This is a genomic window from Tepidimonas fonticaldi, from assembly GCF_007556755.1.
Lineage (GTDB): Bacteria > Pseudomonadota > Gammaproteobacteria > Burkholderiales > Burkholderiaceae_C > Tepidimonas > Tepidimonas fonticaldi.
Genome location: NZ_VJOO01000002.1, coordinates 165853 through 209059, shown reverse-complemented (window position 1 = coordinate 209059; position 43207 = coordinate 165853). Strand labels below are relative to the sequence as shown.

Genomic DNA, 43207 nt, shown 5'->3' with positions numbered 1-43207 from the left:
CTGCAGCATGATCATGATGGTGGCGCGCTCTTCGGCGCTCAAGTGCTGGTAGCGGGTTCCCATGGGTCGGCGGCAGGGTCGGGTACAAGGCAGATCAGGGGTGTTGCACTTGATTATTGACTCCGCCATGTATTAACTCAAGTCAAGGGCGGTAGCAACTGTTTCGGAACGTGACGCCGAAGCCAACCCGCTCAATGCTTGAGCGGCTAAGGCAGTACTGACGCCAAAGTAGCGCGAGCCCACAGAGGGGCTCGCGAGATGTAGGACTGAAGGCGCTCTGCCTTCATGGAAAGGCCCAAATCAGGCCGGGTTGATTTCCAACGAGCCACGGTTGATCTGGTCGCGTTCCATCGACTCGAACAAGGCACCGAAGTTTCCTTCGCCGAAGCCCTCGCGGTAGTTGCCCTTGCGCTCGATGAACTCGAAGAACACCGGGCCAAGCAGCGGCTCGGAGAATATCTGCAGCAGCAGGCGGGGCTGGCCGCCTTCGGTCGTGCCGTCGAGCAGAATGCCGCGCGCCTGCAACTCGGGTACGGGCTGGCCATGGCCGGGCAGGCGCTTTTCCAAGTTTGCGTAATAGATGTCGTTGGGGGCGGTCAGCAGCGGGATACCGGCCATCTGCACGCGGTCGAGCGCATCGAGTAGGTTGTCGCACAGCAGGGCGATGTGCTGGATGCCCTCGCCGCTGAACTGCATCAAGAATTCCTCAATCTGGCCGCCGCCCTGGCGTGCTTCCTCGTTCAGCGGGATGCGGATCAGGCCGTCCGGCGCGCTCATCGCCTTGGAGGCTAGGCCGGTGTACTCGCCGTTGATGTCGAAGTAGCGGATCTCTTGGAAGTTGAAGAACTTCGTGTAGAAGTCGGCCCAGTACTCCGACTCGCACAAGCGCAATCCCATGGACGTGTTCCGCGCGTCTGTCCAGAACTGGCCAGAGGTTGTGGAGTGCCATGCGCTGACCGGCGACATGGACTATCTGCTGCGGGTGGTCGTCATGGACATGGCTCACTACTCCCGCTTCGTGCTCGACACGCTGCTCAAGCACCCCAGCGTGCAGGACTGCAAGACCAGCTTCGTGCTGGATCGCGTAAAGAGCACCACGGCCTTGCCCCTATGAGCATTCGGCCGGTTGGTGTGGCGGGGATGCAAATAGCGATTGACCTTCCAACGGTGGCAAGGAGCACACTTCAAACACCCCAACCCGAAAGGAGTTTTCCATGCAATTCCATCTCGAAGACATGACCTGCGGCGGCTGCGCCCGCACTGTGACGAAAACGATCCAAATGATCGACCCCAACGCCAAGATCGTCACGGACCCGCCGACCCGCCGTGTCGAGGTCCAGACCTCGGCCTCGCAAGAGCAGATCGCCGCGGCCCTGAGCGAAGCTGGCTTCCCGCCGCGCGCGCAGTAACACCGCATCGTGGCCGGCATGCACACAGGACGGCCGATGCGAGCACGTGCGCTGCGCCGTACCTGGCGCGGCGCTCAGTGCATCCCAAGGTAGGCCGACCTTGGCCACAGGGCCATCGCCACCATCATCAGGTTCTCGGTCAGGGACACGAAGCCCAGCGGCACGTTGCTGTCCCCGCCCACGCAGGCGCACTTGAGTTCCCGGCGATCGACATAGACCGCCTTGAAAACCGACACGGCCCCGACGGTCCCGATGAACAGCGCCAACGGAATCGACACCCACATCCCCACGCCCGCGACCATCTGGACGCCTGCGATGGCCTCCGCGAACGGGTAGAAATAGGCATACCGAACCCAGCGCTTGGCCAGCAGGTCGTCGCGAAGCCGTCCACGTCCTTGAGCTTCTGCAGCGCCAGGAGGCACATGGCAAAGGCCACGAACCACTCTGCCGCCTGAATGCTCTAGACTTGGCCGAAGGCCGCCCAGCTCGCCGCCAGCGCCATTGCGGCCGCCGTGGCGAACAGCGCGATCACAGGGGTCTAGGTCACGGCGTTCTTGTCCTTCACGGACATGCCGAAGAATTTGCGTAGGTCGTCGTAGCCGCCCACGCGCCGCCCGTTTATGAAGACCTGGGGCGTGGTCTCGATGCCATGCTCCTTCTTGAACGCATCCGTCTGCTCGCGGCTTGCCAAGTGTTTGTCCTCGACCTCGTAGCCCTTGCGGTTGAGCAGATCGAGCGACTTCAGCCCGTAGGGGCAGGTATGGCCGGGCATGACCATTCGGTAGAGCGTGGCTAGCTTGGGCGCAGACATGCAGGACTTCTCCTGTGGGACTTTCCATGGGCCGGCCGTCACGGATTTAAGGACGTTGATGACCTTTCCAGCCTAACCGACGACCGTGCAAAGGGAGTGTAGACACCTGGCTCGCGGGTTGGTCTGGCCCACGGGTTGGTTATCTGGCGGCAATGCCGTCAGTCCTCCATCTGCCAGAGCAACCCTGCCGCAGGCCGGTGCGCCTGAGGCAGCACGCAGGCTCCTAGTGGTTCTCCTTGGCATGGTTGATCGTGTACTTGGGGATCTCGACGGTCAGGTCTTCGGTCGCAACGATGGCCTGGCAGCTCAGCCGCGACTGCGCCTCCAGTCCCCAGGCCCGGTCGAGCAGATCGTCCTCGCATTCCTCGACTTCGTTTAGAGAATCGAACCCCTTGCGCACGATGCAGTGACAGGTCGTGCAGGCACAGCTCATGTCGCAGGCATGCTCGATCTCGATGCCGTTGTCCAGCAGGGCCTCGCAGATCGAAGTGCCTGCTGGCACGTTCAGTTCGGCTCCCTCAGGCGCCAGTTCAGGATGGGGCAAGACGGTGATTTTGGGCATATCTCTCCTGGCTGCTCAGTGCGCACACGGCTTTTTTCCTGCTGCGTTGGCTCGCGCGCGGCGCGGCACTGCGCCAGTGCGCGCTTCGGGCTTGTTGTCACTGATATCGGGCTGCTCCAGCGTGTGCAGGATCGGGCAGTCGGGCCGTTCGTCGCCGGCGCAACACCGGATCAGCGCCTTGAGCGTCGCGGCCATCTCCAGCATGCTCTCGATGCGCCGGTCCAACTCGTCGATGTGTTGCTGGGCCAGACGCTTTACATCAGCACTCTGGCGCGACTTGTCATTCCACAGTCCCAGCAAGTCCGTGATCTCGGCCACCGAGAAGCCGAGGTCGCGCGAACGCCGGATGAAATGCAACCGGTGAACGTCGTCCTGGGTATAGGCGCGGTAGCCCGAATCGGTGCGGTCAGCCGGAGGGATCAGACCGATTTGCTCGTAGTAGCGGATCATTTTGGCCGAGACCTTCGAGGCCTTGGATGCTTCACCGATGTTCATGGTGTTCCTCCTTTCTCAATGAGCGGTATCCGCCGCCAGCGGCGGCTGGAAGCGGCGCAGGCGCAGCGCGTTGCCGAGCACGAACACGCTGGACAGCGCCATCGCGCCAGCCGCGAAGATCGGCGACAACAGCACACCGTATGCGGGGTACAGGACGCCAGCGGCCACCGGGATCAGGGCCGTGTTGTAGCCAAACGCCCAGAACAGGTTCTGGCGGATGTTGCCGATGGTCGCCTTGGACAGCGCGATGGCGTTGGGCACGCCCTGCAGGTTGCCCGACATCAGCACTACGTCGGCCGACTCCACCGCCACGTCGGTGCCGGTGCCGATGGCCAGGCCCACGTCGGCCTCGGCCAGCGCCGGGGCGTCGTTGATGCCGTCGCCCACGTAGGCGATCTGGCCGTGGCTGGCTTTCAGCCGGCGCACGGCTTCGACCTTGCCCTCGGGCAGCACTTCGGCCACCACCTCGTCGATGCCCAGTTGCTTGGCGATGGCCTGCGCGGTACGCGCGTTGTCGCCGGTGATCATCGCCACCTTCAGGCCGAGCTGGTGCAACGCGGCAATGGCCGCGGGCGTGCTGGACTTGATCGGATCGGCCACCGCGATGATGGCGGCCAGCCGGCCGTCGATCGCGGCGTACAGCGGTGACTTGCCCTCGTTGCCCAGGCGCTCGGCCGTGCGAGCGAAGCTGCCCACGTCCAACCCCAGCTCACGCATGAAGCGATCGGCACCGACCTCGACACGCGCGCCGTCCACGGTGGCGCGCACGCCCATGCCCGTGACCGAATCGAAGTCTGTCATCGTCGGCAGCGCGATGCCACCTTCCACGGCCGACTCGACGATGGCGCGTGCGATCGGATGCTCCGAGCGCGATTCGACAGCGGCGACCTTCGCCAGCACCTGGTTGCGGTCAAAGCCGTCGGCAATCTCCAGGTCGGTCAGGACCGGGCGGCCCTCGGTCAGCGTGCCGGTCTTGTCCACGGCCACCACCTTGGCGTCCTTGAGCAGTTGCAGGGCTTCACCCTTGCGGAACAGCACGCCCATCTCGGCGCCCCGGCCCGTGCCGACCATGATGGAGGTCGGCGTCGCCAAACCCATGGCGCAAGGGCAGGCAATGATCAGCACCGCCACGGCATTGACCAGCGCGAAGGACAGCGCGGGCGACGGGCCGAACACCAGCCAGACCAGGAAGGTCAGCACCGCGGCCAGCATGACGGCGGGCACGAACCACAGCGTCACCTTGTCCACCACGGCCTGGATCGGCAGCTTGGAACCTTGCGCCTGCTCGACCATGCGGATGATCTGCGCCAGCATGGTCTGACCGCCCACGGCGGTGGCACGCAGCGTCAGCGCACCCTTCTGGTTGACGGTGCCGCCGACCACGGTGCTGCCTTCCGCCTTTTCGACGGGAATCGGCTCGCCGGTGATCATCGACTCGTCCACGAAGCTGCGGCCCTCGGTCACTTCACCATCGACCGGCACGCGCTCGCCGGGGCGCACTTCCACGATGTCGCCCTGCGCCACGTCGTTGATCGGGATGTCCACGATGCGGCCGTCGCGCAGCACGTGCGCCTCCTTGGCCTGCAGGCCGATCAGGCGCTTGATGGCCTCGGAGGTGCGGCCCTTGGCCCGTGCCTCAAGAAAGCGGCCCAGCAGGATCAGCGCCACGATGACGGCTGCCGCCTCGTAGTACACGTTCACCGTGCCGGCCGGCAGCAGACTGGGCGCGAACGTGGCGACCATCGAATAACCGAAGGCCGCGGCCGTGCCGACCGCGACCAGCGAGTTCATGTCGGGACCCAGGCGGAACAGCGCCGGGAAGCCCTTCTCATAGAAGCGCCAGCCCGGAATGGCGAGCACCAGCAGGGTCAGCACGAACTGCAGATACCAGCTCTGCTGGATGCCAATGGTGGAAGCCACCCACTCGTGCATGCCGGGAATCATGTGCGAGCCCATTTCGAGCACGAACACAGGCAGCGCCAGCACGGCGGCCAGGGTCAGGTCGCGCTTGAGTTCGGCGCGCTCGGCGTCCTTTTTCTCGGCAGCTTCCTCGTCGGCCTGCATGCCTGTATCGACCGGGCTGGCCTCGTAGCCGACCTTATCGACAGCAGCAATCAGATCCTGCACGGATGCTACGCCACGCACGGTAGCGCGCTCGGTCGCCAGATTGACCACAGCCTCAGTGACGCCCGGCACCGCCTTGAGCGCCTTCTCGACGCGGCCCACGCACGAAGCGCAGGTCATGCCTCCGATCGCCAGCTCGATGGTGCCCTGAGGCACGTCGTACCCTACCTTCTCGATCGCCTGGATCAGCGCCATGCGATCGACAGGACGGTTCAGGCGAATGTCCGCTCGCTCGGTGGCGAGATTGACAGACACGCTTGCCACGCCCTCGACCTTGGCAAGGGCGGCCTCGACTCGGCCGACACAGCTTGCGCAGGTCATGCCCTCGATGGGCAGGCTGATTGCCGCTGCTTGGGCGCCAGCACTACTCGTTGTTGCCATGCTCATGGTGTGCTTCCCATAGTTGAAATTCGACATGGAGGGAGCTTAGGGTTTACCATCGTGGGAAGGTCAAGCGCTTTTTCGGATGCTGTCAGGTTTCAGAAATGACCCGGTGCACGGGGAACGGAGGCCTTGCCTGCCAGGCTCGCACTGGTTCTTTGCTGCGCGCGCCTAAGCGGCCGCTGCCTTGTTAATTCTGAAGGGCGAAAACAGCCATTCGAGGTTAGGAAATATTTTAAAAATGAATACAAGTAAGCCATTCAGTACCCCACCGAAGGGTCCCAGCGCCGATTTGGAATCGCTGTCACAGAATGACGTGACCATCTTGGCTGAGACATTCCGCCTCCTGGGTGACCCGTCCCGGCTGAGAATCATGCTGTGCTGCATGAAAGGCTCTTCCTCGGTCGGGGACATCGCTGAAACCCTCGAACTCTCGCAGTCGCTGGTGAGCCACCACCTGCGGCTGCTGCGCGGTGCTCGCCTGGTCAAGGGCGTGCGCCAAGCCAAACAGATCTTCTATGAGGTGGCGGACAAGCACGTGAACCAGGTGCTGCTGGATATGGCCACCCACATCGCGGAAGACCACAACGACGAGTAACTGTTGGGCATAGCATGCCGTTGCGGCGTGGCCTACGTTCCATGGCGATATGCGCCCCACCGCCCGCAGCTGCGTTCGGTGAGGTGGTTTGGATGCCGCTTCCGATCAATCAGAAGTTGAGCGCGCGCTTGTCCACGGCCAGCGAGGCCTCTTTGAACGTCTCGGAGAGGGTCGGATGGGCAAAGCAGATGCGGGCGATGTCTTCGCTGCTGGCCTTGAACGCCATGGCGATCACGGCCTCGGCCACCAGTTCACTGGCCTGCGGGCCGACCACATGCACGCCGAGTATCTCATCAGTGGCAGGATCGGCGATCACCTTGACGAGGCCCGGCGTGTCGCCCAGCGCACGCGCGCGGCCATTGGCCATGAACGGGAAGGAACCGATTCGATAGGCGGTGCCCTGCTCTTTGAGCTGCTGCTCGGTGCGGCCTACCCAGGCAATCTCTGGGCTGGTGTAGATGACGTTGGGGATCGTATTGAAATCGACGTGACCGTGCTGGCCGGCAATGCGCTCGGCCACTGCGACACCTTCCTCTTCCGCCTTGTGCGCCAACATCGGGCCACGCACCACGTCACCGATGGCCCAGATGCCGGGCACACTGGTGCGGCATTCATCGTCCACCAGCACGGCGCCGCGCTCATCCAGTTGGAGTCCCACGGCGGCCGGATTCAGGCCTTCGGTGTTGGGCACACGGCCGATAGCCACGATCACTTTGTCTGCCTGCAAGGACTGCGTCTGGCCCTGGCTGTCGGTGTAGTGAATAGTCACGCCAGCCTCGGTTGCATTGACTTCGCGAACCTTCGCACCTAGTTCGATCTTCAGGCCTTGCTTGTCGAACGCCTTCTTCGCCTCCTTGGCGATGGCTTGGTCGACGATTGGCAGGAAGCTGGGCAAGCCTTCGAGGATCGTGACATCCGCCCCCAGGCGGCGCCAAACGGAGCCCAGCTCCAGGCCGATCACGCCGGCACCGATGACGGCCAACCGATCGGGCACGGCCGCGATGTCCAGCGCGCCGTCGTTGGAGAGCACGACCCGCTCATCGAACGGTAGGTTGGGGAGTGGCCGCACGTTGGAGCCTGTGGCAACGATGATCTGCTTGCCCACCAAGGTAACAGCCTCATCGGCGGCGACGCTCACCTCGAAGCCACCATCGACAGTCCTGGTGAAAGACGCCAGGCCGTTGAAAAACTGGACCTTGTTTTTGCGGAACAGATAAAGGATGCCTTCGTTGCTGGACTTCACGACCTGATTCTTACGTTCCAACATCGTGGTCACATCCATGCGCAGATCACCCGTGGAGATGCCGTGCGTGCCAAAGTGGTGCTTGGCTTGTTCAAAGTTCTCTGACGACTGCAGTAGCGCTTTCGAAGGGATACAACCGATGTTGTTGCAGGTGCCGCCAGGTGCTGGCTTTCCGTCCTTGTTCTTCCAGGCATCTACACAAGCGACCTTCATGCCTAATTGGGCAGCGCGAATGGCCGCGATGTATCCGCCTGGGCCGGCACCGATAACAATGACGTCGAAATGCATTTCCATGATTTACATCTCCAAAGTTTTTGAGGAAATAGTGAGCGCCTATGTCGCGCCTTTTGTCAGGTGGTCGCCAGATTACAGCTCGTTCCCTGACGATCACGTTGAACACTACGGCAGAACGAACCGGGCGCTCGCGGTATTGCCCCCACGTTCGACTTGGACGACGGCCTTCGTGCCCTTGGCTGCGGCGAAGGTCCCGCTGCCTTCGAGGCGGCTTCCGTCCGCGGCAGGCGTGAGTTGCACCTCCTGCTTTTGTGAGCCGGTCAACAGTGTGAGCTTGGCTTTGGTGTTGCTTACATTGACCTGCTTGCCGTGGTCGCGCAGGTAGAGTTGCGCTGCTGCGGGCTGAACGACCAACTCGTAGTCCACGTCCCGGACTTCGGTCACGACGCCACCATGCAGCGGCTTGTGGTCATGCGCGTGGTCATGGTCGCCTGCGGCGAAGGCGGTGACGGATGCCAGGGCGAGGGCGGTGCCGGCCGTGAGGGAACGAAATCGAACAGACATGAAAGCTCCTATAGGGTTACGGTGGTTGAAATCGGGTGACAGAAGGCGTTGCATCAGAATGCCTCCGCGTCGCGGTCGTCCAGCAGGCGTTCGGCAGGCTTGCGGCCGAACAGCCAGAACATGGCGGGTGTAAGGAAGGTGTCTAGCAGCGTGGAGCTGACCAGCCCCGAGAAGATCACCACCGCGACGGGGTGCAGGATCTCAGTACCGGGTCGGGACGCCTCGAACAGCAGCGGGGCCAGCGCGAAGGCCGTGACCAGCGCGGTCATCAGAACCGGGGAAAGCCGTTCGAGCGAGCCACGCACGATCATCTTCTGGTCGAAGTCCTCGCCCTCCATGCGCATGAGGTTGAGGTAGTGGCTCACCTTCAGGATGCCGTTGCGCACAGAAATACCCGCGAGCGTGATGAAGCCGACCAGGGCGGCCACGGACAACGGCTGGCCAGACAGCCACAGCCCCAACACGGCGCCGACCAGGGCCAATGGAATGTTCACCATGATGAGCGCTGATAGGACGACCGACTTGTAGCGCGTGTACAACACCACGAACATGAGCGTCAGGGAGACGATGGACAGCAGGCCCACCAGTCGCGAGGCTTCCTCTTGTGCCTGGAACTGGCCGCCCAGCGTGATGAAGTAGCCTTCGGGCAAGCGCACTTCTTGGACGACGCTGCGTATGTCGGCCACTACTTCGGACAGCGGCCGTCCCTGAGCGTTGGCCGACAAAACTATGCGTCGACGGCCATCGTCGCGGCTGACCTGGTTGGGGCCGTCGCTGTCTTCGATGGTGGCAAGGCGCGACAACGGGACCCGACCCATGGGCGTGTCGATGAGGATGCGGCTCAAGCCCTCAATCGACCGCGCCTGCTCGGGCAGGCGAACCACCAGCGCGAAGCGGCGGTTGCCCTCGATGACCTCGGTGATCTTTTCGCCTTCGACCAGGCTTTGCAGCGTGGACAGAATTTGCGGTGCGGCCACGCCGTAGCGTCCCGCCGCCGCATAATCCACGCGGATTTTGATCTGCGGCGCTAGGACCTGCTTTTCGATCTCCAGGTCAGCAAGCCCCGGAATTCCGGCCAGCTTGGCGCGCAGCAGATCCGCCTGCCCGCGCAGGACGTCCAGGTCCTCGCCGAACACCTTGATGGCGATCTGCGAGCGCACCCCCGACAACATGTGGTCGATGCGGTGCGAGATCGGCTGGCCAATGCCGATGGAGCCGGGCAAGTGAGCCAGACGCGAACGGATGTCGGCGGTGATCTCCTCCATGGAGCGCTTTAGCTCCGAGGCGGGCAGCAGGCCCACGTCCAGCTCGCTGACATGCACGCCTTCGGCATGCTCGTCCAGCTCGGCCCGTCCGCTGCGCCGGCCCACGTGCTGCACCTCTGGCACCTGCGCGACCAGCAGCTCGGCTTGCTGGGCAAGCGCCGAAGATTCGGCCAGCGTCACACCGGGATTCAGGCGCAGGCCCACCAGCAACGTTCCTTCATTGAACGGGGGCAGGAACGTGGTCGGGAAGAATGGCACCGCGGCGACAGCCAGTGTGACAGCCACAGCGGCCATGCCAAGGGCGGCACGCGGCCGCTGCAAGACCCGCTGCAGGCCGCCCTGATAGCGCGTCTTCAACCAGGCTAGAAGCCGAGTGTCGCCATGGTCCAGCGTCCTCATCTTGGGCAGCAGGTAGTACGAAAGCACCGGAGTGACCGTCACAGAGACCAGCAGCGAGGCCAGCGTGGAGACGATGAAGGCGATGCCCAGCGGCACGAACAAGCGCCCCTCCATCCCCGGCAGCGCGAACAGGGGCAGGAACACCAGCACAATGATCATCGTGGCGTAGAGAATCGCCGAGCGAACCTCCATCGAGGCCCTGGCAACGATGACCAGGGGCGTCAGCCGGTTCTCAGGGTGGCGGGTGCGGTCCTCCTTGAGCCGCCGCATGATGTTCTCCACATCGACCACAGCATCGTCCACGAGACCGCCGATGGCGATCGCCAGCCCACCGAGCGTCATGGTGTTGATTGATAGGCCGAAATAGTGGAACACCAGCCCGGTCACGAAGATCGAGGCAGGAATCGCGGTCAACGCGATCACCAGGGGGCGCAAAGTGCCCAGGAAGAAGAACAGGATCACCGCCACGAAGACCGATGCGCCGATGAGCTTGCCTTGCAGCGTGCTGATGGACGCCTCGATGAAGTTGGCTTGTCGGAAGGTCACCTGTGGCTCGGCCATGCCAGCCGGCAGTGAGCCCTTCATGTCCGCCAACGCTGACTCGATCGAGCGGGTCAGTGCAATCGTATCGGCCGTGGGCTGCTTTTGGATGCCCAGGATCACGGCTGGCAGGCCCTCGAAGCCCGCATCGCCGCGCTTGATGGCTGGCGCAAACTGAACATCGGCGACCTGGTGGAGCAGGATGGGTTGGCCCGCACGCACCGCGAGAGGCAGGTTACGCAGGTCGTCGAGTCGGGACGTGCGGCCCAGGTTGCGGATCAGGTACTCGCGGCCATTGATCTCCAGGAAGCCGCCGGAAGTGTTCGCGGAGAAGCCCTTGAGAGCCGCATCCAGATCGGACGCAGTCACGCCCAGCTCTGACATTCGCGTGGTGTTGGGCTGGACCTGGAACTGACGGACCTCGCCTCCGATCGGGATGACTTGGGCAACACCAGGTATGGCCATCAGCCGGGGGCGTAGCACCCAGTCCGCGTACTCGCGAGTGTCCATGGCCGACAGCGGCGGGGCTGCGTTCTTCTGCCCTGAGGGCTTGGCACCGATGGGGATTGCAATCTGCATGATCTCGCCCATCACTGAGCTGATTGGCCCCATAGTGGGCGTCACGCCCGGGGCTAGCCCTTCCTCCATGGACGTCAGGCGTTCGGAGACCATCTGGCGCGCCCGGAAGATGTCGGTCTTCCAGTCAAATGTCACGTAGATGAAGGAAAGCCCGGCGCTGGAGACCGAGCGCACGCTTTCGACGCTGGGCAGGCCGTTCATGGCCGTTTCGAGCGGGAACGTGATGAGTTGCTCGACTTCTTCGGCAGCCATGCCGCCAGCCTCCGTCATGAGAGTGACGGTCGGCTTGTTGAGATCGGGAAAGACATCTACCGGCGTGCGCGTCAGGGTGAACGCGCCATACGCCATCAGCACCAGCGCCCCGATGATGACCAGGAGCCGGTTTCGTAAGCTATTTTCGAGAAGCCACTTGAACATGGAATGGTGCCCCTCAACGAACTTGATTGATCAGGGACGCGCCCTCGACAACCACGCGGTCGCCGTCCGCCAGGCCCGAAGTGACAGCGATGGATGCACCATCCAAAGGAGTGATGTTCACGACACGCGGCTCGAAGCGCTCGGCCTGGTCTTTGACCCAGACGATGTTCTGGTTGGCAGGGTTCTTCATCAGCGCACCGGAAGGCACGCGGTAGCCAGGTACCGTCGTCGCCTCTTGCACGAAGACCACCACCGGCATACCGACCGCCAAGCGCGAGAGGCTTTCGCTGGTGCCCTTGAACAGCATGGGCAGGGCCTGCTCGCGCAGGCTGCTGGCGGCACCGACGAAGCTCAGCGGCACCTTCTGACCGCCTACTGCGAGTGCAGCACCGGCCAGGTTCTGTGCCATTGCCGGATCGTAGGCAAGCGCCTCGATGCGCAGTTGGGTCGGATCGACCACCTCAAACACCAGTTCGCGCGCATCCACGACCTGCCCGGCAACTGCGGGGCTGGATGCGATGACGCCGCTGACTGGGGCCTTCAGTACGTCCCTGCCGGCGAGGCCCCCGCTCAAGGCGCGGGCGCGTTCGGTCAGGCTGTTCACTTCGCTTTCGGCTGCTTCGATCTCCTTGCGGGGCACGGTCTCCGACAGCTCGCGCAGCCGGGCCAAGCGCTTCTGCGCGAGCGCTTGGCCCGCACGCAGCTCGGCAACCTGGGCCATCTGGCCTGAGCGCTCCAGCACACCGCTGGCCGGTTCGATGTAAGCCAGCACCTGGCCCTTGCGCACGGATTGGCCGATCTGCGGCAGACCATCCGGCCCGGGCACCAGCCGGCCCATTACCATTGCCTGGACCTTGCCGCCTGTCGTCGGGTCCATGATTACTTTGCCAGCCAGTTCATGGCTGCGGGCCAAGGGCTCCTGCTTGATCAGCTGGGTGCGTACACCGATCTGACGTTGCGACGGTTTCGGAAGAAACACGCTGCCATCAGGCTGGCGCTGGGGGCCATTGGAAGACGCAGCCGGCGCTTCGTCGCCGTGGTCATGGCCGTCGTGAGCGAACGCGGGAGCAGCCAGAGCCAATGCAGCCGCCATGGCCGTCGTCATTAGGAAACGGAAGTTGCGCTTCATGCTGCACCTCGCAGTGCACCGTTGGTGCGTGTACGTCTGCGCAGCGCCCACGCTAGGACACCGACGCCGAGGACTGCGGCACCGCCACCTAGTACGACCACACGGCCGGATGCGACGGCATGCTCGTGTTCGGCGTCTTCGCTATGAACATCGAGAACGCCCGTCAACAGGTCCGATTGGCCCTGCGCAGTAATAGTGGCCATGATTGAGGTCTCGCCATCGGATAGCGGCTCAGTCAGATCGGCCTCGAACTCTCCAACCCCGTGTGAGCTGACCTTTACCTGTTGACCACCCAGCTCGAGGGTCAGCTCGCCATCGGTCACCGGCCGGTTGTCGGCAGCATGGTCGAGGTAGAGTGTGAGACGCTGGCCGTTCAGCACACCCACCAGTTCGAAGTCATCGGAAACTGCGGCAAAGCGCGGAAGCGCGGCCGCTGCGGGGGCAGGAGCGGCTTCGCCATGGTCATGGCCGTCGCCGGCCCACGTTGCGCTACTGCCAAGCAGGAGGCTGGACAAGGCAGCTGCACGCCAGAAAGAGGATTGCGACATTTCTAAGGTTCCAGGATGGTTGAGCGCGCGCCGATCAGCGCGTGCCGGAGATGTCAGTGAAAGTCTCGGTCGGCTGCGGCAGCGTGCCTTGTGCCTGCAACAGGGACGAGATGGCCGCGGCATGCTCCACCTTGGCGAGCAGCGCCGCGCGCTCGGCCTCGGTGGCCTCCTGCTCGATGCGAAGGCGTGTCGGCATGTCCGTCTCGCCCATCGCGAACGACTTTTGGTAGAAGGTGCGCGTTTGTTGGGCTAGTCGCTGGCGCTCCGAAGCGGCCTGCATCTGGGTGCTGGTTGCCAGTTCGCGCGATTGGGCAGTTCGAATTTCCGAGAGTAGCCGGGTGCGCTGGGCCGCGAGTGCCGACTCAGCCTCCAGTGCCTGCGCATTGGCGCTGGACAATTGCTCGGTATGACGGCTACCCGTACCGAAGGGAATGCGCACACCCACCGTGATCGTCTGGTTGTAGCGTTCGCCGTAGCCGCCCCGATCCCGCGTGGTCGCCAGGGTCAGTTCGGGGTTGGCGTACTTCTGATGGGACACCAGTTCCGCAGAGCGGCGGGCCGCCAGCGCCTTGTGCTGCAGTTCCAGCAGCGCAGGGTGGTTACCCAACAACGCGCCGGACGGCTGTGCCGATGCCGGTTGAACTCGGACACCTGACTGCTCCGGCTGCGCGGAATCGGCCTGCGACGGGATACTCTCGATGCCGGTCAGTGCCAACAACGCCTCGCGCTGCGTGATTTCTTCGGCCTGAGCAATGGCCAGGGCACTACGAGCCGACGCCAAGGCGCCATCGGCCTGGTTTCTGTCGGCTTGCGCCAGGTCGCCCGCGCGAACCCGGCGAGCCACATCTTGCGCCAACTCGTCCGCGCTGCGGGTGCGATCCTGCGCCGCCACCAATTCGGCCTGGGCACGCTGCCATGCCCACCATGCCTGGCGAACCTGTCCGGCCGTGCGTAGCTTGGCGGCCAGCATCCGGCTGGATAGCGCGAGGCTTTCCGCGTCCGCCCAGCGTGCCGACGAGGCGCGCTCACCAGGCATCCAAAGGGGAATAGCCACCCCGACTTCATATTCGCGCTGTCCGTTGCGGTTGTTGAACCGATCAGTTTTGGTGGAGGCTTCCAGCGCCATCGGACCTGCCACCCAACTGCCGGCCGTCTCTTGGCGTGCTTGGGCGGCCTGCTGCCAGGCGCCTTCTCCAGCGGCTTCTGGCTGCCGCTGCCAAGCTGACTCCCACAATTGGGCGACCATGTGGCTGTCTGGTCTGGATGGGACGTGAGGGGCGGCTACTGGCTGGGCTAGCACGGTGCCGGCCCAAAGCGTGGATACCGCCCATATCCATCCCTTGCGTATGTCTTTGCGAAGCATTCAATTCTCCATCGGTGTTGCATCAGTACTTACCCCCGGCTGGGTGTTCTCTTTCCGAGCAAGTGCTTGTCGTTGAAAAGCCACTGTTCACTGGCTTAGATATGAACAATTGTATATCTATTCATATGAATGGGAAAGAAAACCTTACATCCTTTGAGCACCAATCGCCTTAGAGAGGGCGTCGGGCGCAAGACATCGAGAGGCGAGGTGGGGCTAATCCACTGCGCAAACAGCTATGCAGACTCCTTGAGCATATCCCCCGGGGGGGGATATGATTGCTGCATGAAAGAGATGCACAAGCACACCAGCCACCCAGATCTCGTGAAACGGCTCAAGCGCGCCGAGGGTCATCTGCGACACGTCATCGGGATGATCGAAGGAGAAGAAACCTGCCTGGACATCGCTCGCCAGCTCGCTGCGGTGGAGAGCGCCGTCACAGCGGCCAAGCGCGTCCTGATCCATGACCACATCGACCACTGCCTATCTCATGATGAGGACTCCGTTCTAGCCGAAATGAAGGCGCTAACCAGACTGCTCTGAGGTCTCTCGATGCTCTCCGTCCTAAAGAACCGCACCTACCGCCACCTGTTCACCGCGCAGGTGATCGCACTCGTCGGCACAGGCCTGATGACGGTAGCGCTCGGCCTACTTGCCTACGAGCTGGCCGGGGCCGATGCAGGTGCGGTGCTCGGGTCGGCGCTGGCTATCAAGATGCTGGCCTATGTGGGAGTCGCTCCAGTCGCACAGGCCTTCGCCGACCAGTTCCCGCGACGGTCATTGCTCGTAGCGCTGGACCTGGTACGAGCGGTTGTCGCGATCTGTTTGCCCTTTGTCACCGAGGTCTGGCAGATCTATCTGCTGATCTTTGTCCTGCAAGCGGCATCCGCCGGCTTCACGCCGACTTTCCAAGCCACTATCCCGGACATCCTTCCCGATGAAGAGGACTACACGAAGGCGCTGTCGCTGTCCCGGCTGGCCTATGACCTGGAAAGCCTGATTTCCCCGATGCTGGCTGCTGCGCTGCTGACCGTCATCAGCTTTCACAACCTGTTCGCGGGAACAGTGCTCGGTTTCCTCGTTTCAGCCGCGCTCGTGGTCAGCGTGCGGTTGCCCACAACTATTCCCGGACCGCGCCGCGGCATTTGGGATCGCACGACCCGCGGCACACGCATCTATCTCGCTACGCCACGCCTGCGGGGCCTGCTGGCGATCAGCTTGGCCGTCTCGGCGGCGGGCGCCATGGTGATCGTGAACACGGTGGTTCTCGTGAAGGCGCGCTTTGGCCTAGGCGAGGTCGAAGTGGCGTCGGCACTGGCGGCATTCGGAGGCGGTTCGATGGTGGCAGCCTTCGTTCTGCCATCCTTACTGGAAAAGGTGGCCGACCGAACCGCGATGCTCACCGGCGCTACCGTACTGGTCGTGGGCACGGGGATCGGCGCACTGCTGCCGAGCTATGCATTGTTGCTGCCGCTGTGGTTGATCATCGGCTTTGGCTACAGCGTGGCGCAAACGCCATCCGGCCGTCTTCTGCGCCGCTCGGCCCATGCCGAGGACCGTCCTGCGATCTTCGCGGCACACTTCGCGCTGTCGCACGCCTGTTGGCTCATCTGCTACCCACTTGCCGGCCGCTTCGGCGCGGTCATGGGCTTGCCATCGACCTTCATTGTCATGTCCCTGGTCGGCTTGGCCGGCGTGGCGCTGACGCTCTGGCTGTGGCCGGCCAGCGACCCTTCTGACGTGGCGCATGACCACCCCAGCTTGCCGCCGGATCACCCTCATTTACGCACACACGCAGACCAAGGCAGGCACCATCACCAGCTGATTCTGGATGACCTGCACCGTATCTGGCCGAAAGGATAGGCACATTTTCTCGTTGCGGCATCACAACGCATGGCTTCGGAGGCTGAGAAGGGTGAGCGAAAATATATCACATGAACACATATTCATGTGTTATATTTCGCCATAGTCAAACACTCAACCAGCAGAGGCGCCCATGTCCCAATCCAATGCACATGACCATGGTCACGACCATGATCACGACCACACCCCCACAGTGACGAGCGCCAACGAGCGCAAGGTTCTGGTTTCCTTCTTCCTGATCTTCGGCTTCATGCTCGTGGAAGCTGTCGGCGGCGTGCTGTCGGGCTCGCTAGCCCTACTTGCCGATGCTGGCCACATGCTGACCGACGCCGTGGCACTTGCCCTGGCTTACGCTGCCTTCCGATTCGGTCGCCGCGCAGCCGACAGCAAACGCACATTCGGTTACCTGCGCTTCGAGGTCATCGCCGGCTTCCTGAACGCCGTGACCCTGTTCGCGATCGTCGCATGGATCGCCTACGAGGCGTGGGAGCGGCTGCAGGCGCCGCCCGTCATCCTCGCCGGCCCGATGATGATCGTCGCCGTGCTCGGCTTACTGATCAACGTCCTCGTGCTGTGGATCATGACCCGCGGCGAAACCGATCACGTCAATGTGAAAGGTGCCATCCTCCACGTGATGGGTGACCTGCTCGGCTCTGTCGGCGCCATCGTTGCAGCGATCGTCATCTACTTCACCGGCTGGACTCCGATCGACCCCATCCTGTCGGTTCTAGTAGCGGCGTTGATTCTGCGCAGCGCCTGGAAGCTCCTGGCCAAGTCGATCCATATCCTGTTGGAGGGTGCGCCAGAGGACGCTTCGCCGGAAAAGGTGGAACAAGGCCTGATGAGCACTGTGCCCGGCCTGGCGGCTGTCAGCCATGTTCACGTGTGGCAACTCACTTCCGGTCGCACGATGGCCACGCTACACGTTCGACCCAACGTGGACGAGGAGGCGCGAGCTGTGGTCAAGCGCGTCGAGGCGGTGCTGCGAGAGCAGTTCAGCATCGAACACGCCACAGTCGGAATCGACTGGAACTCGGAGGCTGACGAGAACATCTGCAGCCTGCAACCCACGACAGGCCGTCAGGACCACAGCGGCCACGACCACAGTGAGCACAATCATGACCATGACCACTCCGCTCCCGGTCACAAGCATTGAGGCCGTGCTAGACGGTTCGCAGTTCACTTGAGGGTTTGAATCCATGACATCCCGCAAAACCACCAGCGCCGCTATTGTGCAATGTTCGACCTCTAACCACGGCACGACCACTGATGTCCTCGCACTATCGCAAAGTGACGTCGCTGTTCTGGCAGATACCTTCCGCCTGCTGGGCGACCAATCGCGATTGAAAATCCTGTTGCAGTGCATGCGCGGATCGGTCGCAGTGGGCGACATTGCTGGCTCGCTAGACCTGTCGCAGTCCTTGGTCAGCCATCACCTGCGCCTGTTGCGCGGCGCGCGCCTCGTGCGCGGCGAGCGCCAAGCCAAGCACATCTTCTACGGCATTGCCGACCAGCACGTCAGCCAGGTACTCCAGGACATGGCGGTTCACATTTCGGAGGACAGACACGACGATTGACTGAACATGTGAGTGCGCGCCGGCCTACGCCTTCAAGGGGTAGGCTTTTTTTGGCTATTAATCTAGAGAGACACCGGCGCGCCTTGCTGAATGCCTAGAAGACCCCAAGCAAAAAGCACTCTAAAAATAAACACTTGAACATATCTTCATGTGTGTTATTATTTGTCTACGGGGTATCCGAAAGGCGTAAGGACCACGCCATTATTTTTAACGTCAAGGAGTATTGACCATGTCCAAGAAAATTCGCTTTGCTGTTCTGCTTTCCGCACTTTTTGCTGCTGGAGTAAACGCTCAACCGTTCGCCGCAGATATGACACGGCAACAGGTCCAGGAGGATCTGGCTGCTTGGAGGCAATCTGGGTTGGAAGCGTTGTCTCGCGGCGAAAGCGGCCCGGATACGTTCAGCCCTCAATACCAGGCTGCCTTTCAGCGCTACTTGCAATTGACCCAAGGTGATATGTATCAGGCGCCCTCAGCAGGAAAGACTCGTGCTGAAGTGATGGCTGATTTGGAACTGTGGAAAATCTCCGGCATGCACGCGTTCACCTCGCGCGGAATCACCACCGCTTCGCACACCCAAGCCTACCAACAAGCCTACGAGAGCTATCTCCAGCTCAAGCTGGGTGCGGCTTACAAGGCTCCGGTGGCATTGACTCGTGCTCAAGTAAAGAGTGATTTGGCAGATTGGCAGGTTGCGGGAATGGCTGGATTCTGGGCTGGTGAGCAGACGCCTGATACCTATAGTGATGCCTACCGCACCGCATTTGAAACCTACCAGATGCTGCGCAACAAAAAATGACTTAATGGCAGCTGCATAAAGCAGCGGTCGGATGGTTCAGCCAGAAAGAGATTCTTTCTTTTTTTTGAATAAACATACAAACAAGTGTTCATTTGTTTGCATAACATTCCGATCGCTGATTTGTGCGTCCTGCCACGGCGATTACTCAGAGAACCAGGAGATTGATATGTCTTTGGAAACATTGGACGGCACAGGAGCGCAGGACGAACAACTGGGCTTTCGGGTCGAAGGTATGGATTGCGCCAGTTGCGTCGGCAAGATTGAAACAGCGCTTGGTCGAATTGATGGCGTATCAAATGTACAGGTTAATTTTACAAATGAGACGCTGACGTTGACGCGCAGCACAAGTAGCCGAAATACTGCACGCGACATTGCCAAGAAAATCCGGTCCCTGGGCTTCGACGTGCAGGCACTGCCCGCGTCCGAAATGTCCGCAGCACCTGCACCGTGCCATGCGGCCCACGCGCATGACCACGCCGGCTGCGGCGGCCACCATGACCATGGGCATGCCCACGACCACGGGCACGATCATTCGCACGGCAAAGCGTGCGGTGATGACCATGGGCATGGCCATGCTCACGGCCATGCCCATGCCCATGACCACGGTCACGATCACGGGGCCTGCAGCGGGCATGACCATGCGCCGGCCTCTGCCTCCCGTGGAGCACCCAGCACGCCCCCCAACGTGTCCATGCGCGTCGAGGGCATGGACTGCGCCAGTTGCGTCGGCAAGATCGAAACGGCGCTCGCTCGCATGGATGGCGTGTCCGATGCCCGCATAAACTTCACCGCAGAAACGCTGGAATTGACGCTCGCGTCTGGCGGCCCCACGCAGCTCGGCCACATCGAGAAGACCATCAAGAGCCTGGGCTTCGGCGTCTCCGACGTGCGCCGCCATGATGGCTCAGCACCCGCGGCCCCAGCAGCAGCATCGACGGCGCGCCATCAGCGCTGGTGGCAGACGAAGAAAGGCAAGCACGTGCTGGGCCTGGGCGGCCTGATGGGCTCGGCCTACGCGATCGCGCAGTTCGTTCCTGGCTACGCTGAATGGATCTTCGCCGCTGCGGTGATCGCGGGCGTGCTGCCGTTCGCTCGCAAAGCCTTCGCGCTGGCTGTGTCAGGCTCGCCGTTCTCTATCGAAACGCTGATGGTCGTCGCCTCGCTGGGCGCGCTCGTGATAGGCGAGGCCGAGGAAGCTGCTGCCGTGGTGTTCCTGTTCGCGATCGGCGAGCTGCTGGAAAGCGTGGCCGCCGGCCGCGCGCGCGCCGGCATCAAGGCGCTGGCCTCCCTGGTGCCTAAGACGGCGGTACTGCTCGATGCCGCGGGCGGGCAGCGCGAAGTGCCCGCCGCTTCCCTGCGCGTGAGCGACCGCGTGCTGGTGCGCCCTGGTGACCGGGTGCCTGCGGACGGCAAGATCCTCCGCGGTGAAAGCAGCCTGGACGAGTCGCCTATCACCGGCGAGTCCGTACCGCGTCAAAAGGCTATCGGTGCCGACGTGTTCGCCGGCTCCATCAACGTCGATGGCGTGCTCGAAGTACAAGTCGAGAAGACGGCATCGGACAACACCATTTCTCGCATCATCCAACTGGTGGAGCAGGCGCAGTCCTCCAAGGCGCCCACGGCTCGCTTCATCGAAAAGTTCAGCCGCTACTACACCCCTGCCGTCATGGCCATCGCGGCGTTGATCGTGGTGGTTCCGCCACTTGCCATGGGTGGCGACTGGGGTACCTGGCTGTACCGCGGCCTCGCACTGCTGTTGATTGCCTGCCCATGTGCGCTGGTGCTCTCCACACCGGCGGCCATCGCCTCGGGCCTTGCGGTGGCCACGCGACGGGGCCTGCTGATCAAGGGTGGCAACGCGTTGGAAACCATCGGCCGCGTGCGCGCCATTGCCTTCGACAAGACTGGCACGCTGACCGAGGGCAAGCCGCGCATCACCGAGGTCCTGCCCTTCGGGCTGTTCAAGCATCAACAGGTCCTTGCGCTTGCCGCCGCTGTCGAGTCCGGCTCAAACCATCCCTTGGCGAAGGCCATTGTCGCCCATGCCAAGAGCCTGGACGTGGCGATTCCCCAGGCCACGGGCGCATCGGCCATTGCCGGCAAGGCGGTGCGCGCCACCGTGAACGGCAGTGCGCTCGCTGTCGGATCGCCCGCCCATGCGGAACAGACGGCCACGCTGACAGCCGCGCACCGCAGGGAAATCGACAAGCTGGAGGATGGCGGCAAGACCGTGGTGGTCCTGTTCGACGAAGCCAGCAAGAACGTTCTGGGCCTGCTGGCCCTGCGCGACGAGCCCCGCCGCGACGCGCGCGAAGGCGTGGCCCAGCTCAACGCCATGGGCGTGCGCTCGGTCATGCTGACCGGCGACAACCGCCGCACCGCGCAGGCGATCGCCGGCAAGCTGGGCATCGAGTGGGAGGCCGAGCTGCTGCCGCAGGACAAGCTGCGCTTGGTCAACGAGATGAAGCGTGATGCCAAGGTGGCGATGGTCGGCGACGGCATCAACGACGCGCCGGCCCTGGCGACCGCCGACGTGGGTATCGCCATGGGCGGCGGCACGGACGTGGCGCTGGAAACCGCCGATGCCGCGCTGCTCAAGAGCCGCGTCACGGACGTGGCCCACCTGGTGGCCCTGTCGCGGGCGACGATGGCCAACATTCACCAAAACGTCGTATTCGCCATTGGCCTCAAGGGCTTGTTCCTGGTCACCACCGTGTTGGGTATCACCGGCTTGTGGGTTGCCGTGCTGGCCGACACCGGCGCCACGGCCCTGGTCACGCTGAACGCACTGCGCCTGCTGCGCTTCAAGGGCGCGCCGGAGGCCAACCACGGCGACGACGCCGGGCGTCCCACCACCTTGTCCGTGCCGTCTGCCCGCTGAGGCAACAAGAGGGCTTGACCTTGCCGTCGTTGTAACGCCTAGCCTCCACACAAATTTCTGCAGAGCGCTTCGGAAGGGCCGGAGTCCTGCATCCAAGAAAGGGGCACTTCCATGCGTAAAAAAATCAGAATCGTTGTGGTGGCAGGCGTCATCGCAGCCGTCGGGGGCATAGCGATTGCCGCCCGCGACGCCAAGGACGAGGGCAAGGCCGCGGCGCCCCCGGCGGGCGCGCCGATGGCGCCGCAGGTGCCCGTGGCCGAGGTCATCACCCGCACGGTCGCGCCATCGGCCGAGTACACCGGCTTCCTGGCCGCGCCCAAGACCGTCGAGCTGCGCTCGCGGGTCGGCGGCGCCGTCGATGCTGTGAGCGTCCCCGAGGGCAGCCTGGTGCGCAAGGGACAACTGCTGTTCCAGATCGACCCCCGACCGTTCCAGGTCACGCTCGACACGGCTGCGGCGCAACTGCAACAGGCCGAGGTGCTGGCCAGTCAGGCCCAGGCCGACTTCGACCGCGCCGAGCGCCTGGTGGCGACCGGCGCTGTCGCGCGCAAGACCTACGACGATGCCGTCTCCGCGCGCAGTGCGCGCCAGGCCCAGGTGCAAGCGGCCAAGGCCGCCGTCGCTGCGGCGCGGCTGGATCTGTCCTACGCCCGCGTCACGGCGCCCATCGCCGGGCGCGTTGACCGCGTGCTCGTGACCGAGGGCAACCTGGTCAGCGGCGGTGTCGCCGGCGCGGCCACGCTGCTGACCACGATCGTGTCCATCGACCCGCTGCACGTGTACTTCGACATCGACGAAGCCACGTACCTCAACGTCGTGAGCCGCTCGCGGCCCGCTGCGGGCGCCGGCGGCAAGGCCTCGCTGCCCGTGCAGGTCGGGCTGACCACGGACAAGGGTTTCCCGCACAGGGGCGCGCTCGACTTCGTGGGCAACACCATTGACCGAAGCACCGGCACGATCCGCGCGCGCGCCGTTGTGCCCAACCCGGATGGGCGCATGGCACCCGGCATGTTCGCCCGGGTCAAGCTGTCCACCGGCGCGGCGCGCGAGGCCGTCCTGATCGACGATCAGGCCGTGGGCACCGACCAAGGGCGCAACTACGTGCTGGTCGTGGGCGAGAACAACCAGGCCCAGTACCGGCCCATCGAACTGGGGCCGGTGGTGGACGGGCTGCGCGTCATCAACGGCAGCCTGCAGGCCGGTGAGAAGATCATCATCAAGGGCCTCGTGCGCCCCGGCATGGCGGTCACGCCGCGCATGGTGCCCATGCAGCCGCCCGCGGCACCGGCCGCCGGCGCGGACCCCGCCAAGGCTGACGGCGCGGCCGGCTCGGCGGAGGCCCGCAAATGAATTTCCCCCGCTTCTTCATCAACCGGCCCATCTTCGCCATCGTCCTGTCGGTGCTGATGCTGATCGCGGGCGCGATCAGCTACTTCCAGCTGCCGCTGAGCGAATACCCGCAGGTCACGCCTCCCACGGTGCAGGTCACCGCTAGCTATCCCGGTGCCAACCCGCAAGTGATCGCCGATACCGTGGCATCACCGCTGGAGCAGGCGATCAACGGCGTAGAAGGCATGATGTACATGCAGTCTCAGATGTCCACCGACGGGAAAATGGTGCTCACCGTCTCCTTCGAGCAGCATATCAACGCCGACATTGCGCAGATCCAGGTGCAAAACCGGGTCTCGCGGGCGTTGCCGCGCCTACCGCCTGAAGTTCAGCGCATCGGTGTTGTCACCGAGAAAACGTCGCCGGACGTTCTCATGGTGGTGCATTTGCTTTCGCCTGGAGGTCGATATGATCCGCTGTACGTCTCCAACTACGCCACACTTCATGTGAAGGATGAGCTGGCTCGTACGCCAGGCGTCGGCGATGTCCTAGTCTGGGGCGCCGGGGAGTATTCGATGCGGGTCTGGCTCGAACCCGCCAAGGTCGCTGCTCGTGGGCTGATCGCGAGCGACGTGGTTGCCGCCATCCGCGAGCAGAACATACAGGTTGCCGCTGGTTCGGTTGGTCAGCAGCCGGATGCCTCGGCGGCGTTCCAGGTCACGGTCAACACTCTGGGCCGACTGTCGAGCGAGGAGCAATTCGGCGAGATCGTCGTGAAGACGGGCGCCGACGGCCAGGTAACTCGCCTGCGGGATGTCGCCCGCATCTCGATGGGGGCCGATTCCTACTCTTTGCGCAGCCTGCTCAATGGCGAGCCGGCGGTGGGGATACAGATCATCCAGAGCCCGGGCGCGAACGCGCTGGATGTGTCTAGCGCGGTGCGCGCGGCAATGGACCGACTTCAAGCTAAGTTCCCCGACGGCATTGAGTATAGGATCGCCTACGACCCCACGGTCTTCGTGCGCGCCTCGCTCCAGTCCGTCGCCGTCACGCTGCTGGAGGCCATCTTCCTGGTGGTGATCGTGGTGGTGCTGTTCCTGCAATCCTGGCGCGCGTCGATCATCCCGCTGATCGCCGTGCCGGTCTCGCTGGTCGGCACGTTCGCGGTGATGCACATGTTCGGTTTCTCGCTGAACACACTGTCGCTGTTCGGACTGGTGCTGTCCATCGGCATCGTGGTGGATGACGCCATCGTGGTGGTGGAGAACGTGGAGCGCCACATAGCGCTGGGCGAATCACCCAAGGACGCGGCGCGCAAGGCGATGGATGAAGTGACTGGCCCGATCCTGGCCATCACCTCGGTGCTGGCAGCGGTCTTCATCCCCTCGGCGTTCCTGTCGGGGCTGCAGGGCGAGTTCTATCGCCAGTTCGCGCTAACCATCGCGTTCTCGACCATCCTGTCGGCGATCAACTCGCTTACGCTGTCGCCAGCGCTGGCCGCCATCCTGCTCAAGCCGCACCACGGCGCGGCCAAGCCCGATCGCGTCACGCGCATCATCGACGGCGTGTTCGGCGGCTTCTTCCGCCGCTTCAACCGCTTCTTCGACCGCGCCTCGAATTCCTACGTCGGGGGCGTGCGCCGCGCGGTGCGCGGCAGCGCCATCGTGCTGCTGCTCTACGTCGGCTTCCTGGGCCTGACCTGGCTGGGCTTCCACAAGGTGCCTGCGGGCTTCGTGCCCGCCCAGGACAAGTACTACCTCGTGGGCATCGCCCAGCTTCCGACCGGCGCCTCGCTGGATCGCACCGAGGCGGTCGTCAAGGAGATGACCAAGATCGCACTGGCTGAGCCGGGCGTCGAGAGCGTGGTGGCCTTCCCGGGCCTGTCGGTCAATGGACCGGTGAACCAGCCGAACACCGCGCTGATGTTCGCCATGCTCAAGCCCTTCGATGAGCGCAAGGACCCGTCGCTGTCGGCCTTCGCCATCCAGGGCAAGCTCATGGGCAAGTTCAGCCAGATCCCGGACGGCTTCGTCGGCATCTTCCCGCCGCCGCCGGTGCCGGGCCTGGGTTCGATGGGCGGCTTCAAGCTGCAGATCGAGGACCGGGCGGGCCTGGGTCCCGAGGCGCTTGCGCAGGCACAGGGCCAGATCATGGGCAAGGCCATGCAGGCGCCCGAGCTGGCGAACATGCTCGCCAGCTTCCAGACCAATGCGCCGCAGTTGCAGGTGGACATCGACCGGGTGAAGGCCAAGTCGCAGGGCGTATCGCTGACCGAGGTGTTCGACACCCTGCAGGTCAACCTTGGCTCGCTCTACGTCAACGACTTCAACCGCTTCGGTCGCACCTACCGGGTCATGGCCCAGGCCGATGCGCAGTTCCGCATGCAGGCTGAGGACATAGGCATGCTCAAGGTGCGCAATGCAGCGGGCGACATGATCCCGCTGAGCGCGATCGCGACCATCGAGCGCAGTTCCGGCCCCGACCGGGTGATGCATTACAACGGCTTTCCCTCGGCCGACATCAGCGGCGGGCCAGCGCCGGGCTACTCGTCCGGCCAGGCCACCGCCGCGATTGAGAAGATCGTGAGCGAATCGCTGCCGGACGGTATGACCTACGAATGGACGGACCTGACTTTCCAGGAAAAACGGGTTGGCAACACGGCGATCTACATCTTCGCGCTGGCGGTGCTGCTCGCCTTCCTGTTCCTGGCGGCCCAGTACAACAGTTGGTCGCTGCCGTTCGCTGTGCTGCTGATTGCACCCATGGCGCTGCTCTCGGCGATCGCCGGCGTCTGGCTCTCTGGGGGCGACAACAACATCTTCACGCAGATCGGTTTCGTGGTGCTGGTCGGCCTGGCTGCCAAGAACGCGATCCTGATCGTGGAGTTCGCCCGCGCGAAGGAAAGCGAAGGGGCCGATCCGCTGGCAGCCGTGCTCGAAGCCGCGCGCTTGCGGCTGCGCCCGATCTTGATGACGTCGTTCGCCTTCATCGCTGGCGTGGTGCCGCTGGTGCTGGCCAGCGGTGCGGGCGCCGAGATGCGCCACGCCATGGGCATCGCGGTGTTCGCCGGCATGCTGGGCGTGACGGTATTCGGCCTGGTGCTGACGCCGGTGTTCTACGTTGTGGTGCGCAAGCTGGCGCTGCGCCGCGAAGCGCGCCATGCCCGTGGCGGCATGACCGACCAGCACGCATGACGGCCAGGAGGACATACGACATGAAAACATCTTTCGCATTCACACGACCCGCCAGGACGCTGGCGCCGCTCGCCCTCGCGGCGGCGCTGGCTGGCTGCTCCATGGCACCGAAGTATGACCGGCCCGCAGCGCCGATCGACACGGCCTATCCCTCGGGCGCGGCCTATGTGGAACTGGCGGCCGCGACGCCCGACGACGCGATCACGGCCGAGATCGGTTGGCGGGACTTCTTCCGCGACCCGCTGCTGCAGCAGTTGATCGGCATTTCGCTGGAGAACAACCGCGACATGCACAAAGCCGCGCTCAACGTGGAGGCGGCTCAGGCGCTGTACCGTATCCAGCGTGCCGAGATGCTGCCGAACCTGGGCGTTTCCGCCCGCGGCGCGTCAGAGCGCGTACCGGCCGACCTCAGTACCACGGGGCAAAGCGACGTGCTCCGGCGCTACGACGTGGCCGGGGTGACGGCCGCCTGGGAGCTGGACCTGTGGGGCCGCATCCGCAGCCTCAACGACCGGGCGCTGGCGTCCTACCTGGCCCTCGACGAGACCCGCATCGCCACGCAGATGAGCCTGGTGTCCGAGGTGGCCAGCGCCTACCTCACGCTGCGCGCCGACCAGGAACTGCTGCGCCTGACGAGCGACACCCTCGCCACACAGAAGCGCTCCTATGACCTGACCACCCAACTGGTGGAAGCGGGAAATTCCACGCAGCTCGACCTGCGCCGCGCGGAGATCGCGCTGCGCACCGCCGAGGCCAACCGCGCCGCCTACACGCGGCAGGCGGCCAAGGACCGCAACGCGCTGGTGCTGCTGCTGGGCCAGCCGCTGACGCCGGAGCTGTCCCGGCAGCTTGACGAGGCCGTGGCGCTGCCGGACGACATCGTGCCGACCGACCTGCCGAGCGGCCTGCCGTCCGAACTGCTCGCGCGTCGGCCGGACATCCGCGCCGCCGAGCAGATGCTGATCGGCGCCAACGCCAACATCGGCGCGGCGCGGGCCGCGTTCTTCCCGACGATTAGCCTCACGGGCTCGGCGGGCACGGCCAGCGCTTCGCTGGACGGCCTGTTCGATTCGGGCTCGCGGGCCTGGAGCTTCCTGCCGCAGATCACGCTGCCCATCTTCCGCGGCGGCGCGTTGCGAGCCAATCTGGACGTGGCACAGGTACAAAAGAGGATCGAAATCGCCAACTACGAGAAGTCTATCCAGGCGGCCTTTGCTGAGGTGGCTGACGGCTTGGCGGGCAAGCGCACGCTTGATGAGCAGATCCGCTCGGAGCAGCTCCTGGTAGCGGCTAGCCAGAAAGCCTACCAACTAGCCGAGCAACGCTTCCAGGAAGGCGTGGACGACAACCTCACCTTGCTCGATGCGCAACGCACACAGTACGGTGCGCAGCAGACCCTGGTGCGCACGCGCCTGACGCGGCTGAACAACCTCATCCACCTCTACAAGGCGCTGGGTGGCGGCTGGACTGAGCACACGGTGCAATCGGGCGCCACCGGGCAACCATCCGCCCGGTCGCCGGGATAAGGGCTATGCGCAACGGCGGCGTTCCCCATCGTTGCGCACGGAGAACCGGATGAGGATCGGTGAACTTGCGCGCTTGACGGGCACCCCCCCGGAGAACATTCGGTTCTACGAGCGGGAGGGCCTGTTGCAAGCCCCGGAGCGGTCACGCAACAACTATCGGCGCTATGGCCCGGCCCATGTCGAACGGCTTCACCTGATTCGCAACTACCGTGCCTCGGGAATCGGCCTGGATGACGTGCGCCGCCTACTGGGTTGGGCACATGAGGGGTTCCTGGAACCTGAGCTGCTAAGGCAGGCTGTCCAAGGCCATCTCGCCTGTGTTGAGGAACGCATGGAGCAACTGATCCAGGTGAAAGAGCACCTGCTCGCATTGGCCCTGCACGGTGCTGCTTCCGCCGGGGCTTCCGAGGATGGACCGGCTCGCGATGGTTCGTGAGCATCGCATGTCCATATAACTGAATATATATTCATGCGTGTAATATTTCCGGCCAGACAAACGAATAAGAAAGACGCCCATGACCGACCAGAGCATCACGCGCCGAAACATCGGCGTTCTCACCGCCGCGCAGGCGCTCGGCGGCGCCAGCGCGCCCATCGTGATGTCGCTGGGTGGGCTGGTCGGCCAGCAGCTTGCCAAGAATTCGGCCTGGATCACCTTGCCCGTGAGTCTGTTCGGCCTGGGTCTTGCCATCGGCACCTTGCCTGCCGCCTTCATCATGCGGCACCATGGCCGCCGCAACGGATACGTGGTGGGGGTCGGCTTCGGCGTGGCCTCGGGCCTGATCGCCGCGTTGGGCATCATGCTGGCCTCGTTCTGGATCTTCTGCGCCGGCACCTTCCTGGCGGGCTTCTACGGCGCGTATGTGCAGAGCTACCGCTTCGCAGCCGCCGACACCGCCGAGGACGCGCTTAAGGCCAAGGCCATTTCCTGGGTCATGGTGGGCGGTCTCGCGGGCGCCATCATCGGGCCGCAGTTGGTGATCTTCACGCGCGATGCGGTAGCGGGCACGCCCTACGTTGGCAGCTTCCTCAGCCAGGCGCTGCTGCCGCTGATCGCCTTGCCGATCCTGCTGATGCTGCGCACGCCGAGCCAGACCCAGGCCGAAGCAGTCGCCGATAGCGGTCGGACGGTGCTGCAGCTCTTGGCGATGCCGCGCTATCTGCTGGCCGTGGCTGCGGGCGTGGTGTCCTATGGGGTGATGGCGTTCGTGATGACGGCCGCGCCGGTGGCGATGGTCAACCACGGGCATTCGGTGGACAACGCCGCCCTAGGAATACAGTGGCACCTGCTGGCGATGTTCGGGCCGAGCTTTTTCACAGGACGACTGATGGTGCGCTACGGCAAGGAGCGCGTGACCGCCGTCGGCATGGTGCTGCTCGCCGCCTCCGGGGTGGTGGCCCTGGGCGGGCTCGGCCTGTCCCACTTCTGGGGCTCGCTGGCGCTGCTGGGCATCGGCTGGAACTTCAGCTTCATCGGCGCGACGGCGATGGTCACCGATTGCCACACCCCGGCCGAGCGCAGCAAGGCGCAGGGCATGAACGATTTCTTCGTCTTCGCCGCCACGGCGGCCGTGTCGTTCCTCGCGGGATCGATCCTGCACAGCTCGGGCTGGCAGGCGGTCAACTGGATGATCTTCCCGGCCCTGGCGCTGATCCTGGTGCCGCTGCTGTGGCAGGCCGCGCGAAAGCCGGCGCTGCCAGCTCCGGTCTGATCGGAGCGGTGCAAGAGGCGCTCCGCGCAGTGGGTCGCCTCGGCCGCTACAGCACCTGCTTCCACTGGCGCAGCCTCGACAGCGCGTCGTCGTAGGCGGTGGAGGTGAAGAACTGGATCTTGCGCCCGAGGGTCTTCATCGGGCTCAACGCGGGATCGAAAAGCGAGGCGTTCGAATGGTGCGCCACGCAGTCGAGCACCCGGTCCTGTCCCTCCGTGAGCATGGCTTCCAGCTCGCGAAGGTCTCTGCCCGCGAAACGGCGCTGGAAGCCGGCAGAAAGACGCTCGGCCCGCTGCGCCATCGCACTCGGCGAGTAAAAGGACGCCGAAGGTCCAGGCGTCCGATCATGCGCGAACTGCAGGATCATCGTGTTCCAGACGATGACGTCCACCAGGACCATCGCAGCGTTGGTATGCAGGCGCGGCTCCTGCCAGATCATGGCCGTGTGCCGGTAGTGGCTGGCGGGAATGGTGGCAGCTTCTACCCCGAGCTTTCGGTGGCTGGCGCGAACCTTGTCAAGGAGTTCCTGCTTCGTGGTTGGTAGTTTCATTCGGGATTTCTATTTCATCGAGACAAGGCTCGATAACCGGCGTGTCAGATATTCATCAAGTCACCAGCGCAATTACCTTGGATTGAGGAAAAGCGCTTGCCTCACCGCTGCGCTGGCGGCGCCGAGGGCTTGTGCATGATGAAGCGGGACATGTCGGTGATTTCCTGTTTGCGGATTTACGTTACTGCTGAAGCTGCTTCTGCATGGTGTTGTGGTTGTAGTAGTCGCTGGCATAGACAATCTTTCCGTTCGAAACACGGAAGAAGCTCGCGCCGAAATAACTGATGGTCGAACTGGAGGGCGACGTCCCGCCATTGCTGTTCTTGGTGGCGGTGAATTCCCACTCGATCGCCACACCATCGCCGGAGGCAACCGGCTGCGAACGGATTTTCATTTTTCGGTCGGGCAGGATTTTCATCAGAAACTGCGAGACTTCGGTAATGGCTTGAGGCCCAGTGCGGGACGCTTCATTGCTGGTATTGAAATAGACGACGTTGGAATCGAGCACTTTTTCCATCGCGTCGGTTCGCCCGCCATTCCAGGCGTCAAGGTATTGCCGGACCACCTTCACGTTCTCTGGCTCATCTGCCGCCTGCGACGTGACGCTATAGGCGAGTGAAGCCAGCCCGAGGAATATCGCTCCCAAAGCCTGCACCGGACGGCAGCGCAAGCCGTCTGAAGAACGAAGGGGCCTGAATGACAGGGCGTGCTGCATGTTGTTCATGGTCGAAATACTCCAAAAGGTGTTGAAAAAAATCCCGCTCGCACGGGCGTGGTGGAAAATCGCATGTCGCGCGCAACGAAGCACAGGCCGTCGGCAATTGCTCTTTTGTCAAATACATAGAATCATCCTATGTATAAGGCCTGAGTTGCTACAATCGAGGTCCGATGGGCTCCCGTCTCTACGTCATTTGAGAACCGCGATGAATAACCGCTTCACACTCCCACAGGCGCCGCGGCGTTCGCTCGTCGATTCGACGATTGAGCTGATCCGCGGCCAGATCGAGGGAGGCGCCTGGAAGGTCGGCGAGCGCATCCCCAGGGAGCAGGAACTGGCCGAGATGCTGGAGGTTGGCCGCAACACGGTGCGGGAAGCCATTCGCGTGCTCTCGCACGGCCAGGTCCTGGAAGTCCGCCAGGGTGATGGCACCTACGTGCGAACCAATATCGATCCGGCCGAGGTCATGCGCCGTGTCGGGCGTTCCGGCTTGCGAGAGCACTTCGCGTTGCGCTGCATGCTGGAAACCGAGGCGGCCAGGTTGGCCGCGGTGCATCGGTCCAAGGCGGACGTTGGGCTGCTGCGCCGACTGTTGAAGGCCCGCGGCGAGCAGGAGCAACACGCATCGAGCGCGGCCTTTGCCGAGGCCGATACGGCTTTCCACTGCGCGATCGCCGGGATGTGCGGCAACGGCGCGCTGGCTGAGCTGTACCGCTACTTCGCGAACTCGGTCCGCATGAACACGCTGACTGCGCTGAAGGACAAGGAACTGCCCGAGCCGGGTCTCGCGACCCATGAGGCGATCGTGGATGCTATCGAGCGCCAGGATGGAGAAGCAGCTGCGGCGGCTGTGCGGAACGTGGTCGCTCCGCTGATTGCGGCACTTGAGAAATCGGGTTGATCCGAGCGCGACTCCCGCGCTGGCAATGCCGCTTTCCATCGAGCAGCCGGTCGCCGGCCCCGTTGATCGGAACGCGGGTTGTTTCCCGGAGAGCACGCGGTAGCCGGTCCTCATGGATAGGCCCTTGGTGCGCTACAGCGACCGGACGGTGCTGTTCATATCGAATCTTCGACGCGACCACCCGCCAGGACATACCGGGCCAGCGCCTCGGCATCGGCGTGGGTGGCCCGGGTGGACTGCGGTGTACCGAAAGCCTGGACGAGCTTTGGCAGCATGGCCTCCAACTGGGCTCGCTTATCCGAATCCGGTTCGACGTGGATGAGCGCGAGCAATGTGCCGCCAAGCGTCTCCTTGTGAGTCTTCAGCCAGACGCCGCGCTGAGCGCGATCGTCGAGAGTCTCTTCTGGCCCTCCCGCGACGTAGATAAGCACGAAGGGCTTTCCGCAGGCGACGAGTTCATCCATTTCCGCGCACCAGGCGCTGCTGTATCCGTTGTAGATGCTTGCGCCGTCGAAGCGGACGATGGGGAAATCGCTGGTGTCGTGAACTTTCGGTTGCTGGGACATGATCCTGGACTCTCGCTATTAACGTCCTAACATCCTACCTTTGTTGAGAATTACTTGCAACTGAAATGGGCATGGGCACACCGCCGTGCAGCGCCAAGTGACGGGCGAAATAAGGGCTTGACCTTCCAACAATGGGAGGCCCTACAGTGAACCCATCAACCTCATTCAAGGAGTTTTTTCATGAAGGTCAACAAGTTCAGCCTCTTGTTCATTGCGGGCGCCGTCGTGGTCGCCGCCGGCCTGATGGCCGTCCAGAAGAAGGTGGTCGTCCCGTCGGGTGAAGCGATGCAGGCCAGTGCGGGCGGAGGTCACCAAGGGCACGCGATGCCCTCCAGCGCCTCGGCCAATGACAGTCCTTCCACGACCGCGTATCGCGCCGTGAACGACCAGATGCACGCCGGGATGGGAGCGCAGTTCACTGGCAACGCCGACGTCGATTTCATGCGTGGCATGATCCCGCACCACCAGGGCGCGATCGACATGGCCAAGGTGGCGCTGCAGTACGGCAAGGACCCGGAGGTTCACAAGCTGGCCCAGGAGGTCATCACCGTGCAGGAAGGCGAGATCGCCATGATGAACAAGTGGCTGGGCGACAACGGCCAGCAGGCGGCGGCCGGCAGCTCGGGCGATGCCTCGACGGCCGCCTACCGTGCCGGCAACGACCGCATGCATGCGGACATGATGATCGACTTCAGCGGCGACGCCGATGTGGACTTCATGCGCGGCATGATCCCGCACCACCAGGGTGCGATCGACATGGCCAAGGTGGCGCTGCAGTACGGCAAGAACCCGGAGGTCCGCAAGTTGGCTCAGGAGGTCATCTCCGCGCAGGAAGGCGAGATCGCCATGATGAAGAGTTGGCTTGTCGCTCGGGGCAAGTGAAGGCACGACCATGAACCAAGCCAACACCCCGCGCATCCTCATCTATAGCACTCCAACTTGCCCGGACTGCCGGGCACTAAAGGAGTGGTTGTCCCAGCAGGGCATCGCGTTTGAAGAGCGCGACCTGACCGACCCGAAGATTTCCGCGGAGGCCAAGTCACGAACCGGCGTGCGCGTGGCCCCGATCACGATCGTCGGCGACGAGGTCTTCTATGGCACCTTCGCGAGCCAGAAGCCGAGGCTGATGAAGGCGCTCGGTCTTCAGTGAGCCGCTGAAGGAAGACCGTGGTCACGGGCGGAGTCGCCGGTGCGGACCCCGGTCGGACCCTGTAAGCGCTGTTGTGGACGCGTCTGCACGCAAAGCTCAAGACCGTGAGGCATTCTTCGCCGACGACGCTCGGCGCTTTCGCCTGCGGTCGTTGACATCACGAGAGGAATTTTTATGCGATCGACATCATCAGCCACCTCCCTGCACGTCGCCATTTCCGAGGGCATCACAGTCGCCAACGACCTGCCGTTCGTGCTGTTCGGCGGCATCAACGTCATCGAGGATCTCGATACGACCCTGGCTGCGGCTGAGCACTTCGCGGAGGTGACGCGCAAGCTGGGGATACCCTTCGTTTTCAAGGCGTCGTTCGACAAGGCCAATCGCTCGTCGATCCATTCTTTCCGAGGTGTCGGCCTGGAGGAAGGGCTGCGGGTCCTCGATGCGGTCAAGTCGCGGTTCGGATGCCCAGTCTTGACCGACGTGCATGAGGTTGAGCAGGCCATGCAGGTCGCTGCCGTTGCCGACGTACTGCAAGTTCCGGCCTTCCTGGCCCGGCAGACCGATCTGGTGGCCGCCATTGCCCGCACCGGTCGGGTAGTGAATGTCAAGAAGCCGCAGTTCCTCAGCCCGGGCCAGATCAGGCATGTCGTCCACAAACTGCACGAGGCTGGCAACCCGCGCGTCCTGCTGTGCGAGCGTGGCACGCAGTTCGGCTACGACAATCTCGTCGTGGACATGTTGGGCTTCCGCGAAATGAGCGTTGCCAGCAGTGGCCTGCCACTGGTGTTCGACGTAACCCATAGCCTGCAGCGGCGAGAAGCGGATGCGTTGGCTTCGGGTGGGCGTCGCCAACAGTTGCCCGAACTCGCGCGGGCCGGCATGGCGGTCGGCATTGGCGGTTTGTTCCTCGAAGCACACGCCGACCCGGCGCATGCACGTTGTGACGGACCCAGCGCTCTGCCACTGGACACGCTCGAACCGCTGCTGCGGCAGGTCAAGGCGGTGGACCAACTCGTCAAGTCGTTCGAGCCTCTTCGGATCGACTGAAGCTTGCCACCCGTTCAAACAGAACGTGTGGCACTTCCCCTCTTAGTCGGCTATTTGAGCGACAGATAAGGATTGTTCGGTGGAACGGCATCGAATATGTGCGATGGGTCTTCGAGCAAATAGCCATGCACCTGGCGCGTTTTGCGCGGTCCCATGACCTCGCACGTCCTGATGTTCAGACCCGATGGCTGTTTCCTGTGGAGTCCGAGTTTTTCAAAGCGCTTCTGCACCCACTGCCAGTCCTGCAGGGCCGCGTCCTTCGCAAGCGGCCCAATGGTTGGATGCTCTTGTGCGTAGCGCTGGAAAACACCAGGGCTGATCAGGTAAACCGTGTCGGACACGGTATGTACCAGGGCCTTGGCGTCATTGATGATGAGCTTGCGGGTCTGGACGGCCTGTTTCAGCCAGGCCATGAAATGCTCGCCCGATGGCCGCCCGGTAAATGAGGCGAAATCGTGCGGCGCAGGCGCGGCGGTCGGCGCCGAAGGACCTGGGGCCGATGCGGGAGGGTCGAGCGGCACCGCTGCATCGTCGGCACCCTCTGGCGGGGCTTCGACGGACTGCTCCGGCTCAGGCGTTGTCTCGAACATCGCCAGCATGCTTTCCAGTGGGTCGGCCGGATTGCGCTGCGTGCTGGGAGGTATGGCGTGACTTCCGCCCGACTGATCTGGACGGCTGCTTGCTGCGGGCTCCTTCTCCGTTGCCACCGCTGCTCCAGGTAGCAATGCAGCGTCGGGTGCGGACGGGCGCGGCCCGTCCTCGGCCTCGCCGGCGTTGTCCACGGTCACGGTTCCCGCAAATGGGCTGGGTCGCTCCGAGGGCTCCCAGATCAGCGCCGGGGCCAGGCGCAGGAGCGTGAAGGCATGGGACCAGCCACTCTCACTGGTAATAGTTGCGCGCCAGATGGCCTTGCCGGAGGCGGTGGGCTGCAACATGGCATGATCCTGTAGCACGTTGAACACGGCCGTGTTGTTCGCGGGGATGCCATCGACCCCCTGGGACAGCAGGTGCGCGCGCAGCTTGTCCGAGACTGTCTTGCTCACCAGCCACAGCGCGTCCTCGGTGAGCCAGCCATCGGAGGCCTCCGGCTGGTTCAGTTTCAGCTCTTCCTTGAGCAGGTAGCGCAGCCCGTTGACCAGCTTGCGTTGGAGCGAGTGCTTGGGCGCGGCCATGGCGCGCGCGGGATCGCCGCCCAGCTCCTGGGCGACGGAGGCGCGGTCGGCCTGCACGACAAGCTCGCCCAGAACCCCGGCGTGCTCGTACTGCCCAGCCAAGACGTAGAGCAGCGGCGCCCACAAGGATGGATAGCCACTGAGCCAGTCCAGCAGATCGCGATTGAGCAATTGCTGGTACAGCAAGCCTGTCGCGGCGCTATGAAGCCGGTACTCGCGGTCGTCGCGGTAGCGGAAGCGGTACGGTTGGCGCAGCGGGCCGTGCCATGGGTGCCAGGTGCTGCCGTCGGCCAGCTCGACGTGCAGATCGACGGCCACCTTGCCGATGTCATGGAGCAGTGCGGCATAGGCGACGGCCGCAGTCCAGGCTTCGGCCTGCGCCGCCTGGTCTTCGGGGCTGGCCCCGATGGGCAGCAGATGGGACTGCCGCAGCTTTAGGCTGTAGGCGACGATTTCGAGGCCATGGTCGAGCATGCCGCCCGGGTAGGCATGGTGATGCGCTTCGGAAGCCGGGAAGGCCTGGACCAGCTCGGCGTAGCGCTCCAGCGGCGCGCGGTACAGGGAGGCGAACTGCTTGCGCGAAAGCGAGGTGCGCTGCCAGATGTGTTCCAGCAGCTTCTGCCGGCGCGGGGTGGCGAGCAACGATGCGGCCGACTCCGGCCGCATCAACCCTTTCGGGAGGTCGGTGGCGGGTGCTGGCGACGGCGCGGCAGCGACCGGGGGCCGTTTTCGCTGGAACAGGGAGAGCATGTCGGTGTCCTGATGGCGGGCCGGGCGGGAGGCCTTTTGGCCTTTTCAAGGTAGGGCCTTTCCCCTTGCACCCCATTCCCTTGCCGTTTCGACCCTTTGGCCTTTAACCGTTTCGGTATAGCGGGGCCTGGGCTGCGGCTCCAGCGTCAATGCGGAACCCGCACGAATGGATTAGACGGCGACCTGGCGCTGGGCCCCGGCCTATGCTGCCGGGGCGCTACACCGCCAGGTAGGCTCCCACCCGGGCGACTAAGTTGACAAATGCGACAAAGGAGACTAGAGTGAATCCTGTCTCAAACCTACCTGGGAGCTGACCATGCCCACTGCGATCGAATTCATTGCCGACCGGCTGCCGCGAGTCACGGTGGAGGATGTGCGACGCTTCGCCGATACCGTCGAAATCCGGGATGCACCGGCGTTCGCGGCTGAGTTGCAGGCGTTCATCCACGAGCGCGTGGAGGCGGTGACGCTGCCCGCCAACCTGGAAGGTGAAACGGTGGCGCAGGCCTTGCAGCGCAAGGCGGCCGCGTTGCGCTCCGACACGCGCTGGACACCGGCTGAAACCGATGTCCAGCGAGGCCGCGCCTTGCTGCTGGAAGCCTTCAACCAGCCGGACAACCTGCCGCCTGCCGAGTTCGCCAAGCTGGCGGACAAGTCGCGCCAGCAAATCTACAAGGACATCCTCGCCCGTCGGCTGCTGGCGCTGAACGTGGGGCCGCGCGGCCAGAAGCTGCCCGACTGGCAGCTCGACCCGGTGAAGCAGCAGTTGACCCAAACCGTGCTCCAGGAGGTCGAGGGCATCGACCACTGGACGATCTACCGCGCGCTGTCCGAACCCCTCGAAGGCCTGGGTGGTCGCTCGCCCGTGGATGCGGTGACGCATGGCACGATCGATGACGTGGCCGAGGCCGTGTTCAACGTGCTGGGCGTCCAGGTGCATTGAAGCGAGACCGCCATGAGCCACGAGCTGCCTTCGTTCCTGATCGATGCCGGTGAACTGCTCCAGCATGTGAGCCGCGTCGTCTATCGGGGCAGCCCGCTGTACTATGGCCGCAGCAGCACGAATCGCTACGATGACCCAGCGGGGGCCTACGGCGTGCTCTACCTGGGGCGCGACCTGCCCACGGCGCTGATGGAGTCGGTGTTTCACAAGCACCAGTGGCTTGCGGACACGCAACGCTCGATCGCGCTGAAAGAAGTCCAAGCCCGGATGGTGCGCGCAGTAGGCGTGATGGACGACGTGTTTCTGGCCGATCTCACGGCGCAGGGCGTCATGGCGGGCTACTTCGGCCTGAACCTGGAGCAGTTGGCCAGCCGCGACTACACGCACACGCAGCGGGTGTCCGCCCAGGTGCATGCGATGCTCGGAGATGATGGCCAGGCGCTGTTCGACGGGGTGCTCTATCCGTCGCGCAACAACTATCCCGCCAAGAGCATCGCCCTGTTCGAGCGTGCGGGAGCGAAGGTTGGCGTCATCGAGGACATCGACCTGGTGGACCATGTGGACTGGCCGCGTTTCGTTGTTACCTACCGCATCGGCGTTGAACCCGACCCCGGCCCGGTGGGGCCGGATGACGAAGCGTCCTGAAGCAGCAAGAAAACACATTGAAGCCGCAAACCGAATGAAGTGGAGCAAACTGGAATAGGCATTCCTCAACAGCAGGAGACGACCATGAACACGACGACCCGCACCAGCACCGCAGAACGCCTCGGCCGCGCCTTTGGCCGCGGATGGCGTGCCTATGCGCGACGCGAACGGCGGGCGTCGAACTGGTTGGTGTCCAAGGGCATGCCGCGAGCTGGCGCTACCGCGCTCGTGTGGGTAGCCAAGCTGGCTGTACTGGGGGTGCTGCTCTACGTTGCGTTTTGGTTTGCACTCGTGATGCTGGGCGTTGCGGCGGCGGGATGGGCTGCTGCTGCAAATACTTCGGATGAGGACGAGTGGCCTTTCACCGACCTCACCGAGCTGCGCAAGACGCCGGGCTACGATCCCAACCTGTACAACGACACGTCGCACGAGTTGTACACCGACGACTGACCGGCCTCGCGCTATTTCAGTTTTCCTCCGGTGAGCGCCCCGGCACCCTTGCCGCCAGCTTGGCCGGCGCTCTTGCTGCCATCGGAAAGTCCCTGGATGACGTGCCCGGCCCGAATCCCAACCCAGGTAAGGCTCGCCAGCCAGAATCCCGGCAGAACCAGGAACATCGTGCCCATGACGAACATCAGGAGCATGTCGCCGAAGGCGTTGTTCAACCCTACCAGCGGGTCAAAGTTGGTGTGCGGCCGGTTCCAGCCAAAGCCCCAGCCATAAAGCGCGTCCAGAATCGTTGAATCGATCCAGCGTGCGAGCTGGAACCAGAAGTCCGTGAAGAACAGCGCGAACTGCACGACGCTGACGGTGACGACCGTCTTCAGGTCGTAGGTGCCCACAACCAGCACGAGCGGGATGCAGATGACCAGCGCCATCTTCAGTAAGGCGAGGATCATGGGCAGGGATTGGCGCACGACATCCATGGCAGGAAACGCGGCAATCGCGCCGACTGCCATCCCCACGTCGCCCGTGGCGCGCGTCACGATGTTCGGCAGGGTCTTGTCGATCTGGCCGCCGTAGTCCGTATAGACGCTGCCCTGGTTCAGTTTCTGCTGCCGCGGTGACGCGATGGCGCGGATCACCGAATCGTCCACCTCGGCCCGGCTGAGGAACCCGGCCCAGCCCGCCAGGCGATTCAGCAGGGTCGGGTCCACTTGCCCCAGCAGCCGCGCGCGCAGGCCGTTGCTGCCGTCTGACCACCACTGCCTGCAGGTCGGGTAGCCGCCACCATTGGCAACCTGCGCGAGGCCTGCATCGCGGGTGTCGTCATAGGGCCATGCCTCGCGCGCCGTGCTGGAGCGGTAGCTGTCGTAGTAGCCACCCGTGTCCGTGAAAAAGCGCGAGCCGATCCAGGTTACGTCGTGCATCTGCTGCTCATCGAGATCCGGGCGCTGCATGAACAATTTGGCCCGCGCAGGCCCATAGCAATCCCGCGAGAAGTCCGCGACCTCCTGAGCCAGTACCGGGTCGTCAATGCGGGTCGCGTCGATCTCCATCCTCATCTGCCGCAGGTCCGTACCGCACGGGATCGCCGCTACCGAGGCGCTCGTGACGGCGCGCGAGAGCGCGTGCATGAAAGCCCACCAGACCGGCACCTTCGCCGACTGGTTGTTGATGGTGCTGAAGGACTGCGACCAGCCGGTTTCCGTGGGCTGCGGCACGCTGACCTGGCACTGCGCCGAGCGCGAGCTGTCGTACTGGATGGTGCTGAGGTCCACGTCGATGAACGGAATGCCCGCGAACATCACCACCACGATCGCGACGAACACCCGGTTCTCGATACGGGCGGCACTCAGAACGCCTTTGTTGCCCTCGTCAGCGCCTTCCGCGCGGGCCTTCAGCCACTCCTGCACGACGATGGCGACGAAAGGCAGCGCGAACACCCCGCTGGACACCAGCACGGCCCAGATACCGTTGTTGACGATCCAGGACACGAGGGTGAGGTAGTACTCCAGATAGTCGGTCGTGAAGAGCGTCATGGCCCCGATCTCCCCTCAAGCGGCCTGCATCAACAGGCTGGCTTCCAGCGCGACGATGGCGACGACGCCGGCGACCTCGGTACGGATCAGCCGGCGCCGCGCCTGCCCATCTGTCCCGCTTTGGTCTTCGCGGGCCAGCACCCGGCGGCGCATCCAGAACCATCCATAGGCCGTTGCCGCGTACACGCACAGCCGCCAGATGAAGAAATACCCTGCGGAGGCCGCCAGCCACCGTTCCCAGCCTGCAACGCTGCCGACCAGGTTGATGCCCGCGACGTTCGCCCCCACTGCGGCGGCAACGATAAGCACCAGCCACAGCAGCGTCTTCGCCGCGCGCCGGCTGAACAACCAGCGCAGCGGCCGCCAGGCCATGCGCGCCGGGCTCATGGCCGACTCCCCGGATTGCCCTTCTGGAGCTGGTCGAGACGGTCCGGCACAGGATCGCCCTCGTAGATGCCGCGCGAACCGGCCGCGCGCGCGCCGTGGCGCTGGATGATCGCCATGGGCGAGTTGTTCGCCAGTTCGCGCCGCAGCTCCAGTTCGGTCTTGAGGTTGCGAATCTCACGGTCGAGCGTGTCGCTCTCGTGGTTCACCGCCTCCACGGCAAGTTCGTTCGCCGCGACGTTGGGCTCCTTCTTGCCCGTGAGCAGCGTGCGCTGCAGCAGCAGCGCTTTCTCCAGCACGGATGCCAGCGCGACCTCGGACGCGAGGCGCTGCGACAGCAGGTGCTGGTCGGGCTCGTCGCGCAGCGCCTCGATCACGCCGCGCGTGATCGGCAGCGACGCACTGCCAGCTTCGCGCAGGTTCTCCGGCGTCGTGTTCTTGGCCTTGGTTACCAGGTCCTGGAGCGCCTGCAGCTTGGCGTCGTACTCCTCCTGGATCAGCGGCGTGAGCCCGACGCCCGGCGTCGTCTCGGTCTTGGTGCAGGCATCGCACGTGCGCTGCTCCTTCTCGCCGAGCACGCGCGTGGCCCACTCGACGGCAGCCTGCGGCGAGGTCCAGGTCTGGCACGAGAGACTGCTGCAACTGGCCGGCGCAATGGACGAGGTGTCGGTCACGCCGCGGCCGTTGACCAGGTTGTAGCCAGCGCGGGTGACATCGCCGACGACCTTGATCGCGGGCTGGCCGGAGCCGCCCGCGTTGCTGCCCCCGACCCACGGCACGCCGTCATTGCCGCGGCGCGTCTCGGCCTGCTCGATGGCCGAGACCGCATCCGTGCTCGACACGGCATCGCGCAGCGCCAGCCCTTCGGCCATCTGGCTCCAGCCGAGTTGGCCGCCCGCCGTTTCGGCCATCTTCTCGGCCATGGCACGGCACGTCAGCTTGCTGCGGTCGAAATCCAGCCGCGCCTGCAGCACGCCATTGGTGAGCAGGTTGTACAGACCGGGATCGGCCCGCTGGATGATCAGTGCGGGCAACGATGCCACCGCACTGGTGGCACTCTGGATCACCGACGACATGATTTGCTGGAAGCCGTTGGTAATGCCGTTAAGTTGGTTCTTCAACGTGGTCTGGATGCTCATGTCGCCGCAGATCAAGTTGCTGTTCCAACCCACGCCGACACCGATGGAGCGCATGCCGGCTGCACGTCCCATCGACACGGCGTTGCCGCCACCGATCGAGTACATGACGTCATCGCCGATGACGCTGCCGCTGGTCTGGTATCCCAGTTGACCCCAGGCCACGCCGCTGCCCAGCGCGAGCGCGCCGGCCAGTGCCAGGACGATCTCCGTGCGACGTACCCGGCGGGAGAACGGATTGAATGCAGGACGGAACTTCATGGCACCCCCTCAGAGGAAATCGACGCTGCCCAGGAACACCTGGCCCCGGCGCTCGCAGCAGGCATACGGCCGCCACAGCGCCCATGCGTAGTCGCCTTGCTGGGCCTGGGTAAGGAAGCCGCTGCGCGGGAAGACCGTGCAGGACGAGGACAGGACGGGCGTGAGTTCTTGCCACTTGCCGGTCGAGGCATCGCCCTCCATCAGCGCGCCGGCCGGCCAGTAGCCGTCACGGGAGTTGGCAAGCAACGGCTGATAGACGTGGATCTGCCCGCGGCGCGTGACCACATCGCCCGCACGCTGGGCCACCACTGCGCCGGCCTTGAAGTCGTCGGTCTGGTGCAGGAAGCCGCCACGGGGATACACGTTGCCCCAGAGATTCATCGTGGTACGGGCACCGACTTCGCGCCGGCCCGGAATCAGCGCTTCCGGGTAGGCCATCTCGGGCACGTTGTAGCGCCAGGCCAGCGTATCCAGGGTGCTGAGCAAGTACGGCATAAACGCCGTGCCCGCGCCCTCACAGAAGTAGCCTGACGAAGAGACGAACTGGTTGAACACCTCTGCGCCGGGGTGACCGATGACATCCGCGTTCTTGAATTTGGCGAGGCTGTTTTCGTGATCCTCGTTCGTCGTTCCGTCGCCGCCAGCTTGGGCGGACGGGTTGGGCGTGCTCATTGCCTGGACTTCGACCCAGGGGTTTTCTCCGGTATTCGAGTACGACGACACCACTGCATCGGGGATGTAGTGGCGCACCTTGATCGACGTGCGCACGGTGCAGCCCGTCCATGTGCAGTAGAGCCAGTAGCAGATGCCGACGACGCGGTATTCGAGGCAATCGGGCGATGCCACCGAGCCGATGATGGTCGCTGTATTGAGGGCGTAGCTGCCCGTGGCGCTGAGCAGCAGCAACGAAGCCACGCCAGCGCGCAGGCGGCGCATCAGGTCGAATGGTCGGGTCACGGCTGGGTCCTCCGGTGCTGCTCGATGCGCGCGACAGCGCGAGCCACATCCGGCTCGCCATAGACCACATAGCGCCTGTCCACCACCACGGCCGGGAGGCTGGTGATGCCGAGGCTCCATGCGTCGGTAACGCCTTGGTATGCGGAAGCGATGCGTCGCTGCAGATCGGCACCGCCGCCATTCAGCCGGCGCTTGACGATGGCCGTCGCCTGTTCGGGGTCGGTGGGCAGTCCCGCGGAAAGCTCCGCTTCAATCCTGTGGGCTTCGTCCAGCTCGATCAGCCGCTCGCCGCCCATGGTCTTGACCGGGTGGCGGCTGTCGGTGACGACCACCACGTCGGCGGCGAAGGTGGCCGGGCTGAAAACGGCCAGGGCTGCCGGCAGCGCCACGGCCCGGCCGAGGGTTCGCCAGCCCGGCGCGAACCTGGAAAGGGATGCTGTCATGTCGCGTGCCCTTGAAGTTGATCAGAGCAGTAGTCAAACGCGAAGCCGACGCGGCCCCAACAA

Annotated in this window: 41 protein-coding genes and 3 pseudogenes; 22 read left to right on the top strand and 22 right to left on the bottom strand. The window is 63.9% G+C overall.

What is annotated here, in order from left to right; genetic code table 11:
* Positions 1-300: 300 nt before the first annotated feature.
* A pseudogene (locus Tfont_RS02190) lies at positions 301-870 on the bottom strand (4-hydroxyphenylpyruvate dioxygenase family protein); the annotation flags it as partial.
* Here Tfont_RS02190 and Tfont_RS02185 point away from each other — a divergent pair.
* A pseudogene (locus tag Tfont_RS02185) lies at positions 866-1114 on the top strand (Lrp/AsnC ligand binding domain-containing protein); the annotation flags it as partial. The pseudogenes Tfont_RS02190 and Tfont_RS02185 sit on opposite strands and share 5 nt — an antisense overlap.
* Before the next feature lie 100 nt (positions 1115-1214).
* Positions 1215-1409: a heavy-metal-associated domain-containing protein gene (locus Tfont_RS02180; RefSeq protein ID WP_012614049.1), complete on the top strand. Its 195-nt coding sequence runs from the start codon at positions 1215-1217 to the stop codon at positions 1407-1409.
* A gap of 74 nt (positions 1410-1483) precedes the next feature.
* On the opposite strand, the gene Tfont_RS15115 is transcribed toward Tfont_RS02180, so the two are convergent.
* The 5 genes from Tfont_RS15115 to Tfont_RS02160 form a co-directional block, all read right to left on the bottom strand.
* On the bottom strand, positions 1484-1711 hold the full coding sequence (locus Tfont_RS15115) for a hypothetical protein (protein WP_024082528.1): 228 nt from the start codon (positions 1709-1711) through the stop codon (positions 1484-1486).
* Positions 1712-1947: 236 nt separating this feature from the next.
* Positions 1948-2220 (bottom strand): glutaredoxin domain-containing protein, encoded by a 273-nt coding sequence (locus tag Tfont_RS15110; protein ID WP_012614050.1) that lies wholly within the window; start codon positions 2218-2220, stop codon positions 1948-1950.
* A 223-nt stretch (positions 2221-2443) separates the two neighbouring features.
* The gene (fdx, locus tag Tfont_RS02170) at positions 2444-2782 is read right to left on the bottom strand and encodes an ISC system 2Fe-2S type ferredoxin (RefSeq protein ID WP_012614051.1); all 339 of its coding nucleotides are present in this window, start codon (positions 2780-2782) and stop codon (positions 2444-2446) included.
* Positions 2783-2797: 15 nt separating this feature from the next.
* Positions 2798-3277: a Cu(I)-responsive transcriptional regulator gene (gene cueR / locus Tfont_RS02165; RefSeq protein ID WP_012614052.1), complete on the bottom strand. Its 480-nt coding sequence runs from the start codon at positions 3275-3277 to the stop codon at positions 2798-2800.
* A 15-nt stretch (positions 3278-3292) separates the two neighbouring features.
* Entirely contained in the window at positions 3293-5782 is a 2490-nt protein-coding gene (locus Tfont_RS02160; RefSeq protein WP_202944282.1) for a heavy metal translocating P-type ATPase, read from the bottom strand.
* A 241-nt stretch (positions 5783-6023) separates the two neighbouring features.
* Here Tfont_RS02160 and Tfont_RS02155 point away from each other — a divergent pair, with 241 nt between their 5' ends.
* Positions 6024-6380 carry an ArsR/SmtB family transcription factor gene (locus Tfont_RS02155; RefSeq protein ID WP_015912826.1) on the top strand — a complete coding sequence of 119 codons (357 nt, stop codon included), beginning with the start codon at positions 6024-6026 and terminating at the stop codon, positions 6378-6380.
* A gap of 109 nt (positions 6381-6489) precedes the next feature.
* Here the strand turns inward: Tfont_RS02155 and lpdA are convergent, their stop codons facing one another.
* From lpdA to Tfont_RS02125, 6 genes are all read right to left on the bottom strand, one after another.
* Entirely contained in the window at positions 6490-7917 is a 1428-nt protein-coding gene (gene lpdA / locus Tfont_RS02150) for a dihydrolipoyl dehydrogenase (RefSeq protein WP_015912827.1), read from the bottom strand.
* Between the two features lie 105 nt (positions 7918-8022).
* Positions 8023-8421 (bottom strand): hypothetical protein, encoded by a 399-nt coding sequence (locus Tfont_RS02145; RefSeq protein WP_015912828.1) that lies wholly within the window; start codon positions 8419-8421, stop codon positions 8023-8025.
* Positions 8422-8474: 53 nt separating this feature from the next.
* The gene (locus Tfont_RS02140; protein WP_012614056.1) at positions 8475-11621 is read right to left on the bottom strand and encodes an efflux RND transporter permease subunit; all 3147 of its coding nucleotides are present in this window, start codon (positions 11619-11621) and stop codon (positions 8475-8477) included.
* Between the two features lie 13 nt (positions 11622-11634).
* Complete coding sequence (locus tag Tfont_RS02135; RefSeq protein WP_003821159.1) at positions 11635-12750, bottom strand: efflux RND transporter periplasmic adaptor subunit; 1116 nt, start codon at positions 12748-12750, stop codon at positions 11635-11637.
* The gene (locus Tfont_RS02130) at positions 12747-13298 is read right to left on the bottom strand and encodes a hypothetical protein (protein WP_015912829.1); all 552 of its coding nucleotides are present in this window, start codon (positions 13296-13298) and stop codon (positions 12747-12749) included. Before Tfont_RS02130 ends, Tfont_RS02135 begins: the two co-directional genes overlap by 4 nt.
* A 34-nt stretch (positions 13299-13332) precedes the next feature.
* Positions 13333-14544: a TolC family protein gene (locus Tfont_RS02125; protein ID WP_223656232.1), complete on the bottom strand. Its 1212-nt coding sequence runs from the start codon at positions 14542-14544 to the stop codon at positions 13333-13335.
* A 399-nt stretch (positions 14545-14943) separates the two neighbouring features.
* Between Tfont_RS02125 and Tfont_RS02120 the strand changes: the two genes are divergently transcribed.
* The 6 genes and pseudogenes from Tfont_RS02120 to Tfont_RS15105 all read left to right on the top strand — a co-directional run.
* Positions 14944-15201, top strand: coding sequence for a metal-sensing transcriptional repressor (locus tag Tfont_RS02120; protein WP_003821156.1), 258 nt, complete (start codon positions 14944-14946; stop codon positions 15199-15201).
* Between the two features lie 9 nt (positions 15202-15210).
* Complete coding sequence (locus tag Tfont_RS02115; RefSeq protein WP_003821155.1) at positions 15211-16521, top strand: MFS transporter; 1311 nt, start codon at positions 15211-15213, stop codon at positions 16519-16521.
* A gap of 133 nt (positions 16522-16654) precedes the next feature.
* Positions 16655-17677, top strand: a complete 1023-nt coding sequence (locus tag Tfont_RS02110; protein ID WP_003821153.1) for a cation diffusion facilitator family transporter — start codon at positions 16655-16657, stop codon at positions 17675-17677.
* 43 nt (positions 17678-17720) lie between these two features.
* Entirely contained in the window at positions 17721-18098 is a 378-nt protein-coding gene (locus Tfont_RS02105; RefSeq protein WP_143968209.1) for an ArsR/SmtB family transcription factor, read from the top strand.
* A 229-nt stretch (positions 18099-18327) separates the two neighbouring features.
* Positions 18328-18897, top strand: a complete 570-nt coding sequence (locus Tfont_RS02100) for a DUF4148 domain-containing protein (protein ID WP_003821150.1) — start codon at positions 18328-18330, stop codon at positions 18895-18897.
* Between the two features lie 31 nt (positions 18898-18928).
* Positions 18929-19243, top strand: a pseudogene (locus Tfont_RS15105) (cation transporter); the annotation flags it as partial.
* Here Tfont_RS15105 and Tfont_RS15100 read toward each other — a convergent pair.
* Entirely contained in the window at positions 19190-19537 is a 348-nt protein-coding gene (locus Tfont_RS15100; RefSeq protein WP_017642565.1) for a hypothetical protein, read from the bottom strand. The pseudogene Tfont_RS15105 and the gene Tfont_RS15100 overlap by 54 nt on opposite strands.
* A 51-nt stretch (positions 19538-19588) precedes the next feature.
* On the opposite strand from Tfont_RS15100, the gene Tfont_RS02095 reads away from it, so the two are divergent.
* The 6 genes from Tfont_RS02095 to Tfont_RS02070 all read left to right on the top strand — a co-directional run bounded on the left by Tfont_RS02095 (position 19589) and on the right by Tfont_RS02070 (position 29539).
* Positions 19589-21778, top strand: a complete 2190-nt coding sequence (locus Tfont_RS02095; RefSeq protein ID WP_017513344.1) for a heavy metal translocating P-type ATPase — start codon at positions 19589-19591, stop codon at positions 21776-21778.
* Positions 21779-21889: 111 nt separating this feature from the next.
* The gene (locus Tfont_RS02090; RefSeq protein WP_021162752.1) at positions 21890-23128 is read left to right on the top strand and encodes an efflux RND transporter periplasmic adaptor subunit; all 1239 of its coding nucleotides are present in this window, start codon (positions 21890-21892) and stop codon (positions 23126-23128) included.
* The gene (locus Tfont_RS02085; RefSeq protein WP_054441432.1) at positions 23125-26301 is read left to right on the top strand and encodes an efflux RND transporter permease subunit; all 3177 of its coding nucleotides are present in this window, start codon (positions 23125-23127) and stop codon (positions 26299-26301) included. Before Tfont_RS02090 ends, Tfont_RS02085 begins: the two co-directional genes overlap by 4 nt.
* 20 nt (positions 26302-26321) lie before the next feature.
* On the top strand, positions 26322-27827 hold the full coding sequence (locus tag Tfont_RS02080; protein WP_003821143.1) for an efflux transporter outer membrane subunit: 1506 nt from the start codon (positions 26322-26324) through the stop codon (positions 27825-27827).
* A 49-nt stretch (positions 27828-27876) separates the two neighbouring features.
* Positions 27877-28263: a MerR family transcriptional regulator gene (locus Tfont_RS02075; protein ID WP_015912830.1), complete on the top strand. Its 387-nt coding sequence runs from the start codon at positions 27877-27879 to the stop codon at positions 28261-28263.
* A 79-nt stretch (positions 28264-28342) separates the two neighbouring features.
* A complete protein-coding gene (locus tag Tfont_RS02070) occupies positions 28343-29539 on the top strand; it encodes an MFS transporter (RefSeq protein ID WP_021204989.1) in 1197 nt (398 codons plus the stop codon).
* Positions 29540-29585: 46 nt separating this feature from the next.
* Here the strand turns inward: Tfont_RS02070 and Tfont_RS02065 are convergent, their stop codons facing one another.
* Positions 29586-30089, bottom strand: coding sequence for a ClbS/DfsB family four-helix bundle protein (locus Tfont_RS02065; protein ID WP_003821138.1), 504 nt, complete (start codon positions 30087-30089; stop codon positions 29586-29588).
* A 181-nt stretch (positions 30090-30270) separates the two neighbouring features.
* The gene (locus Tfont_RS02060; RefSeq protein WP_015912832.1) at positions 30271-30813 is read right to left on the bottom strand and encodes a nuclear transport factor 2 family protein; all 543 of its coding nucleotides are present in this window, start codon (positions 30811-30813) and stop codon (positions 30271-30273) included.
* Between the two features lie 199 nt (positions 30814-31012).
* Between Tfont_RS02060 and Tfont_RS02055 the strand changes: the two genes are divergently transcribed.
* A complete protein-coding gene (locus Tfont_RS02055; RefSeq protein ID WP_003821135.1) occupies positions 31013-31708 on the top strand; it encodes a FadR/GntR family transcriptional regulator in 696 nt (231 codons plus the stop codon).
* 155 nt (positions 31709-31863) lie between these two features.
* Here the strand turns inward: Tfont_RS02055 and Tfont_RS02050 are convergent, their stop codons facing one another.
* Complete coding sequence (locus Tfont_RS02050; RefSeq protein ID WP_012614065.1) at positions 31864-32274, bottom strand: hypothetical protein; 411 nt, start codon at positions 32272-32274, stop codon at positions 31864-31866.
* Positions 32275-32454: 180 nt separating this feature from the next.
* Between Tfont_RS02050 and copM the strand changes: the two genes are divergently transcribed.
* From copM to kdsA, 3 genes are all read left to right on the top strand, one after another.
* On the top strand, positions 32455-33156 hold the full coding sequence (gene copM, locus Tfont_RS02045; RefSeq protein ID WP_003821133.1) for a CopM family metallochaperone: 702 nt from the start codon (positions 32455-32457) through the stop codon (positions 33154-33156).
* A gap of 10 nt (positions 33157-33166) precedes the next feature.
* Positions 33167-33424, top strand: a complete 258-nt coding sequence (locus tag Tfont_RS02040; protein WP_003821132.1) for a glutaredoxin family protein — start codon at positions 33167-33169, stop codon at positions 33422-33424.
* Between the two features lie 201 nt (positions 33425-33625).
* Positions 33626-34471, top strand: a complete 846-nt coding sequence (kdsA, locus tag Tfont_RS02035) for a 3-deoxy-8-phosphooctulonate synthase (protein ID WP_024082531.1) — start codon at positions 33626-33628, stop codon at positions 34469-34471.
* A gap of 50 nt (positions 34472-34521) precedes the next feature.
* Here the strand turns inward: kdsA and mobH are convergent, their stop codons facing one another.
* Positions 34522-36393, bottom strand: a complete 1872-nt coding sequence (gene mobH / locus Tfont_RS02030; RefSeq protein ID WP_003821130.1) for a MobH family relaxase — start codon at positions 36391-36393, stop codon at positions 34522-34524.
* A 316-nt stretch (positions 36394-36709) separates the two neighbouring features.
* On the opposite strand from mobH, the gene Tfont_RS02020 reads away from it, so the two are divergent.
* From Tfont_RS02020 to Tfont_RS02010, 3 genes are all read left to right on the top strand, one after another.
* Positions 36710-37336, top strand: coding sequence for an integrase (locus Tfont_RS02020; protein WP_003821129.1), 627 nt, complete (start codon positions 36710-36712; stop codon positions 37334-37336).
* Between the two features lie 12 nt (positions 37337-37348).
* Complete coding sequence (locus tag Tfont_RS02015) at positions 37349-37981, top strand: RES family NAD+ phosphorylase (RefSeq protein ID WP_012614066.1); 633 nt, start codon at positions 37349-37351, stop codon at positions 37979-37981.
* An 84-nt stretch (positions 37982-38065) separates the two neighbouring features.
* Positions 38066-38431, top strand: a complete 366-nt coding sequence (locus Tfont_RS02010; protein ID WP_003821127.1) for a DUF3742 family protein — start codon at positions 38066-38068, stop codon at positions 38429-38431.
* Between the two features lie 11 nt (positions 38432-38442).
* Here Tfont_RS02010 and Tfont_RS02005 read toward each other — a convergent pair whose 3' ends face one another.
* The 5 genes from Tfont_RS02005 to Tfont_RS01985 are packed head-to-tail and all read right to left on the bottom strand — an operon-like array spanning position 38443 to position 43144.
* A complete protein-coding gene (locus Tfont_RS02005) occupies positions 38443-39963 on the bottom strand; it encodes a conjugal transfer protein TraG N-terminal domain-containing protein (protein ID WP_003821126.1) in 1521 nt (506 codons plus the stop codon).
* A gap of 15 nt (positions 39964-39978) precedes the next feature.
* Positions 39979-40350 (bottom strand): hypothetical protein, encoded by a 372-nt coding sequence (locus Tfont_RS02000; RefSeq protein ID WP_003821125.1) that lies wholly within the window; start codon positions 40348-40350, stop codon positions 39979-39981.
* Positions 40347-41744 (bottom strand): integrating conjugative element protein, encoded by a 1398-nt coding sequence (locus Tfont_RS01995; protein WP_003821123.1) that lies wholly within the window; start codon positions 41742-41744, stop codon positions 40347-40349. The genes Tfont_RS02000 and Tfont_RS01995 overlap by 4 nt, the downstream gene beginning before the upstream one ends.
* Before the next feature lie 9 nt (positions 41745-41753).
* A complete protein-coding gene (locus Tfont_RS01990; protein ID WP_012614067.1) occupies positions 41754-42701 on the bottom strand; it encodes a TIGR03756 family integrating conjugative element protein in 948 nt (315 codons plus the stop codon).
* Positions 42698-43144 carry a TIGR03757 family integrating conjugative element protein gene (locus Tfont_RS01985; protein WP_003821119.1) on the bottom strand — a complete coding sequence of 149 codons (447 nt, stop codon included), beginning with the start codon at positions 43142-43144 and terminating at the stop codon, positions 42698-42700. Before Tfont_RS01985 ends, Tfont_RS01990 begins: the two co-directional genes overlap by 4 nt.
* Positions 43145-43207: the final 63 nt, after the last annotated feature.

Bases quoted from the DNA above. Each gene is read 5' to 3' on its own strand.
- Tfont_RS02075 (WP_015912830.1), top strand. From the start codon at position 27,877: ATGAGGATCGGTGAACTTGCGCGCTTGACGGGCACCCCCCCGGAGAAC.
- Tfont_RS02080 (WP_003821143.1), top strand. From the start codon at position 26,322: ATGAAAACATCTTTCGCATTCACACGACCCGCCAGGACGCTGGCGCCG.
- Tfont_RS02105 (WP_143968209.1), top strand. From the start codon at position 17,721: ATGACATCCCGCAAAACCACCAGCGCCGCTATTGTGCAATGTTCGACC.
- Tfont_RS02140 (WP_012614056.1), bottom strand. From the start codon at position 11,621: ATGTTCAAGTGGCTTCTCGAAAATAGCTTACGAAACCGGCTCCTGGTC.
- copM (WP_003821133.1), top strand. From the start codon at position 32,455: ATGAAGGTCAACAAGTTCAGCCTCTTGTTCATTGCGGGCGCCGTCGTG.
- Tfont_RS02145 (WP_015912828.1), bottom strand. From the start codon at position 8,421: ATGTCTGTTCGATTTCGTTCCCTCACGGCCGGCACCGCCCTCGCCCTG.
- Tfont_RS02090 (WP_021162752.1), top strand. From the start codon at position 21,890: ATGCGTAAAAAAATCAGAATCGTTGTGGTGGCAGGCGTCATCGCAGCC.
- lpdA (WP_015912827.1), bottom strand. From the start codon at position 7,917: ATGGAAATGCATTTCGACGTCATTGTTATCGGTGCCGGCCCAGGCGGA.
- Tfont_RS02055 (WP_003821135.1), top strand. From the start codon at position 31,013: ATGAATAACCGCTTCACACTCCCACAGGCGCCGCGGCGTTCGCTCGTC.
- Tfont_RS02060 (WP_015912832.1), bottom strand. From the start codon at position 30,813: ATGAACAACATGCAGCACGCCCTGTCATTCAGGCCCCTTCGTTCTTCA.
- Tfont_RS02155 (WP_015912826.1), top strand. From the start codon at position 6,024: ATGAATACAAGTAAGCCATTCAGTACCCCACCGAAGGGTCCCAGCGCC.
- Tfont_RS02050 (WP_012614065.1), bottom strand. From the start codon at position 32,274: ATGTCCCAGCAACCGAAAGTTCACGACACCAGCGATTTCCCCATCGTC.
- Tfont_RS02005 (WP_003821126.1), bottom strand. From the start codon at position 39,963: ATGACGCTCTTCACGACCGACTATCTGGAGTACTACCTCACCCTCGTG.
- Tfont_RS02110 (WP_003821153.1), top strand. From the start codon at position 16,655: ATGTCCCAATCCAATGCACATGACCATGGTCACGACCATGATCACGAC.
- Tfont_RS15110 (WP_012614050.1), bottom strand. From the start codon at position 2,220: ATGTCTGCGCCCAAGCTAGCCACGCTCTACCGAATGGTCATGCCCGGC.
- Tfont_RS02095 (WP_017513344.1), top strand. From the start codon at position 19,589: ATGCGCGTCGAGGGCATGGACTGCGCCAGTTGCGTCGGCAAGATCGAA.
- Tfont_RS01995 (WP_003821123.1), bottom strand. From the start codon at position 41,744: ATGAAGTTCCGTCCTGCATTCAATCCGTTCTCCCGCCGGGTACGTCGC.
- mobH (WP_003821130.1), bottom strand. From the start codon at position 36,393: ATGCTCTCCCTGTTCCAGCGAAAACGGCCCCCGGTCGCTGCCGCGCCG.
- Tfont_RS02115 (WP_003821155.1), top strand. From the start codon at position 15,211: ATGCTCTCCGTCCTAAAGAACCGCACCTACCGCCACCTGTTCACCGCG.
- Tfont_RS02000 (WP_003821125.1), bottom strand. From the start codon at position 40,350: ATGAGCCCGGCGCGCATGGCCTGGCGGCCGCTGCGCTGGTTGTTCAGC.
- Tfont_RS02125 (WP_223656232.1), bottom strand. From the start codon at position 14,544: ATGGTCGCCCAATTGTGGGAGTCAGCTTGGCAGCGGCAGCCAGAAGCC.
- fdx (WP_012614051.1), bottom strand. From the start codon at position 2,782: ATGCCCAAAATCACCGTCTTGCCCCATCCTGAACTGGCGCCTGAGGGA.
- Tfont_RS02100 (WP_003821150.1), top strand. From the start codon at position 18,328: ATGTCCAAGAAAATTCGCTTTGCTGTTCTGCTTTCCGCACTTTTTGCT.
- Tfont_RS02160 (WP_202944282.1), bottom strand. From the start codon at position 5,782: ATGGCAACAACGAGTAGTGCTGGCGCCCAAGCAGCGGCAATCAGCCTG.
- Tfont_RS02130 (WP_015912829.1), bottom strand. From the start codon at position 13,298: ATGTCGCAATCCTCTTTCTGGCGTGCAGCTGCCTTGTCCAGCCTCCTG.
- Tfont_RS02020 (WP_003821129.1), top strand. From the start codon at position 36,710: ATGCCCACTGCGATCGAATTCATTGCCGACCGGCTGCCGCGAGTCACG.
- Tfont_RS02040 (WP_003821132.1), top strand. From the start codon at position 33,167: ATGAACCAAGCCAACACCCCGCGCATCCTCATCTATAGCACTCCAACT.
- Tfont_RS02135 (WP_003821159.1), bottom strand. From the start codon at position 12,750: ATGAAGCGCAACTTCCGTTTCCTAATGACGACGGCCATGGCGGCTGCA.
- Tfont_RS02015 (WP_012614066.1), top strand. From the start codon at position 37,349: ATGAGCCACGAGCTGCCTTCGTTCCTGATCGATGCCGGTGAACTGCTC.
- Tfont_RS01985 (WP_003821119.1), bottom strand. From the start codon at position 43,144: ATGACAGCATCCCTTTCCAGGTTCGCGCCGGGCTGGCGAACCCTCGGC.
- Tfont_RS02085 (WP_054441432.1), top strand. From the start codon at position 23,125: ATGAATTTCCCCCGCTTCTTCATCAACCGGCCCATCTTCGCCATCGTC.
- cueR (WP_012614052.1), bottom strand. From the start codon at position 3,277: ATGAACATCGGTGAAGCATCCAAGGCCTCGAAGGTCTCGGCCAAAATG.
- Tfont_RS02180 (WP_012614049.1), top strand. From the start codon at position 1,215: ATGCAATTCCATCTCGAAGACATGACCTGCGGCGGCTGCGCCCGCACT.
- Tfont_RS02120 (WP_003821156.1), top strand. From the start codon at position 14,944: ATGAAAGAGATGCACAAGCACACCAGCCACCCAGATCTCGTGAAACGG.
- Tfont_RS15115 (WP_024082528.1), bottom strand. From the start codon at position 1,711: ATGGTCGCGGGCGTGGGGATGTGGGTGTCGATTCCGTTGGCGCTGTTC.
- Tfont_RS02065 (WP_003821138.1), bottom strand. From the start codon at position 30,089: ATGAAACTACCAACCACGAAGCAGGAACTCCTTGACAAGGTTCGCGCC.
- Tfont_RS02070 (WP_021204989.1), top strand. From the start codon at position 28,343: ATGACCGACCAGAGCATCACGCGCCGAAACATCGGCGTTCTCACCGCC.
- Tfont_RS02010 (WP_003821127.1), top strand. From the start codon at position 38,066: ATGAACACGACGACCCGCACCAGCACCGCAGAACGCCTCGGCCGCGCC.
- Tfont_RS15100 (WP_017642565.1), bottom strand. From the start codon at position 19,537: ATGGTCATGCCCGCTGCAGGCCCCGTGATCGTGACCGTGGTCATGGGC.